Origin of the sequence: Erwinia sp. AnSW2-5, assembly GCF_045107195.1 — a bacterium.
In the GTDB taxonomy this organism is placed as follows: domain Bacteria; phylum Pseudomonadota; class Gammaproteobacteria; order Enterobacterales; family Enterobacteriaceae; genus Erwinia.
In genome coordinates, this window is sequence record NZ_JBJGXA010000027.1 from 115,343 (window position 1) to 173,013 (window position 57,671).

At 49.4% G+C, this 57,671-nt stretch carries 50 protein-coding genes (1 of these 50 cut by a window edge); 40 read left to right on the forward strand and 10 right to left on the reverse strand.

Going from position 1 to position 57,671, the window contains the following annotated elements:
- The 3 genes in view from cysJ to ACFL9S_RS17470 are tightly spaced (at most 12 nt apart) and all read left to right on the forward strand, a layout consistent with a single transcriptional unit that may run on beyond the window.
- Positions 1-1,600, forward strand: partial view of an NADPH-dependent assimilatory sulfite reductase flavoprotein subunit gene (gene cysJ / locus ACFL9S_RS17460; protein WP_405263131.1) — the 3' portion only. It extends 203 nt beyond the left edge of the window; only the last 1,600 of its 1,803 coding nucleotides appear in the window; the start codon falls outside the window, past its left edge; its stop codon occupies positions 1,598-1,600.
- Entirely contained in the window at positions 1,600-3,315 is a 1,716-nt protein-coding gene (gene cysI / locus ACFL9S_RS17465) for an assimilatory sulfite reductase (NADPH) hemoprotein subunit (RefSeq protein ID WP_405263132.1), read from the forward strand. The genes cysJ and cysI overlap by 1 nt, the downstream gene beginning before the upstream one ends.
- A 12-nt stretch (positions 3,316-3,327) precedes the next feature.
- Positions 3,328-4,059 carry a phosphoadenylyl-sulfate reductase gene (locus ACFL9S_RS17470; RefSeq protein WP_405263133.1) on the forward strand — a complete coding sequence of 244 codons (732 nt, stop codon included), beginning with the start codon at positions 3,328-3,330 and terminating at the stop codon, positions 4,057-4,059.
- A gap of 240 nt (positions 4,060-4,299) precedes the next feature.
- Here the strand turns inward: ACFL9S_RS17470 and ACFL9S_RS17475 are convergent, their stop codons facing one another.
- The 5 genes from ACFL9S_RS17475 to ACFL9S_RS17495 form a co-directional block, all read right to left on the reverse strand.
- Positions 4,300-4,680: a hypothetical protein gene (locus tag ACFL9S_RS17475; protein WP_405263134.1), complete on the reverse strand. Its 381-nt coding sequence runs from the start codon at positions 4,678-4,680 to the stop codon at positions 4,300-4,302.
- Positions 4,671-5,291 (reverse strand): N-acetylmuramoyl-L-alanine amidase, encoded by a 621-nt coding sequence (locus tag ACFL9S_RS17480; RefSeq protein WP_405263135.1) that lies wholly within the window; start codon positions 5,289-5,291, stop codon positions 4,671-4,673. The genes ACFL9S_RS17475 and ACFL9S_RS17480 overlap by 10 nt, the downstream gene beginning before the upstream one ends.
- 45 nt (positions 5,292-5,336) lie before the next feature.
- Positions 5,337-5,813, reverse strand: a complete 477-nt coding sequence (locus ACFL9S_RS17485; RefSeq protein ID WP_405263136.1) for an Hcp family type VI secretion system effector — start codon at positions 5,811-5,813, stop codon at positions 5,337-5,339.
- 411 nt (positions 5,814-6,224) lie between these two features.
- Positions 6,225-6,509 (reverse strand): YciI family protein, encoded by a 285-nt coding sequence (locus ACFL9S_RS17490; protein WP_405263137.1) that lies wholly within the window; start codon positions 6,507-6,509, stop codon positions 6,225-6,227.
- 15 nt (positions 6,510-6,524) lie between these two features.
- On the reverse strand, positions 6,525-7,508 hold the full coding sequence (locus ACFL9S_RS17495) for an aminopeptidase (RefSeq protein ID WP_405263138.1): 984 nt from the start codon (positions 7,506-7,508) through the stop codon (positions 6,525-6,527).
- Between the two features lie 276 nt (positions 7,509-7,784).
- Between ACFL9S_RS17495 and cysG the strand changes: the two genes are divergently transcribed.
- The 22 genes from cysG to rpoS all read left to right on the forward strand — a co-directional run bounded on the left by cysG (position 7,785) and on the right by rpoS (position 28,766).
- Complete coding sequence (gene cysG, locus ACFL9S_RS17500) at positions 7,785-9,200, forward strand: siroheme synthase CysG (RefSeq protein ID WP_405263139.1); 1,416 nt, start codon at positions 7,785-7,787, stop codon at positions 9,198-9,200.
- A 9-nt stretch (positions 9,201-9,209) separates the two neighbouring features.
- Positions 9,210-10,118, forward strand: coding sequence for a sulfate adenylyltransferase subunit CysD (gene cysD / locus ACFL9S_RS17505; RefSeq protein WP_405263140.1), 909 nt, complete (start codon positions 9,210-9,212; stop codon positions 10,116-10,118).
- A gap of 9 nt (positions 10,119-10,127) precedes the next feature.
- Positions 10,128-11,555 (forward strand): sulfate adenylyltransferase subunit CysN, encoded by a 1,428-nt coding sequence (cysN, locus tag ACFL9S_RS17510; RefSeq protein WP_405263141.1) that lies wholly within the window; start codon positions 10,128-10,130, stop codon positions 11,553-11,555.
- Between the two features lies 1 nt (position 11,556).
- Complete coding sequence (gene cysC, locus ACFL9S_RS17515; protein WP_405263142.1) at positions 11,557-12,162, forward strand: adenylyl-sulfate kinase; 606 nt, start codon at positions 11,557-11,559, stop codon at positions 12,160-12,162.
- 82 nt (positions 12,163-12,244) lie between these two features.
- Positions 12,245-12,565 (forward strand): DUF3561 family protein, encoded by a 321-nt coding sequence (locus ACFL9S_RS17520; RefSeq protein WP_405263143.1) that lies wholly within the window; start codon positions 12,245-12,247, stop codon positions 12,563-12,565.
- Between the two features lie 190 nt (positions 12,566-12,755).
- Positions 12,756-13,067 (forward strand): cell division protein FtsB, encoded by a 312-nt coding sequence (gene ftsB, locus ACFL9S_RS17525; RefSeq protein ID WP_133846027.1) that lies wholly within the window; start codon positions 12,756-12,758, stop codon positions 13,065-13,067.
- A gap of 18 nt (positions 13,068-13,085) precedes the next feature.
- On the forward strand, positions 13,086-13,790 hold the full coding sequence (gene ispD / locus ACFL9S_RS17530; protein WP_405263144.1) for a 2-C-methyl-D-erythritol 4-phosphate cytidylyltransferase: 705 nt from the start codon (positions 13,086-13,088) through the stop codon (positions 13,788-13,790).
- An 11-nt stretch (positions 13,791-13,801) separates the two neighbouring features.
- Positions 13,802-14,275, forward strand: coding sequence for a 2-C-methyl-D-erythritol 2,4-cyclodiphosphate synthase (gene ispF, locus ACFL9S_RS17535; RefSeq protein ID WP_405263145.1), 474 nt, complete (start codon positions 13,802-13,804; stop codon positions 14,273-14,275).
- Between the two features lie 3 nt (positions 14,276-14,278).
- The gene (gene truD / locus ACFL9S_RS17540; RefSeq protein ID WP_405263146.1) at positions 14,279-15,328 is read left to right on the forward strand and encodes a tRNA pseudouridine(13) synthase TruD; all 1,050 of its coding nucleotides are present in this window, start codon (positions 14,279-14,281) and stop codon (positions 15,326-15,328) included.
- Between the two features lie 348 nt (positions 15,329-15,676).
- The gene (locus ACFL9S_RS17545) at positions 15,677-16,495 is read left to right on the forward strand and encodes a hypothetical protein (RefSeq protein ID WP_405263147.1); all 819 of its coding nucleotides are present in this window, start codon (positions 15,677-15,679) and stop codon (positions 16,493-16,495) included.
- Positions 16,496-16,864: 369 nt separating this feature from the next.
- A complete protein-coding gene (locus tag ACFL9S_RS17550; protein WP_405263148.1) occupies positions 16,865-17,884 on the forward strand; it encodes a 3-oxoacyl-[acyl-carrier-protein] synthase III C-terminal domain-containing protein in 1,020 nt (339 codons plus the stop codon).
- A complete protein-coding gene (locus tag ACFL9S_RS17555) occupies positions 17,881-18,897 on the forward strand; it encodes an NAD-dependent epimerase/dehydratase family protein (RefSeq protein ID WP_405263149.1) in 1,017 nt (338 codons plus the stop codon). Before ACFL9S_RS17550 ends, ACFL9S_RS17555 begins: the two co-directional genes overlap by 4 nt.
- The gene (locus tag ACFL9S_RS17560) at positions 18,890-19,696 is read left to right on the forward strand and encodes an MBL fold metallo-hydrolase (RefSeq protein WP_405263150.1); all 807 of its coding nucleotides are present in this window, start codon (positions 18,890-18,892) and stop codon (positions 19,694-19,696) included. Before ACFL9S_RS17555 ends, ACFL9S_RS17560 begins: the two co-directional genes overlap by 8 nt.
- Complete coding sequence (locus tag ACFL9S_RS17565; protein ID WP_405263151.1) at positions 19,693-20,982, forward strand: F390 synthetase-related protein; 1,290 nt, start codon at positions 19,693-19,695, stop codon at positions 20,980-20,982. Before ACFL9S_RS17560 ends, ACFL9S_RS17565 begins: the two co-directional genes overlap by 4 nt.
- Positions 20,983-21,005: 23 nt before the next feature.
- Positions 21,006-21,590 (forward strand): phosphatase PAP2 family protein, encoded by a 585-nt coding sequence (locus ACFL9S_RS17570; RefSeq protein ID WP_405263189.1) that lies wholly within the window; start codon positions 21,006-21,008, stop codon positions 21,588-21,590.
- A complete protein-coding gene (locus tag ACFL9S_RS17575) occupies positions 21,587-22,708 on the forward strand; it encodes a sterol desaturase family protein (protein ID WP_405263152.1) in 1,122 nt (373 codons plus the stop codon). Before ACFL9S_RS17570 ends, ACFL9S_RS17575 begins: the two co-directional genes overlap by 4 nt.
- Entirely contained in the window at positions 22,701-23,801 is a 1,101-nt protein-coding gene (locus ACFL9S_RS17580; protein ID WP_405263153.1) for an acyl-CoA desaturase, read from the forward strand. The genes ACFL9S_RS17575 and ACFL9S_RS17580 overlap by 8 nt, the downstream gene beginning before the upstream one ends.
- Positions 23,798-24,886: a fatty acid desaturase family protein gene (locus ACFL9S_RS17585; RefSeq protein ID WP_405263154.1), complete on the forward strand. Its 1,089-nt coding sequence runs from the start codon at positions 23,798-23,800 to the stop codon at positions 24,884-24,886. Before ACFL9S_RS17580 ends, ACFL9S_RS17585 begins: the two co-directional genes overlap by 4 nt.
- A gap of 169 nt (positions 24,887-25,055) precedes the next feature.
- Positions 25,056-25,817 carry a 5'/3'-nucleotidase SurE gene (surE, locus tag ACFL9S_RS17590; RefSeq protein ID WP_405263155.1) on the forward strand — a complete coding sequence of 254 codons (762 nt, stop codon included), beginning with the start codon at positions 25,056-25,058 and terminating at the stop codon, positions 25,815-25,817.
- Complete coding sequence (locus ACFL9S_RS17595) at positions 25,811-26,437, forward strand: protein-L-isoaspartate(D-aspartate) O-methyltransferase (RefSeq protein ID WP_405263156.1); 627 nt, start codon at positions 25,811-25,813, stop codon at positions 26,435-26,437. Before surE ends, ACFL9S_RS17595 begins: the two co-directional genes overlap by 7 nt.
- 167 nt (positions 26,438-26,604) lie before the next feature.
- On the forward strand, positions 26,605-27,723 hold the full coding sequence (gene nlpD / locus ACFL9S_RS17600) for a murein hydrolase activator NlpD (RefSeq protein WP_405263157.1): 1,119 nt from the start codon (positions 26,605-26,607) through the stop codon (positions 27,721-27,723).
- Positions 27,724-27,773: 50 nt separating this feature from the next.
- Positions 27,774-28,766 carry an RNA polymerase sigma factor RpoS gene (rpoS, locus tag ACFL9S_RS17605; RefSeq protein ID WP_405263158.1) on the forward strand — a complete coding sequence of 331 codons (993 nt, stop codon included), beginning with the start codon at positions 27,774-27,776 and terminating at the stop codon, positions 28,764-28,766.
- 201 nt (positions 28,767-28,967) lie between these two features.
- Here rpoS and mutS read toward each other — a convergent pair whose 3' ends face one another.
- Positions 28,968-31,523 carry a DNA mismatch repair protein MutS gene (gene mutS, locus ACFL9S_RS17610; protein WP_405263159.1) on the reverse strand — a complete coding sequence of 852 codons (2,556 nt, stop codon included), beginning with the start codon at positions 31,521-31,523 and terminating at the stop codon, positions 28,968-28,970.
- A 695-nt stretch (positions 31,524-32,218) separates the two neighbouring features.
- On the opposite strand from mutS, the gene ACFL9S_RS17615 reads away from it, so the two are divergent.
- Both ACFL9S_RS17615 and ACFL9S_RS17620 read left to right on the forward strand, forming a co-directional pair.
- On the forward strand, positions 32,219-32,536 hold the full coding sequence (locus ACFL9S_RS17615; RefSeq protein WP_405263160.1) for a hypothetical protein: 318 nt from the start codon (positions 32,219-32,221) through the stop codon (positions 32,534-32,536).
- A gap of 854 nt (positions 32,537-33,390) precedes the next feature.
- Entirely contained in the window at positions 33,391-33,648 is a 258-nt protein-coding gene (locus ACFL9S_RS17620) for a hypothetical protein (RefSeq protein WP_405263161.1), read from the forward strand.
- An 80-nt stretch (positions 33,649-33,728) separates the two neighbouring features.
- On the opposite strand, the gene ACFL9S_RS17625 is transcribed toward ACFL9S_RS17620, so the two are convergent.
- The gene (locus ACFL9S_RS17625; protein ID WP_405263162.1) at positions 33,729-34,202 is read right to left on the reverse strand and encodes a hypothetical protein; all 474 of its coding nucleotides are present in this window, start codon (positions 34,200-34,202) and stop codon (positions 33,729-33,731) included.
- Positions 34,203-35,115: 913 nt separating this feature from the next.
- Positions 35,116-35,934, reverse strand: a complete 819-nt coding sequence (locus ACFL9S_RS17630; protein WP_405263163.1) for a transcriptional regulator — start codon at positions 35,932-35,934, stop codon at positions 35,116-35,118.
- A gap of 1,898 nt (positions 35,935-37,832) precedes the next feature.
- Here ACFL9S_RS17630 and ACFL9S_RS17635 point away from each other — a divergent pair.
- The 10 genes from ACFL9S_RS17635 to ACFL9S_RS17680 all read left to right on the forward strand — a co-directional run bounded on the left by ACFL9S_RS17635 (position 37,833) and on the right by ACFL9S_RS17680 (position 50,311).
- The gene (locus tag ACFL9S_RS17635) at positions 37,833-38,474 is read left to right on the forward strand and encodes a response regulator (RefSeq protein WP_405263164.1); all 642 of its coding nucleotides are present in this window, start codon (positions 37,833-37,835) and stop codon (positions 38,472-38,474) included.
- 20 nt (positions 38,475-38,494) lie between these two features.
- Positions 38,495-39,853 (forward strand): TolC family outer membrane protein, encoded by a 1,359-nt coding sequence (locus tag ACFL9S_RS17640; protein ID WP_405263165.1) that lies wholly within the window; start codon positions 38,495-38,497, stop codon positions 39,851-39,853.
- A complete protein-coding gene (locus tag ACFL9S_RS17645; protein WP_405263166.1) occupies positions 39,850-41,109 on the forward strand; it encodes an HlyD family secretion protein in 1,260 nt (419 codons plus the stop codon). Before ACFL9S_RS17640 ends, ACFL9S_RS17645 begins: the two co-directional genes overlap by 4 nt.
- Positions 41,110-41,149: 40 nt before the next feature.
- Entirely contained in the window at positions 41,150-43,273 is a 2,124-nt protein-coding gene (locus ACFL9S_RS17650) for a peptidase domain-containing ABC transporter (protein ID WP_405263167.1), read from the forward strand.
- Between the two features lie 618 nt (positions 43,274-43,891).
- Entirely contained in the window at positions 43,892-44,422 is a 531-nt protein-coding gene (locus tag ACFL9S_RS17655; protein ID WP_405263168.1) for a fimbrial protein, read from the forward strand.
- A gap of 87 nt (positions 44,423-44,509) precedes the next feature.
- Positions 44,510-45,238, forward strand: coding sequence for a molecular chaperone (locus ACFL9S_RS17660; RefSeq protein ID WP_405263169.1), 729 nt, complete (start codon positions 44,510-44,512; stop codon positions 45,236-45,238).
- 55 nt (positions 45,239-45,293) lie between these two features.
- On the forward strand, positions 45,294-47,864 hold the full coding sequence (locus ACFL9S_RS17665; RefSeq protein WP_405263170.1) for a fimbria/pilus outer membrane usher protein: 2,571 nt from the start codon (positions 45,294-45,296) through the stop codon (positions 47,862-47,864).
- A gap of 103 nt (positions 47,865-47,967) precedes the next feature.
- Entirely contained in the window at positions 47,968-48,972 is a 1,005-nt protein-coding gene (locus ACFL9S_RS17670) for a fimbrial protein (protein WP_405263171.1), read from the forward strand.
- A 46-nt stretch (positions 48,973-49,018) separates the two neighbouring features.
- A complete protein-coding gene (locus tag ACFL9S_RS17675) occupies positions 49,019-49,660 on the forward strand; it encodes a helix-turn-helix transcriptional regulator (protein WP_405263172.1) in 642 nt (213 codons plus the stop codon).
- 27 nt (positions 49,661-49,687) lie between these two features.
- Entirely contained in the window at positions 49,688-50,311 is a 624-nt protein-coding gene (locus ACFL9S_RS17680; protein WP_405263173.1) for a helix-turn-helix domain-containing protein, read from the forward strand.
- 70 nt (positions 50,312-50,381) lie between these two features.
- Here the strand turns inward: ACFL9S_RS17680 and ACFL9S_RS17685 are convergent, their stop codons facing one another.
- On the reverse strand, positions 50,382-51,170 hold the full coding sequence (locus tag ACFL9S_RS17685; protein WP_405263174.1) for a transcriptional regulator: 789 nt from the start codon (positions 51,168-51,170) through the stop codon (positions 50,382-50,384).
- Between the two features lie 792 nt (positions 51,171-51,962).
- On the reverse strand, positions 51,963-52,304 hold the full coding sequence (locus ACFL9S_RS17690; RefSeq protein WP_405263175.1) for a DUF1090 domain-containing protein: 342 nt from the start codon (positions 52,302-52,304) through the stop codon (positions 51,963-51,965).
- 485 nt (positions 52,305-52,789) lie between these two features.
- Here ACFL9S_RS17690 and ACFL9S_RS17695 point away from each other — a divergent pair, with 485 nt between their 5' ends.
- The 3 genes from ACFL9S_RS17695 (at position 52,790) to ACFL9S_RS17705 (ending at position 57,526) form a co-directional block, all read left to right on the forward strand.
- Positions 52,790-55,468, forward strand: coding sequence for a DUF2339 domain-containing protein (locus ACFL9S_RS17695; RefSeq protein ID WP_405263176.1), 2,679 nt, complete (start codon positions 52,790-52,792; stop codon positions 55,466-55,468).
- The gene (locus ACFL9S_RS17700) at positions 55,458-56,834 is read left to right on the forward strand and encodes a DUF3999 family protein (protein WP_405263177.1); all 1,377 of its coding nucleotides are present in this window, start codon (positions 55,458-55,460) and stop codon (positions 56,832-56,834) included. Before ACFL9S_RS17695 ends, ACFL9S_RS17700 begins: the two co-directional genes overlap by 11 nt.
- Positions 56,835-57,091: 257 nt before the next feature.
- Entirely contained in the window at positions 57,092-57,526 is a 435-nt protein-coding gene (locus tag ACFL9S_RS17705) for an RcnB family protein (protein ID WP_405263178.1), read from the forward strand.
- Positions 57,527-57,671: the final 145 nt, after the last annotated feature.

Here is a 57,671-nt window from a genome sequence, read left to right on the forward strand (position 1 = left end):
ATCGCAAACCGGCAATGCACGTCGCCTTTCCGAACAGCTGCGGGATGACCTGCTGGCCGCGAACCTGAACGTCAACCTGGTGAATGCCGGTGACTATAAGTTCAAGCAGATCGGACAGGAGAAGTTGCTGGTGGTGGTAACCTCCACGCAGGGCGAGGGGGAACCGCCGGAAGAAGCCGTTGCGCTGCATAAATTCCTGATGTCGAAGAAAGCGCCAAAAATGGACGGCAGCGCCTTTGCGGTGTTTGGTCTGGGCGATACTTCTTACGAATTCTTCAGCCAGGCCGGAAAAGATTTTGACAACAAACTGGCCGAGTTGGGCGGTGAACGTCTGCTGGATCGCGTTGACGCTGACGTGGAATACGCGCAACAGGCAGAAGCCTGGCGTAAGCAGGTGGTTGATATCCTCAAGGCTCGCGTGCCGGATGCCAGCGCAGGTCAGGTTGCCGCAGCGGCAACCGGTAGCGTGAATGAAATTCACAGCAGCCCGTACAGCAAAGAAGCCCCTCTGGCTGCCAGCTTTGCGGTTAATCAGAAAATCACGGGCCGTGATTCTGATAAAGACGTGCGTCATATTGAAATTGATCTGGGTGACTCCGGGTTGCGTTACCAGCCGGGCGATGCCCTTGGCGTGTGGTTCGAAAACGATCCGCTGCTGGTGAAAGAGCTGCTGGCGCTGTTGTGGCTGAAAGGCGATGAGCCGGTCAGCGTGAACGGTGAAACATTGCCACTGGCCGAGGCCCTGCAAAAGCATTATGAACTGACGGTCAATACCCCGCAGATCGTCGAGCAGTATGCTCAGCTTTCCCGCAATGAAGCGTTACTGGCGCAGATTGATGAGAAAGCCAAACTCCATCATTACGCGCAGAACACGCCGATTGTTGATATGGCGCGTTACGCCCCGACTGAGCTGAACGTTGAGCAGTTGCTTGGCCTGTTGCGTCCGCTGACGCCGCGTCTCTATTCGATTGCTTCTTCGCAGGCTGAGAATGAAACTGAAGTGCATATCACCGTCGGTGCCGTGCGCTTTGAGATCGAAGGCCGCGCACGCGCCGGTGGTGCATCCAGCTATCTGGCCGATCGTCTGGAGGAGGACGCAGAAATCCGCGTCTTCATCGAGCATAACGACAATTTCCGTCTGCCAGCCAACCCGGATGCACCGGTGATTATGATTGGTCCAGGTACCGGGATTGCGCCGTTCCGCGCCTTTATGCAGCAGCGTGATACGGAAGGCGCTGGCGGTAAAAACTGGCTGTTCTTTGGTAACCCACACTTTACCGAAGACTTCCTGTATCAGGTTGAGTGGCAGCGTTACGTGAAAGACGGTTTGCTGACAAACATTGATTTAGCCTGGTCGCGCGACCAGGATCATAAAGTGTACGTACAAGATAAAATCCGTGCGAAAGGTGCGGAACTGTGGCGCTGGATCGAAGAGGGCGCGCACATTTACGTCTGTGGCGATGCAAATCGTATGGCTAAAGACGTTGAGCAGGCATTACTGGAAGTGGTAGCCGAATTCGGTGCAATGGATATCGAAACGGCGGATGAATTTTTAAGTGAGCTGCGCATTGAGCGCCGTTATCAGCGAGATGTGTACTAATGAGCAATGAAAAATACCCAGGGCCGTTGGTGGTAGAAGGCAAGCTGGTCGACGCCGAGCGCCTGAAAAAACAGAGTAATTACCTGCGCGGTGGCATTGCCGAAGACCTGCATGACGGGCTGACCGGCGGTTTCAACGGCGATAACTTCCTGCTGATCCGTTTCCACGGTATGTACCAGCAGGATGACCGTGATATTCGTGCCGAACGTACTGAGCAGAAGCTGGACGCACGTCATGCGATGATGCTGCGTTGCCGTCTGCCGGGCGGCATTATGACGCCAAAACAGTGGCTGGCGATCGACAAGTTTGCCACCAATAACACTCTCTACGGCAGTATTCGTCTCACTAACCGTCAGACGTTCCAGTTCCACGGTATTCTGAAAGGCAACGTGAAACCGGCGCATCAGATGCTGCATGAAGTGGGGCTGGATGCGCTGGCCACCGCTAACGACGTAAACCGTAATGTGCTGTGCAGCTCAAACCCGATTGAGTCTGAACTGCATCAGGAAGCATACGAGTGGGCCAAAAAGCTGTCTGAACATCTGTTGCCGCAGACCCGCGCTTACGCGGAAATCTGGCTGGACCAGGAAAAAGTGGCGACCACGGACGTTGAGCCGATCCTCGGTGAAACCTATCTGCCGCGTAAGTTCAAAACCACCGTGGTGGTGCCGCCGCATAATGACGTCGACCTGCACGCCAACGATATGAACTTTGTGGCGATTGCTGAGAACGGCAAGCTGATTGGCTTTAACCTGTTGGTGGGCGGCGGACTGTCTATCGACCACGGGAATAAAGCCACTTACGCCCGTACCGCCAGCGAGTTCGGTTATCTGCCACTGGAGAAAATTCTCGATGTGGCTGAAGCCGTGGTTACCACCCAGCGTGACTGGGGTAACCGTACCGACCGTAAGAATGCGAAAACCAAATACACGCTGGAGCGCGTTGGCCCGGATGTGTTTAAGGCGGAAGTGGAGCGCCGTGCCGGGCTGACCTTCGAGCCGACCCGTCCGTATGAATTCACCACCCGTGGCGATCGTTTTGGCTGGGTGAAGGGCATTGATAATAAATGGCACCTGACGCTGTTTATCGAAAATGGCCGTCTGCTGGATTACCCTGGCCGACCGCTGAAAACCGGCCTGGCCGAAATCGCCAGGATCCATCAGGGCGACTTCCGCTTAACGGCGAACCAGAACCTGATTGTTGCCGGGGTGCCGGAGTCAGAGAAAGACAAAATTGAACAGCTGGCGATGTCGCACAGTCTGATGGAGAACGTCAGCCATCAGCGTGAAAACTCGATGGCCTGCGTGGCCTTCCCGACCTGCCCGCTGGCAATGGCTGAAGCTGAGCGTTTCCTGCCAGAGTTTGTGACCCGTGTTGAAGGCATTATGAATACCCACGGCGTGGGCGATGAACATATCGTCCTGCGCGTCACGGGTTGCCCGAACGGTTGTGGCCGTGCGCTGCTGGCCGAGGTCGGTCTGGTCGGCAAGGCGCCAGGGCGTTACAACCTGCATCTGGGCGGTAACCGTATTGGTACGCGCATTCCGCGTATGCACAGTGAAAACATCAATGAAGAGCAGATACTGGCAACGCTGGATGAGCTGGTGGGCCGTTGGGCGAAAGAGCGCGAAGCTGACGAAGGTTTCGGTGATTTCACCATCCGTGCCGGGATTGTCCGCCCGGTGCTCGATCCGGCCCGTGACTTCTGGGAATGATGGAGGCGTGATATGGCAGTTCTCGATCTGGCAACACTGAATGCATTACCGAAGGTGGAGCGCATCATCGCGCTCGCCGAAATCAACAATACGCTGGATAAACTGTCTGCCGAAGATCGGGTGATCTGGGGGCTGGAGAACCTGCCGGGTGAAGCCGTACTGACCTCCAGTTTTGGTATTCAGGCGGCGGTCAGCCTGCATCTGGTGGCGCGTCAGAAGCCGGATATTCCGGTGATCCTGACGGATACCGGTTATCTGTTCCCGGAAACCTATCAGTTTATCGATGAGCTAACGGAGAAGCTGGATCTCAACCTACAGGTGTTTCGCGCAGAGCACAGCCCGGCGTGGCAGGAAGCGCGCTATGGCAAGCTGTGGGAGCAGGGCGTTGAAGGCATTGAGCGTTACAACCAGATTAACAAGGTTGAGCCAATGAACCGTGCGCTGGCGACGCTGAAAGCCCAGACATGGTTTGCCGGCCTGCGCCGCGATCAGTCCGGCAGCCGCGCGCATTTGCCGGTGCTGGCGATCAAGAAGGGCGTGTTTAAGCTGTTGCCGATCATCGACTGGGATGATCGCCAGGTGTATCAGTATCTGCAACAGCATGGGCTGGGCTACCACCCGCTGCGTGAGCAGGGTTACCTCTCTGTGGGGGATACGCACACCACGCGTAAATGGGAGCCGGGGATGGCAGAAGAAGAGACGCGCTTCTTCGGCCTGAAACGCGAGTGCGGGCTGCACGAGTAGTTTTACCGGTTACCAAAATAGCGCTGTGGCCTGCCTTCTTTAAACTTCTGTAGTGGCCGATCATTCTTTTCCGGTCGGCCAGTGACCCTGCATGCATCCCTATTCGTTATCCCCATCGCAGCAAGTGCATCGTAATGACCGCTCTCAATAACCTCAATATGTTCTACTTTCCTTACCTGCAGAGCCAGTGAAGATGACAATAAAAATGAATGTTTTTTCATTCCCATTTGGCTGGCTCGCTTAATCTTCCCACTCATTATCGATGTAGTAGAAATATTTTCTATGCCCCTGGGTGAAATCCACCCACCCAAGCCCACTGGAGTGAATTCTCCACTCGCCAGAAGAACTATCTCTAAACGTTATTGTGCCGGATGCTACGCAGGGTGAATAATACTCTTTCATCCACTCGCTATTAGAGTCTGATTCTTCGGCCTTAGTAAAGTAATGGATTAGCTGTTCTTTGGTCGGGTTAAATGTCTTACATCCTTCCTTTTCGTACTCATATCTGTCCTCACTATCGTAAGCACCTGTCTTAACTATATTGATCTGGCTGACTTCTCTTGCCTGAACAAATAAAGGCACGAGTAATAGAGCTAAAAAAAATAATTTTTTTATTCCCATTTTGCTGTGCTCGCTTCCGTTTCATTTTTCCTTCCTACATCAGGATGTCTGTGGATCTCAGTCATAGGGACGTTAAACTTAGAGCTAAGTTCCGCAACTAACCATTTAAGGGAATCATTTTGTTTATCATTGACAGTCTCATAAACAGGATCTGGTTTACCCTTAATTTGAGCAGCCATACCGACTATTTCAATGCCAATACTATCGGTATTATTGGGGAACCGATCAGGAAAGTTCTTTTTTCTCTCTATATTGGATATTTCTTGTGAGATCTTTCTCTCCCAGAATCTTTTAGTATGTAATGCTAATAAACGTATCTCTGTAGGTTGGCATACTTTCTTTAAAAAACATTTCGATTGCATTAAACCAACATGCCAGGTTGCTTTAAATAACGATGCTGTTTGATAAATCTTGCTATTTTTATCTATTAAAAAGTGTGCTCCATTAGCAGCCTTATTGTCATAACTGTTAAAGGTACTTTGAGCTGACGGACTGGCAGTTTGGTGTACTACAATACCATTAACGCTATCAAGACTCCCTCTCTCAATTGTTTTAAATATTTTTCGCTCGATGCGGTCATCATAAATATAACCATCTTCATCTATATGCATATTATCTTCCTTTATAAATGCACTAAGAGTCTATCCCATTAGGATCTAAATAGTCGCGTTAGCTTTAATATTATAACCCATTGCTACCACGCCCATTTTCTTCCCTTCTGAACTCTGTGGTAAGTATTCGAATTTCACTCTTGAAAAACAGAGGCCAACTTTCTCTATTGGCATATGGACCATGCCAATCGGTTCCACGCTGGTAATAATCAGCTCTTGCAATGTTATTTTTAAGAAATCCAATGGAGAACCACCGGCTTTTCTGACGGTCAGAACAGCCTCCGGGATATGTTTTCCCGTCAGGCAATATTGAATGAGATTTGTCGAGGATCTATCAATGTAATGTTTGAAATATAAATCGTGTACGGTTGATTTTCCTGCACCTCCACCACACCCGGAGTGCATATTAGCTGTCTGAGCAACTGACCAGTTCCACCTCAAGACTTCGATTTCCCCTTGGTGAGAAAAATCCAGTGATTCACCTTCAATGCCATTGATTTTTATAAACATATCCTGAGCCATACATCCTCCTTGTTATGGGCATTCAGTGATAACGTGCTGTTTTCCTCTGTTATGGTGCCGCAAGCAAAGCCTAAAAGGCCCCATAAAAGAAATGGGGACCTTATACAGGTTTACCCTTCAGGGCATCAAGGCGCTCGACGGTCCGCTAACCCGGATAGCCCCGATTGCCTGTATGCAACGGAGTCGCGGTTTGTTCCTGGCCGCGATGCTGTTGCCAGAGAGGTGAACGCGATGGGACAGGTTAGCCAGGTCTCTGCGGCATGGATGCCGCAGCGAAGCCCCCAGGGAGGGGTTTACGGCGTCCTGGCGTTCTGCCCATTGCGGTCACCGGTGCTTCGTATTACAGCGTTCGTTCAGTCCGAAGCCCCGATTGCCTGTATGCAGCGGAGTGGCTGTTGGTATCGGGAGCCATCAAATTCCGGTCAGGGCCGCAAACTTATCGGCAGAGCGGGTGATATTCACTTTTGTGACCTCGTAGCTGGCGACTGTCTGGAACGGATCTTCCGCCAGGATGACATCCAGCTGCTTTCTGTCCATTTCCTTCACCATGATCATCCCACCTGTGCGCGGATCTTTGCGCCCGGCACTAATAAAGGCACCGGCGGTAAAGTAGCGGTTGATCCAGGCAACGTGTGGCTCCAGCAGCGCTTCCACTTCTTCCATTGGACGGGTGTAGGTCAGAAAAACGATATACATGAATCACTCCAAAAATTACGGATTAGCCAGTTCGCGGATCAATGGCAGCAGCACCGCCACCGAATCATGTGCGCGGTGGGTGATGCGTCCCGGTAACCAGCGGTCAATATAAGCCAGATTATCACGCTGCGCCTGATGACGTAGCGCGACGGGGAAGTGCAGGGTGATGCTACGGGGCAGCTTGCCGGATGGCGCATCGCTGGCGTTAACCGACAGCAGCGGGAAACCCGCGTGGTCGAACGGGCTCTCTTCGCTGGCTGTCTGTGCCGTACTTCTGATGCCCAGGCGACGGGCCAATGCCTGGGCGCGATCGCGTGTCTGGCGGGCCACCGCCTTCGGCGTTTTACTGCCGCTGGTAAACGTCAGCTGGCTGCCCATAATCAGGCTGTCGATATTAATCACCAGCAGCGTATTGCGTTTCTCTTCGGGGGTCATTCGCGAGATGTAGTCTTCGCTGCCCTGATGGCCAATCTCTTCGCCGCTCAGGGCAACAAAGCGCAAACTGTAATGTAACGGCTGAGCACTGAGCCGCTGCGCCAGTTCCAGCATGACGCCAAGACCAGATGCATTGTCATTCACGCCCTGATTGGTGAGACCACCGAGGTTATTCTGCATCTCAGTATCATTGTGTGGCGTCCAGCTGTCGCTGTGGGCGATAATCACAATCTGTTGTGCAACCTGGCCTTCCCGGGCCGCAATCACCGAGGTCGCGTTGACGTTGCGCCATGTCACATCGCCGCTCTGATGCTGATAAGCATAACGGGGGGTGAAACGACGCTGGTTGCTGTGATAACCGAGCTGAGTGAACTGCTGTTGCAGATAATCAGCGGTCAGCATATCTGCCGGGCTGCCTGCCATCCTGCCGGGAAAATAGGTGGCGATATGACGCAGCTGCTGTTCGGCGATACTGCCTGTCTTGATACTCGCGGCACCCGCGCTGAAACTGATGCCGCAAATGAGCAGTGCTGCCAGCGTCCCCTGGCGGAAAAGGGTTAACATGGATCATTCCTTAGAACCTGATAATCAGGTACGAGTTCGTCATCAGTGACGAGACGTACGAAAATTTTTTGCGCAGACAGTATGAAATTGTGACGCCCGTTAAACAATTTCAATCTCTCTGAAAGGTGCGAAATATCATCTGTTAAGCACATTTTGTTCTCAGCTTTATCAGATCGTTATTCCATTCAGTAACTACTCATTCCAATTAGTAATTTCATAAGCTTCAAGGGCGGGACGTATAGTCCCCATAACGATAGTGATATAGACAGGGTTCACGTGGATTATCTCCCTCTTTTTGCTGATATCAGACACAAGCCGGTGCTGGTGGTTGGCGGTGGCGATGTCGCTGCACGCAAAATCGAACTGCTGCGCCGTGCCGGTGCGCAAGTGCTGGTCGTTTCACACCACCTGTGTGAAGAACTGGCCGCGTTGCACGACAGTGGCAGCATCGAATGGCTGGCGAAGGATTATCAGGCCACTCAGCTTGATCAGGTCTTCCTGGTGATTGCCGCCACCGATGATAGCGAACTCAATGGCCAGGTCTACCTGGATGCGACTGCGCGCCATCTGCTGGCGAATGTGGTCGATGACCAGCCGAAATGCTCCTTTATTTTTCCTTCTATTGTTGATCGCTCTCCGCTGGTGGTGGCGATCTCCTCCAGCGGTACGGCACCGGTTCTGGCACGCCTGCTGCGTGAAAAACTGGAATCGCTGCTGCCTGCGAACCTCGGACAGATGGCGCAGATTGCCGGTCAGTGGCGCGGGAAGGTGAAAGCCCGCTTTAACAAAATGTCCGATCGCCGTCGATTCTGGGAAAAAGCCTTCAACGGGCTGTTCGCCAATCAGGTCGCTTCCGGCAATGTGGAAGGGGCCAAACGCACGCTGGACCAACAGCTGACCGAGCCGGAAGCCCCGCAGGGGGAGATTATTCTGGTCGGGGCCGGGCCGGGCGACAGCGGCCTGCTGACCCTGCGGGGCTTGCAGGTGATGCAGCTGGCGGATGTGGTGCTGTATGACCACCTGGTCAGCGATGAAATTCTGGATTTAGTGCGTCGTGATGCTGACCGCATCTGCGTGGGTAAACGCGCTAACGCCCACAGCGTACCGCAGGAAGAAACCAACCGCCTGCTGGTCGAGCTGGCGAAGAAGGGCAAACGCGTCGTGCGCCTGAAGGGCGGTGATCCGTTTATCTTTGGCCGGGGGGGCGAAGAGCTTCAGGCCGCCGTGGCCGCTGGCATTCCCTTCCAGGTGGTGCCTGGCGTGACGGCCGCCGCCGGGGCGACCGCTTATGCGGGCATCCCACTGACTCACCGTGACCACGCGCAAAGCGTCCTGTTTGTTACCGGGCAATGCCGCGCGGATGGGAACGGTACGGACTGGCCATCGCTGGCCCGTTCACGCCAGACGCTGGCGATTTATATGGGGGCGATGGCGGCAGGTGAGATTGCTGACCAGCTGATGGCGCACGGGCGCGATCCGGCAACCCCGGCTGCGGTGATTAGCCGCGGCACCCGTCAGGACCAGCAGGTGCTGACCGGGACTTTACAACAACTTGAAGAACTGGCTCGAAACGCCCCAACTCCGGCGCTGTTAGTGATTGGCGAAGTGGTCAAACTGCATGACGAGTTGGCATGGTTTCAACATTCAGCGCAGCAGGACGGACGCGATTCCCCTGTTGTGAATTTGGCTTGAGGAAAAGATATGGATCAGAAACGACTCACTCATCTGCGTCAACTGGAGGCGGAAAGCATCCATATTATCCGCGAAGTGGCTGCAGAGTTCGGCAACCCGGTGATGATGTACTCGATTGGCAAAGACTCATCGGTGATGCTGCACCTGGCGCGTAAAGCCTTCTATCCGGGAACACTGCCGTTCCCGCTGCTGCATGTTGATACCGGCTGGAAATTCCGTGAAATGTACGAGTTCCGCGATCGTATGGTGAAAAACATCGGCGCAGAGCTGCTGATCCACCGCAATCCGGAAGGCGTGGCGATGGACATTAACCCATTCGTTCACGGCAGTGCCAAACACACCGACATCATGAAAACCGAAGGGCTGAAGCAGGCGCTGAATAAGTACGGTTTTGATGCGGCCTTCGGTGGTGCTCGCCGCGACGAAGAGAAATCCCGCGCGAAAGAGCGCATCTACTCCTTCCGTGACCGTTTCCATCGCTGGGACCCGAAAAACCAGCGCCCGGAGCTGTGGCACAACTACAACGGCCAGATAAACAAAGGCGAAAGCATCCGTGTCTTCCCGCTGTCTAACTGGACCGAGCTGGATATCTGGCAGTACATCTTCCTGGAAAACATCGAGATTGTTCCGCTTTACCTGGCCGCTGAGCGCCCGGTGCTGGAGCGTGACGGTATGCTGATGATGATCGATGACGACCGTATTGATCTGCAACCCGGCGAAGTGATCGAGCAACGTATGGTGCGTTTCCGTACCCTCGGCTGCTGGCCACTGACTGGCGCGGTGGAGTCCGAAGCGCAAACGCTGCCAGCGATCATCGAAGAGATGCTGGTTTCCACCACCAGTGAGCGCCAGGGGCGAATGATTGACCGCGATCAGGCCGGCTCAATGGAGCTGAAAAAACGCCAGGGTTATTTCTAAGGAACCGTCATGAATACAGTTATTGCACAACAGATTGCCGACCAGGGCGGCGTGGAAGCCTGGCTGCACACGCAGCAGCATAAAAGCCTGCTGCGTTTTCTTACCTGCGGCAGCGTGGACGACGGCAAAAGTACGCTGATCGGCCGTTTGCTGCACGATACGCGTCAGATTTACGAAGATCAGCTCTCATCGCTGCACAACGACAGCAAACGTCACGGCACCCAGGGCGAGAAACTGGACCTGGCGCTGCTGGTGGATGGTTTACAGGCTGAACGTGAGCAGGGCATTACCATTGACGTGGCCTATCGCTACTTCTCTACCGAGAAGCGTAAATTCATTATTGCCGACACGCCGGGCCATGAGCAGTACACGCGTAATATGGCGACCGGCGCCTCGACCTGCGATCTGGCGATCCTGCTGATCGATGCGCGTAAAGGCGTGCTCGATCAAACCCGTCGCCACAGCTTTATCTCCACTTTGCTGGGTATCAAGCACCTGATCGTCGCCATCAACAAGATGGATCTGGTGGAGTACAGCCAGGAGACGTTCGAACAGATCAAACAGGATTACCTGGATTTTGCCGGGCAGCTGCCGGGCGATCTCGATATCCGCTTTGTGCCGCTGTCGGCGCTGGAAGGCGAAAACGTTGCGTCTCCGAGCGATGCGATGAACTGGTACAGCGGCCCGACGCTGCTGGACGTGCTGGAAACCGTTGATGTACAGCGCGTGGTGGAGCAGCAGCCAATGCGCTTCCCGGTGCAGTATGTTAACCGCCCGAACCTCGACTTCCGTGGCTACGCCGGGACACTGGCCTCCGGCATTATTCAGGTCGGACAGCGGGTGAAAGTGCTGCCGTCTGGCGTGGAGTCCTCTGTTGCGCGCATCGTGACGTTCGATGGCGATCTGGAGCAGGCTGCCGCCGGGGAAGCGATCACCCTGGTGCTGAAAGACGAAATTGATATCAGCCGTGGCGACCTGCTGGTGGCCGTGGATGCTGACCTGACGCCGGTGCAGGCTGCGGCGGTGGATGTGGTCTGGATGGCGGAAAAACCGCTGGTGCCGGGCCAGAGCTTCGACGTGAAGATTGCCGGGAAGAAAACCCGTGCGCGCGTGGAACGCATCCAGCATCAGGTTGAGATCAACAACCTGACGCAGCATAACACCCAGGAATTGCCGCTGAACGGTATCGGGCTGGTGGATCTGATCTTCGATGAACCCATGGTACTCGATCAGTATCAGCAGAATCCGGTGACCGGCGGGATGATCTTTATCGATCGCCTGAGCAACGTGACCGTCGGCGCGGGCATGATCCGTCAGCCACTGGACGATGTGCAGCAGAACAGCGGTGACTTCAGCGCCTTCGAACTGGAACTGAATGCGCTGGTGCGCCGTCATTTCCCGCACTGGAATGCACGCGACCTGCTGGGCGGTAAGTAATATGGCGCAGCATGATGAAAATGTGGTGTGGCACGCGCATCCGGTCAGCCGGGAACAGCGCGAGCAGCAGCATGGTCATCAGGGCGTGGTGCTGTGGTTTACCGGGCTGTCAGGTTCCGGTAAATCCACAGTCGCTGGCGCGCTGGAGCAGGCGCTGCATCGGCTGAATGTCAGCAGCTATCTACTGGACGGTGATAACGTGCGTCACGGTCTGTGCCGCGATCTCGGCTTTAGCGATGACGATCGTAAAGAGAACATTCGTCGTGTCGGTGAAGTGGCAAAGCTGATGGTGGATGCCGGACTGGTGGTGTTGACCGCTTTTATCTCCCCTCATCGTGCCGAGCGCCAGATGGTGCGCGACATGGTCGGGGAAGGGCGTTTTATTGAAGTCTTTGTCGACACCCCACTGGCTATCTGCGAAGCGCGCGATCCAAAAGGGCTGTACAAAAAAGCCCGTGCCGGAGAGTTGCGTAATTTCACCGGTATTGATGCGGTGTACGAAGCCCCTGAATTAGCGGATATTCATCTGGATGGTGAACAATTGGTAACATATTTAACCAGCCAGTTATTAGACGTGCTGCGCCAGCGAGATATTATCAAACCCTGAGAGAGCTTCGGCTAACGCCCGTTTATGGGCAGTTATCAGGCGGAGGCAGTTTGGCCTCCGCCTAAGCATCAACGGGATGTCTATGCAAAACGTTACCCCCATGCTGGCACGTAAAGACGAACGCGAGCGGGAAGAGCCTTCATGGGCCATTCCTGGTGGCGTCATGGGTTTTGTTTCCTGGTGGGCCGCGCTGGCGATTCCGTTCCTGCTGTACGGTTCCACTACCCTGTTCTTTTTCCTCTACACCTGGCCTTTCTTCCTGGCGCTGTTACCGGTGTCGGTGCTGGTGGGCATTGCCACTACGATGCTGCTGCGAGAGCATTTTGTCTGGGCGGCGTTGGCGACGGTGCTGCTGGTCATTGCACTTTTCTGGTTGTTATTTACGCTACTTACGGGCTGGTAAGCCGTCAGTGAGATGTGCAAATACATCGCAACGTTACAAAATCTATCAGCGCAGGGTGTTTTGATGCTCTTTTTGCTGTTTTTTAGCGCGTATTGACGCCGTATTCTGAGAAAGTGGTTCTATTCTTCATCGACAGTGTGGAGTCATACCAAAAGTTATGGGATGATTGGGCCGTTTTTCAGGGGGCGGGATGGGCAAACTTACGTTGCTGTTACTTGTACTTCTCGGCTGGCTGCAATATTCGCTCTGGCTGGGCAAGAACGGCATTCATGATTATACACGCGTTAATGAGGATGTTGCTCAGCAGCAGGCCAATAACGCAAAGCTTAAAGCGCGTAACGATCAGCTTTTTGCCGAAATCGACGACTTAAACGGCGGTTCGGAAGCGATCGAGGAACGCGCACGCAATGAGCTGGGGATGATTAAACCCGGCGAGACCTTCTATCGCCTTGTGCCGGATCAAAACAAACGAAACGCGCAGCAGCGAACAGCCAGTCAGTAACCATCACCATGAGCCTCCATGAATAGCGCCGAATCCTCTCCGGAGATTATCGCCATCGTCCCCGCTGCGGGGATGGGTAGCCGCATGCTCTCCGAGTGCCCCAAGCAGTATCTCACCATCGGTGATAAAACCATTCTGGAACACAGCATCGACGCGTTGCTGGCCCATCCGGCCGTCAGCCGGGTGATTGTGGCGCTCAGCCCGCAGGATGTGCACTTCCGCCAGTTGCCCGTTGCCACCGATGCGCGGGTGACGACCGTGATCGGCGGTGGACAGCGCGCCGATTCGGTGTTGGCAGGTTTGCAGGCGGCAAAAGAGGCGCAGTGGGTGCTGGTGCATGACGCGGCGCGCCCCTGCCTGCATCTCAGCGATTTGACCCGACTGCTGGCGCTTACCGCCACCAGTGAGGTGGGCGGTATTCTCGCCGCCCCGGTGCGCGATACGATGAAACGTGCCATCGGGGGGCGCAGCGATATCGATCATACCGTTGAGCGTGAAGCTCTTTGGCACGCGCTGACACCGCAGCTATTCCCGCAGGTGTTGCTGCACGACTGCCTGCTGCGTGCGCTGAACGAAGGCGCAACCATCACGGATGAAGCCTCTGCGCTGGAATATTGTGGCTACCACCCTGAACTGGTGAGCGGACGCAGTGATAATCTGAAGGTGACAAGGCCGGAAGACCTGGCGCTGGCGCAATTTTATCTGACCCAAATACAACGTTAGGAGAATACATAATGCGTATCGGTCACGGTTTTGATGTCCATGCCTTCGGTGGCGAAGGCCCGCTGATTATTGGCGGCGTACGAATCCCTTATGAAAAAGGGTTACTGGCGCATTCTGATGGTGATGTTGCCCTGCATGCGCTGACGGATGCGCTGCTCGGCGCGGCGGCACTGGGTGACATCGGCAAGCTGTTCCCGGATACCGATGAGGCTTACAAAGGGGCCGACAGCCGCGAATTGCTGCGCGAAGCGATGCGCCAGATCGCCAAAAAAGGCTATCGCGTGGGCAACGTCGACGTGACGATTATTGCTCAGGCACCGAAAATGCTGCCGCATACGCCGCAGATGCGCATCAATATTGCTGAAGATCTCGGCATTCATATGGACGAGGTCAACGTGAAAGCGACCACCACTGAAAAACTCGGTTTTACCGGGCGCGGTGAAGGTATCGCCTGCGAAGCCGTTGCCTTGTTGATGAAGGTATAACCGATGGATTTAACCCAACAGGGCTGGCTGCATGGTCAGCCGGTTGCCAGCGGTGTGCTGAAGGCAAACGCTGAAGATTTCGTGGTGATCGAAGATCTCGGTTACGCCCCGGACGGTGATGGCGAACAGCTGCTGGTGCGCATTCGCAAAACGGGCTGTAATACCCGTTTTGTTGCCGAGGCGCTGGCAAAATTTGTTGGCATTCACCCGCGTGACGTCAGTTTTGCCGGGATGAAGGATCGCCATGCGGTGACCGAGCAGTGGCTCTGCCTGCGTGTGCCCGGTAAAGTCACTCCGGACCTCAGCACGTTTGAGCTGACAGGCGTGGAGGTGCTGGAAAGCGCCCGCCATCGCCGTAAGCTGCGTACCGGCGCATTACAGGGCAATGCTTTTACCCTGATACTGCGTCAGATTTCTGAGCGTGATGCGGTGGAACAGCGCCTGCAACTGATTGCCCGTGATGGCGTACCCAACTATTTTGGCAGCCAGCGTTTCGGTCATGAAGGGAATAATCTGACGATGGCGCAGCGCTGGGCGGCAGATGAAATCCGCGTGCGTGAGCGCAATAAACGCAGCTTTATTCTGTCGGCTGCCCGCAGCGCGATGTTTAACCAGGTGGTCAGTGATCGCCTGGCGCAACAGGGTTCACTGTGCAAGGTGCTGCCGGGTGATGCGTTACAGCTGACCGGGCGCGGCAGCTGGTTTGTGGCCGAGGCGGCGGAGCTGGATACCCTGCAACAGCGCGTTGACGCCAGTGAACTGCGTATTACCGCACCGCTGCCGGGCAGCGGCGAGTGGGGCACGCGCGACGAAGCGCTGGCCTTTGAGCAAAACAGCCTGGCAGGTGAAGACGCGTTGATCGCGCTGATGGATCGTGAACGCGTGGATGCCGCGCGCCGCGCCATGCTGGTGATCCCGCGCGATCTGCACTGGAACTGGCAGGATGACGTCACGCTGGAAATGAACTTCTGGCTCCCGGCGGGCAGCTTTGCCACCAGCGTGGTACGCGAACTGCTGCTGACCCAGGGCAGTGCCGCTGAGGTTGACGAGTAATCTTCTTCTCAGGCTACCGCACTCTGCGGTAGCCTGATGCACGCTCTTCATTTCCCCTCCGATGAATATTCTGCGTACCAACAATGCATTGCATAATAAAGCATGGGTATATCAGAACTCTATTTAAATTAATAAACACACCCCGGCAGTTCGCCCTTATTATAGGAATGAATAATATAACGTGGTGGCATCCTTCTATCGCGTGAGTCATTATTTTTATAATCCTTTTTCAATGTCGTGATATATCGATAACACCTCAGTGGTTATTGTGCTGTTTTTTATTTTGGTGCTTTATTTCATCGCTGGATTAGGTAGATTAATTTTTCTCGAACTTCAAAGGAATGAATCGTGGAAAAATTAAATAATCCACTGGCGCGCGGCGTCAGCTATCTGCTTATCTGGCTCACTGCTGTGCAACCGGCACTGGCGGGCGCATTAAGTACGCATACCCCGAATGGTATTCACAATACAGCACATCGTTCTGAGCTGGTTTACTGCTATAACATGACGGAGCAAATGCTGGAGAAATTTGCTCTGGACCAGCAGTTGGACCAACTGGCTGCAGAAAGAGGGGATGCCGCAGCGGGTGAGCGCGTGAGTGCGCGACGTGATGCCCTGGCAGCGGCGGTGATTGTTGGCAGTGGGGGGATTGCCGCCGTGGCGGGGGGGATGATCATTGCCGCCGCCGCCCCTGAGCTGTTACTGGCCGCACGTCTGGCCCTCACCGAATGCAAAGCCAGCCCGGTGCTGTGCCTGCATCAGGCGGGTATTTATGCCACCGATATGGCCGCACCAGAAGCAGCCCTGGGGACGGGGAGCCTGGCGGCAGGCGGAACGTTGTTGGTGGGAAAAAGCCAGGATGAGGTGGTACAGTTTGGTAAACAGATTGCCAGCGCCGGAATTCCGGTGTTTAAAGGTGCCACTGAGGCGGATGTTATGGCTTACTTTAGACGTCTTGCTGGCGTTGAAATCATGCCAGCAGCCAAAATTATTCCGGGAAAAGGAACCGTATATTCGGTTAAGGTCAGTGAAGGGCCTGATGCAGGCAGTCGTGTAACGTTGAGGGACTTCACTGATTCTGCGGAGAAAACGAAGGTTAAGTGGATTATTGATATCAAAAAAACCAAAGACGATAAAGGAAACGGTGTGGAGATTAAATTCCAGTGAATATTTAAACGCGTTATCATTCAATATTAGAAAGTGCTTTTTTGATTTCAACCGGCGTAATGTGGCAGCATGTAGATAATCACATGAAAAATATGAATGAACCCTACGATAGAAGAAAGCGTGTCTGTTTTAAGATTCTGGCCAGATTAATGGAAGAAGGGCATGTCAAACGTCGCCCAGAGCGAAGGCCTGTAAGATCCGGTAGCAAAGCCTTAATTTTCAGAGAAATATGCTGATTTATCCGCTTAAGTCAGCCATTCCTTTCACTGTTTTATCCTCCCTCTCTTCTTCTTTTCTGGCTATTTTGCGAGAACCCGCACTTCCGTTACAATACGCAATAATTTAACAATTTTGTTAATGGGAATACGGATGAACCAACCCCATCTGCCAGTGCCGGAGAGCACAGGGGCTTTTGTGCCTCTGAAGATTATTGCCAGCGGTGTGGCACTGCCTCCCGGCTGCGTTACCTCTGCGATGCTCGACGAACGTCTGGGCAGGAAACCCGGCTACGTTGAAAAACGGTCGGGCATTGTTCACCGCTTTCATGCCGATCACCAGGCAAGCCAGGCACAGCTGGGCGCCGATGCGCTTGCGGCGGCACTGAGTGCGCAACATATCGACCCGGCTTCTATTGATCTGCTGATTTTCGCCTCGGCGATTGCCGTGCAGGCGTTGCCGTGCAGTGCCATCCAGGTGCTTAAGCTGTCGCAGCTGACGCCGGGCACGGCGGTGTTTGATATCAACAGCAGCTGCGTCAGCTTTATTTCGGCGTTGCAGGTGGCGGGTGGCTTAGTGAATTGCGCTGCCTACCGACGTATCGCCATTGTGTCTACTGAGCTGGCGTCACGCGGTATTGACTGGGAGCACGAAGAGTCATCGCTGATCTTTGGCGACGGCGCGGCCTGCGCCATTGTGGAACGCGGTGACGGGCAAAGCGGCATTCTTTCCTGCCTGATGGAGAGCTGGCCGGATGGCAGCGAACTCTGTGAGATCCGCGCCGGAGGCACGCGCTGTAACCCGCGCGCGGGCATGCGCGACAGCGATTTCCTGTTCCATATGCAGGGTAAAAAACTGTTCCGTCAGGCTTCGGGACTGATTGAAGATTATCTGGCGCGTCTGCTGGCGATGGCCGGGCTGACTCTGCCACAGATTGCCACGGTGGTGCCGCACCAGGCCAGCCATCTGTCGCTGGAACATATGCGCAAGCGTCTGAACGTCAGCAGTGACGCGCTGGTGGATATTTACCGTTATCGCGGAAACCAGGTCGCGGCGTCGATCCCCAGCGCCTTGCATGAAGCGATGATCACGGGTCGCTTCCCAAAAGGCCCGGTGATGCTGATTGGCACCGCCGCCGGATTAACGCTTGGTGGCATGGTGCTGCTGCCGTGAAGGTGCTGGTGACCGGCGCCACCAGCGGCCTCGGGCGCAACGCCGTTGAATGGTTACTGGCGGCGGGGCATCAGGTGCGGGCGACCGGGCGCGATGCTGCGGTGGGAGAAATACTCCAGCAGGCCGGGGCGCAATTTACCCCCCTGGATCTGGCCCGTGCTTCGGCTGCCGACTGCGCGGCCCTGGTCGGGGAGGCTGAGGTGGTGTGGCACTGCGCGGCGAAATCCTCACCCTGGGGAGCGCGTGACGACTTCTGGCAGGCCAATGTCACTGCCACGGAGCGCCTGACGGCTGCTGCGGGGCAACGGGGCGTTCGGCGTTTTATTCATATCTCCACGCCCTCAATCTATTTCGATTATTCGGCTCATCACAATATCGATGAAACCTTCTGCGCCCGGCGTTTTGCCAACCATTATGCCGCCAGTAAATATGCCGCCGAGCAGGTGGTGTTGCAGCGTGTGTCACAGCATCCTGCCACTACGTTTGTCATGCTGCGGCCGCGTGCGCTGTTTGGCCCTCACGATCGGGTGATTGTGCCGCGCCTGCTGGCGCAGATTCAGCGTGACAAGGGCGTGCTGCGGCTGCCCAACGGCGGTAAGACGCTGCTCGATCTGACCTTTGTACTGAATGTGGTGCAGGCCATGTGGCTGGCAAGCGATGTGCCCAATCTGGCTTCTGGTGCGGTATATAACGTGACCAATCAGCAGCCGGTGACGTTGGCGGATGTGTTACGCCCGTTGCTTAACCAGCAGCTTGGGCTGAACTGCGAGATCCGCTCACTGCCTGCCAGCCTGCTGTACGGTGTGGCGGCACTGATGGAGGGCGCGGCGTTACTGACGCGGCGTGAACCGCTGCTGACCCGCTACAGCGTGGGCGCGGTCAGCCTGGATATGACGCTTTGCCAGCAGCGAGCCATCGATGAGCTGGGTTATCGCCCGCACTATTCGATGGACGAGGCCATTGCGCTGACCGGAGCCTGGTGGCGGCGGCAGGGAGTGGGTTCTCGTGGCTAAACTGACGACGTTTGAGGTGGGCTACTGTACTCACCGTGGCTGCATGGCGCTGCGGGGTGCCGGGCTGCGCGTTTGCCAGTTTCCTGCGCGCGCCTGGCTGCTGGAATCCAATAACCGCCGCTGGTTATGGGATACCGGCTACGCCAGCCACTTTATTGACCATACCCGCCAGGGCATTCTCCGCCTCTATGCACAGCTGACTCCGGTTTATTTCTCGCCGCAGCAGGCGCTGGTGGCGCAGCTCGGCCAGGCCGGGTATCAACCTGATGATATTCAGGGGCTGATTATTTCCCATTTCCACGGCGATCATATTGCCGGTCTGCACGACTTTCCGGGCGTGCCGATGATCGCCTCCGGGGAGGGCTGGCAGAAAACCCGCAGCCTGCAAGGCGTGCGCGCGCTGAAAAATGCCTTTGTGCCGGGCCTGATCCCGACGGATTTTGAATCCCGTCTGCGTTTTGTTGAGAGCTTCGACGCGGTTGATTTACCCGCCGAACTTCACCCCTTCGCGCGCGGCTGGCAGCTGCCGGGCAGCAATGGCGAAATCCTGCTGGTATCGCTGCCGGGCCATGCGGCCGGGCATCTTGGTGCATTTGTCCTGCAGGATGATGGCTGGACGCTGTTGGCCAGCGATGCGGCCTGGTGCCCGGATAACTACCAGAAATTGCGCGGCCCCTCGCGGCTGGCCAATCTGATTATGGATGACAGCGCCGCCTTTTACCGCACGCTCAACCAGCTGCATCAGCTCTGGCGCGGCGGCAAGGTGCGCATTCTGCTGTGTCACGAGGGGGACTTATGATCCCGGTACGGATGCTCTGGCACTACTTCCGTGCGCGGCGGCTGCGCTTTCGCGATCGCGCTGCGCTGGAGCAGTGGCAGGCGCGTCAGTTGAAACGTTTTGCCCGCCGGGTGATGGCGAAAAGTCCGTTCTATGCACCGTTCTGTCATTTGCCGCTGCCGTCATGGCCGCTGGGCGATAAAGCACAGATGATGGCCCACTTTGACCAGATGAATACCGCCGGGCTGGAGGTCGATACGCTGCTAAAGTGCGCCCTGAAAAGTGAACAGGACCGCGATTTCGCACCGAAGGTTGGGCGCTTCAGCGTGGGCTTATCGTCCGGCACCTCCGGGCGGCGCGGCGTGTTTGTTGTCAGCCCGCAGGAGCAGCGCATCTGGGCGGGCGGTATGCTGGCGAAGATGCTGCCACGCGGTCTGCTCTCCGGTGAGCGTGTGGCGCTGTTCTTACGTGCCGATAATCATCTGTATCACAGCGTAGATACCCGCTGGCTGAGCCTGGCGTTCTTTGATCTGTTTGCCCCCTTCAGTGACCATTTACGTCAGCTGCCGCTGTTTGCGCCGACGATTATTGTGGCGCCAGCGCAGGTCTTGCGGGCGCTGGCACTGGCGGTGCAGAGCGGGCTGCTTGAGCTAAATGTCAGCCGGGTGATCTCCGTGGCTGAAGTGCTGGAGCCGCAGGATCGCCAGCTGTTAGCAACGGTGTTCGGCGATGTGGCCGAGGTCTATCAGGCCACCGAAGGGTTTCTCGCGGCCAGCTGTTCCCACGGGCGCCTGCATCTTAACGAAGAGTTTCTCCACGTCGAGCCGGAGTGGATAGATGAACGGCGCTTCACGCCGGTGATTACCGATTTCAGCCGCCGCACGCAGCCTGTGATCCGCTACCGGCTGGATGATGTGCTGGTCGCCGCGACGGAACCCTGCCCCTGCGGGCAGCCGACGCGCGTGCTGGACGCCATAGAAGGGCGCCGCGACGATCAGCTTTTGTTACCTGGTCTGAACGGCGAAGCGCAGGCCGTCTTTGCCGATGTGTGCAGCCGCGCGATTGCCCGCTCCCTGCCGCTGACCAGTGATTACCGGCTGGTGCAGACGGGAACGCACGATGTGCAGCTGATCAGCGATGCGGATGAAGCGTCGCTGGTTGCCTGCCAGCAGGCGCTGATTGCGCTGTTCGCGCAGCAGGGGATCGCCACAAAGACACTGCGCTGGCAGCTCAGCGTGCAGCCGCTGATGCCGCAGTTTGACCGCAAGCGACGGCGCATTATTCGCCAACAAGGGGAAGGCGTGTGAATCTGTTACGTCGTGTAGTGGCGATGCTGGCGGGCTGGGGCAGTGTCGGCGTGATCTACACGTTCAGCGATCGCTGGCAGGGACCCGGCACGGTGATGCACCCCGGTATCGTTGACCGCATGATCCCGTTCAGTGCCGATGGCATCTGGCTCTATCTCTCCTTTTTCCTGCTGATCCCGGCGGGCTATCTGTTCTGCCGCCCGGAGAAACTGCGCTGGTTAACCGGCTCAATGATCCTCACCGCGCTGGTGTGTGGTGCGGTGTATCTGCTATGGCCCACCACGCTGGTGTATCCCGTCGACAGCGGCCAGGGGGTGAGTTCGTACCTGCTGGCGCAGCTGGTGGCGGCCGACTCGACGCAGAACTGTTTACCCTCGCTGCATATGGCGCTGTCGGTGCTGGCGGTATGGGCGTTGTATCAGCGCGAACAGCGCTGGCGCAGCGGACTATTGTTATTATGGGGGGCGCTGATCGCGGTATCGATTCTGCAACTGCGCCGCCACCTGTTTATTGACCTGGTCAGCGGGGCGCTGGTGGCACTGGTCTGCGGCTGGATCTGCCTGCGGGCAACACAGACGTTTCCTTTTTCATGGAGAGAGCGGCAATGAGTGATCTGGTCGTGCCGATTGTGGCGATGGTGTTGCTGGTGATGGCTGAGGCGCTGGTGCTGAAGCGTCAGGATAAGCAGCAGGTTAACTGGCATGATGTGGTGTTCAACCTCAACTCCGGCCACATCATGCTGTGGCTGTTTCGTGGCCTTGAGGTGACCTGCTATGGCTATGTGGCGCTGCACTTCAGTCAGCACTGGCTGGATGTGTTGCCGACGTGGGGACTGTGGCTGTTTGCGCTGCTGGCCTGGGATTTTGCCTTTTACTGGCTGCACCGCCTGCATCACCGTTTCAGCCTGCTGTGGGCGGTACATGTTGTCCATCACCAGGGCGAGCACTTTAATCTGTCGCTGGGGGTGCGTAACTCCTGGTACTCTTCACTGACCTCGATTCCCTTTTTCCTGCTGCTGGCGATAGCGGGTGTACCGCTGTCAGTGTTTGTCACCGTATCGATTTTCCACTACAGCATGCAGTTGTTTAACCATAATGCTCTGACGCCAAAGCTGGGCTGGCTGGAATATATTCTGGTGACGCCGAACCATCACCGTGTCCATCACGTTTGCGATCGCGCTTATTCCGATAAGAACTTTGGCGGCAGCTTTATTTTCTGGGACAAACTGTTTGGCACCTTTGCCCGCCTGCCGGAAACGGAATATCGCTTCGGCAGCGGCGGGGAGCGCTCATCGCGCAATCCGTTCTGGGCCAGTAACCGGCCCTTCTTCCGGCTGCTTAAACTGCCATTTTCTCCAGCGCAAAGCGCGGCGGCGTTTCATTGCCGCGCCCGCGCACTGACCAGCGGTATGCTGCTGCTGTTTGTGCTGGTGGCGAGTTACGTGTGGATTTATGGCTACGGCTATCAACATATTGGCCGGGAGCAGGTGGCGCTGTTTGTCCTGCTGGCGCTGGGGGCAGTGGCATTGGGCGGCCTGTCAGAAGGACGGCGCTGGAGCCCGTTGCTGTGGCTGGCGGTGGGGCTGGCGTATCCGGCGTGGTTTATCCTGTGCCGCGAGTCGGTTGAGGTCTGGCTGGTGGGCGCGCTGCTGGTGATGCTGCACAGTATTGCTCTGGCGGCGGGGTGGGGGCGTCAGGCGCTGACACCGGAGGCAGAACATGGCTGATTCACTGCCGCCGCTGCGTTATCCGCCGGATGGCGAACAGGCATTCCATCAGGCGTTGCAGCGGGCTGCGCATCATTATCTTTCCGCCTCGAAAGACCACCGTTTTGCCGGGCGCGGGGACTGGCTGAAAGCCGGGACGTTGCTGCTGCTCTGTGTCTCCTGCTATGCGCTGAGCCTGATTCAGGTCAGCAGTGGGGGATTTGTTCTTTGCTATCTCCTGTTTATGCTGATGGCGATGTTGCTCAATATTGTGGTTAACCACGATGCCAGCCACGGTGTCTTCAGCCGTTCGCTGCGTGTGAATCGTATGATCAGCCGCCTGGTGACGCTGCCGCTGGGGCTGGACCCGGATTACTGGCGCGTGCGTCATGTCCATTTTCATCATGTTTACGCCAATATCGAACATTACGACCTCGATACCGAAGAGAACGGTTTCTTTAGACAAACCCCGTACCAGCGCTGGCGGCCGTGGATGCGCTGGCAGCACCTTTACTGGCCGCTGGTGGCCGCGCTGTCGCTGCCGTATCTGGCCTGGGTGTTTGACTGGGCCGACCGCTGCGGAAAAACACCGTTGGCGGAAAGGCGCGTGATGCCGGGTGTACGTGGCTGGCTGCTGTTTTGTGGCTGTAAGGTGCTGCATCTGCTGCTGGTGCTCGCTGTACCGCTGTGGGCGGCAGAACAGAATGGTATTGCGATGTCCGTGGTGCTGTGGGCCTGGTTGTGTAGCCAGATGGTGGCTTCTCTGCTGGTGGTCTTCCTGCTGCTGGGCACGCACTGGGCTGAGGCGGAGTTTTTTGAAGTGGGGCCGGACGGAAAGCTGCCGCAGGGCTGGTATCGCCATAACTTTGCCACCGCCTGCGACTGGCAGCCTTCACCCGCCTGGATCGGGCATTTTACCGGCGGGTTGAATATGCACCTGACGCATCATCTGTTCCCCGGCTGGCATCACCGGCATTATCCGGCGCTGGCGCAGATCCTTGCCCGGCTCGCCAGCGAACACGGCATGAACTATCGCTGTATCGGCTATCGCGAACTGCTGCGCCGTCAGCAGACGTTTTTACGCCGCATGGGCCAGCCGGAGGAGGCCGCATGAACCCGCCACCGCTGCGTTTTTCCCGTGAAAATTTGCAATTTCACCGCGAGCTGACGCGCGCCACTCAGGCGTGGCTGGACCAGCACGGCGACCACCGCTTTGCCAACGGGGCGATGATCGCCAAAGCGGTATTGCTGGCCTTACTGGCTGCCGGTTGCTGCTGGCTTGGGCTGCAACAGACTCACTGGTTCGGCTGGGCGGTGTGCCAGGCGGGCGTCAGTTTCTTTGCCATGCTGCTGACGATCAACGTGGTGCATGATGCCTCACATCAGGCTTTTTTCCGGTCGAAGTCGGCTAATCGCTGGCTGAATGTGCTGGCGACCATTCCGCTGGGGCTGGACCCGGAGTGCTGGCGGGTGCGCCATGTGCTGATGCATCACACCGGAAATAATGTCATCGGGTATGACCCGGATATGGAAGAGAACGGTATTCTGCGCCAGTCGCGTTTTCAGCGCCTGCGCCCGCTGATGCGCTATCAGCGCTACTACTGGCCGCTGGTTGCCGCGTTCACGTTTCCCTATTATATCTGGCTGTTTGACTGGTTGGATCGCGCCGGGCAGACGCGCGTCGGGGCGAAAATGCGGTTGCAGGGCATCAAAGGCTGGGCGGCTTTTTTACTGGTAAAAGTGGGCCATTTTTTACTGGTGCTGGCGCTGCCTTTATGGCTGTTGCCACCCTCTATTGGCCTCGGCACCATCGTGCTGGTTTATCTCTCCTGTCAGATGCTGGCATCACTGATTTTTGTCATGCTGATCATCGGAACGCATTGGGCGAAAGGAAACAGCTACCAGCCCACTGAACAGGGTAAATTGCCCCACAGCCGCTACAGCCACCTGTTTGCCACCACCTGCGACTGGTCGACACGGCCGCACTGGCTGGGTTACTGGCTGGGCGGAATGAATTTGCACTTAACGCATCATCTGTTCCCCCACTGGAATCACCGCCACTATCCGATGCTGGCGGGGATCATTGCGCAGGTCGCCGCACGTTATGATTATGATTATCAGTGCCTGACGCTCACTCAGTTAATGCGTTCGCAGCAGCGTTTTTTACAGGAACTGGGTGACGATAAGGCTGAAACTTGATCGGCCCGCCCTACGATGGTGCGCTGGCATCCTTTATTTACCAGACATTTACACCTACCACTCCCCGGCGCATCCAGCTAAAATGTTTCCAGCTACGCCTGGCGCCCTGGCGGATGTGAGTCAGTTTTCGGGGACAGGTGAACAAAATTTATCAACAGGTTAGGTGTCAATGCGCATTTTACTGAGTAACGATGACGGTATCCATGCGCCAGGCATACAGACGCTGGCAAAAGCGCTGCGTGAGTTTGCTGAGGTGCAGGTTGTCGCGCCCGATCGTAATCGTAGTGGGGCGTCGAACTCGCTGACGTTGGAAACCCCTCTGCGTACCTTTAATTATCCCAACGGGGATATTGCGGTACAGATGGGCACGCCGACGGATTGTGTCTACCTCGGGGTGAATACCCTGATGCGCCCTAAGCCGGATATTGTGGTGTCAGGAATCAATGCTGGCCCCAACCTGGGCGATGATGTGATTTATTCAGGTACGGTAGCCGCTGCGATGGAAGGGCGGCACCTTGGTCTTCCTGCGCTGGCGGTCTCCCTTGACGGTCATGTGCATTACGACACCGCCGCTGCCGTCACCTGTTCGATCCTGAAAGCGTTGCTGCGTGAGCCGTTGCGCACCGGGCGTATTCTGAATATTAATGTGCCGGATCTGCCGCTCGATCAAATCAAAGGCATTCGCGTCACCCGCTGCGGCAGCCGCCATCCCAGCGATCAGGCGATCCCGCAGCAGGACCCGCGTGGGAACACCCTGTACTGGATTGGACCGCCGGGTGAAAAGCTCGATGCCGGCCCGGACACGGATTTTGCCGCCGTCGATGAGGGTTATGTTTCGGTGACCGCACTGCATGTTGACCTGACTGCTCATGCCGCGCAGGAGGTCGTCTCTTCCTGGTTAGCCAACGTTGAGGTCAACCGCGAATGGTGAGTGGGCGGATAGAGACGCTGCTGGCGCAGTTGCGGCAACAAGGCATTGTTGACGAGCGGCTGTTGAAAGCGATTGAAGATGTGCCGCGTGAACGCTTTGTTGATGAGGCTTTTGAACATAAAGCCTGGGAGAATACTGCGCTGCCGATTGGTTCCGGGCAGACAATTTCCCAGCCTTACATGGTCGCAAAAATGACCTCGTTGCTGGCGCTGACGCCGGAATCCCGCGTGTTGGAAATTGGCACGGGTTCCGGTTATCAAACCGCGATTTTGGCGCATCTGGTGGAGCATGTCTGCTCGGTCGAGCGGATTAAAGGCTTACAGTGGCAGGCCAAGCGTCGCCTGAAGCAGCTGGATCTGCACAATATCTCTACCCGTCATGGTGATGGCTGGCTTGGCTGGCCGTCGCGCGGGCCATTTGACGCGATTATCGTCACGGCGGCCCCGCCTGAAATTCCAGAAGCATTAATGTCGCAGCTCGACGAGGGCGGTATTATGGTGCTGCCCGTGGGGGAAGAGCAGCAGGTCCTGCAACGTATTCGCCGTAAAGGCGACGAATTTATCGTTGATACCGTCGAGGCTGTCCGTTTTGTGCCGCTGGTAAAAGGTGACCTTGCCTGATATTCGCAGCAACCAGGATATTTCTATACAACTGTTTCATGGCACGCTGTCATTGATATTGCTAGTATCTGACTAAATTTGCGCATGCGGGCTTAATGCCGTCAGTCGTGCAGCTGTTATGTTGTTTATATTTTTTTCGTCAAAGTATTGCCGTTATGGGGGATTGAATGAGCACGGGAAGCCCAGTATTTAAGTTACGCCGTCTTGCGGCCGTTTCATTAGTAGGATTTTGGCTGGCAGGTTGTACCAGCAACGATAACGCGCAGGCCCCCATCAGCTCAGTTGGCGGAAATGACTCCGGCATGATGAGCGGCAATTCCGGTAACTCGGGCATGATCAGCAGTGCGGGTGGCAGCAACGGCGGGTTTATTCGCCCGGCGCGCCCACCTGCATCGGGTGGTGGGATGATTTCCTCCTCCTCTGCATCAGTTAGCCAGAATCCGAATGTGGTCACCGAAAACGGTCGAATTGTGTATAACCGCAGTTATGGGAATATTCCTAAAGGCAGTTATGGCGGCGATACCTACACCGTAAAACGGGGTGATACGCTGTTCTATATTGCCTGGATTACCGGTAACGATTTCCGTGATTTGGCACAGCGTAATAACGTCGCAGCACCTTATGGTCTCAACGTTGGCCAGCAATTACAGGTGGCGAATGGCTCCGGCACGCCAATTACGGGTGGCAATGCGGTCACGGCAGCTGATGCAAATGCAGGCGGCATGACCACGGCCTCTTCTGGCTCACAAATGAACACCGGAACGGTTGCACACCAACCCGTAATTACGTATTCTGAGGATTCAGGTACACCAAGTGAAGGTAAAATGTTGCCTTCGTCCGGGAAAACTGCTGCAACGACAACAGTTCCGGTTACCGCCCCGACCGTCAGTAGTACAACAGACAGCGCAACCCCTGTGGGAAGCTGGCGTTGGCCGACAGACGGTAAGATTATCGATAATTTCTCTGCTTCCGAAGGTGGCAATAAAGGCATCGATATTGCGGGTTCGCGCGGTCAGTCCGTCATCTCCACCGCCTCTGGCCGCGTGGTTTATGCCGGTAACGCTCTGCGTGGCTACGGTAATTTGATTATCATCAAACATAATGATGACTACCTGAGTGCGTATGCCCACAACGATTCCATGCTGGTCCGTGAACAACAAGAAGTGAAAGCGGGCCAGAAGATCGCCACAATGGGTAATACCGGCACGAGTTCGGTTAGATTGCACTTTGAAATTCGTTACAAGGGGAAATCCGTAAATCCGTTGCGTTATTTACCGCAACGCTAATCCGGCAGAACCCTGGTGTTCTGCCCTGAGATCACGGGTAGGAGCCGCTTATGAGCCAGAATACGCTGAAAGTTAACGAGTTAAATGAAGACGCGGAATTCGACGAAAACGGAGCTGAGGTTTTTGATGAGAAGGCACTTGTCGGAAATGAACCTGGTGATAACGACTTAGCAGAAGAAGAGCTGTTATCACAGGGCGCAACCCAGCGTGTACTGGATGCAACACAGCTCTACTTAGGAGAGATTGGTTATTCTCCGTTGCTTACGGCAGAGGAGGAAGTGTTCTTCGCTCGTCGTGCACTCCGTGGTGACATTCCTTCTCGTCGCCGCATGATCGAAAGTAACCTGCGTCTGGTGGTGAAAATCGCCCGTCGCTATAGCAATCGTGGTCTGGCACTGCTGGATCTGATTGAAGAAGGTAACCTCGGTCTGATCCGCGCGGTAGAGAAGTTTGACCCGGAAAGAGGGTTCCGCTTCTCAACGTATGCCACATGGTGGATTCGTCAGACGATTGAACGGGCGATTATGAATCAAACCCGTACCATCCGCCTGCCGATTCATATTGTGAAAGAATTGAACGTTTATCTGCGTACTGCGCGTGAACTTTCCCATAAGCTCGACCATGAGCCAAGTGCGGAAGAGATTGCCGAGAAGTTAGATAAACCTGTTGATGATGTCAGCCGGATGCTGCGCCTCAACGAACGCATTACCTCCGTTGATACGCCTCTGGGCGGTGATTCTGAGAAAGCGCTGCTGGACATCCTGGCCGACGAAAAAGATAACGGCCCGGAAGATACCACGCAGGACGATGATATGAAGCAAAGCATCGTTAAGTGGTTGTTCGAACTGAACGCCAAGCAGCGTGAAGTGCTGGCACGTCGTTTCGGCCTGTTGGGCTATGAAGCGGCAACACTGGAAGATGTGGGTCGTGAAATTGGTTTGACCCGCGAGCGTGTACGCCAGATTCAGGTTGAAGGTTTACGCCGCCTGCGTGAGATCCTGCAGGCCCAGGGGCTGAACATTGAAGCACTGTTTCGCGAATAAAAATAGCGGAGCAGGTTGCGCAAGAAATTGCGCAACCGCCTGATAAACTAAGTCATGCAAGAAACGGTAACCTCGGTTACCGTTTTTTTTTGTCTGCAGTTTGTCTCATACCCCGTATTAACGTGCCCAGACAAGCGGCCTCAACGCAGGGTTTCATCGGGTTGAGGCATGGTAAGCGGACCGACACAGAAGGCCCGCGTTCTACATAAGAGACTTCAACCTGTAGACCCACTCCAGCGCCTGACGCGGCGAGAGTGAATCCGGGTCCAGCGCCTCAAGGGCTTCTAATGCCGGTGAGGTCTCCTCCACCAGCAAGGGAAGCTGCGAACCGTCCGCTTTTGTCGCTGCCGCGCTGCCAGACAACGCTTCCAGCTCTTTCAGCTTCTGACGCGCACGCTTAATCACCTCTTTCGGCACCCCGGCCAGTGCCGCCACGGCCAGGCCGTAACTTTTACTGGCTGCCCCCTCCTGCACGCTATGCATAAAGGCGATGGTTTCGCCATGCTCCACTGCATCCAGATGCACGTTCGCTACACCTTCAATCTGTTCTGGCAGTGTTGTCAGCTCGAAATAGTGAGTGGCAAACAGCGTCATTGCCTTGATGCGGCTGGCCAGACTTTCAGCACAGGCCCAGGCCAGCGACAGGCCATCGTAGGTAGAGGTTCCGCGGCCGATCTCATCCATCAACACCAGGCTGAATTCGGTGGCGTTATGCAGGATATTGGCGGTTTCCGTCATCTCGACCATAAAGGTTGAGCGACCCGAAGCCAGGTCATCGGCTGCGCCGACGCGGGTAAAGATACGGTCCACCGGACCGATCACGGCCTGAGTTGCAGGCACAAAGCTGCCGATGTAGGCCATCAGGGTGATCAGTGCCGCCTGGCGCATATAGGTACTTTTACCGCCCATATTCGGCCCGGTCACCACCAGCATGCGTCGCTGAGGAGAGAGCGACAGCGGGTTGGCGATAAACGGTTCTTTCAGTACCTGTTCCACCACCGGATGACGGCCGCCGGTCAGTTTAATTCCCGGCTTATCGGTCAGTGTCGGGCAGCTATAGTTCAGCGCCCAGGCGCGTTCTGCCAGGTTACTTAACACATCCAGTTCGGCTAGTGCAGCCGCGCTGTCCTGTAAGGCTTCAAGATGCGGCAGCAGCATATCGAGCAACTGGTCGTATAACGCTTTCTCCAGCGACAGCGCCTTCCCTTTTGAGGTCAGCACCTTATCTTCATACTCTTTCAGCTCAGGAATAATGTAGCGTTCGGCATTTTTCAGCGTCTGGCGGCGGACATAGTGGATAGGAACCAGATGGCTCTGGCCACGACTGACCTGGATGTAATAACCGTGAACGCCATTAAAGCCAACTTTGAGCGTATCCAGCCCCAGTTTTTCGCGTTCGCGGATCTCCAGACGATCCAGATAGTCAGTCGCACCATCGGCCAGAGCACGCCATTCGTCCAGCTCGTCATTGTAGCCGGGGGCAATCACACCGCCATCGCGCACCAGAACCGGTGGTGCCTCAATGATGGCGCGCTCCAGCAACTCACGCAGCTCGGTGAATTCACCCATTTGCCCACGCAGGGTTTGCAGGTGTGCAGTGTCGGTATTTTCCAACTCGCTGTTCAGTAATGGCAGTTGCTGGAAGGCGTGGCGCATACGGGCCAAATCTCGCGGGCGTGCCGTGCGCAGCGCCAGACGCGCCAGAATTCGCTCAAGATCACCGACCTGGCGCAGCAGTGGCGTAAGGCCTTCATTGAGATCCTGTAATGCACTGATGCTCTGCTGGCGTTGGCTAATGACCTGGGTATCGCGCACCGGCATATGCAGCCAGCGCTTCAGCATACGGCTACCCATCGGCGTGACGGTTTTATCCAGTACCGAGGCGAGGGTGTTCTCAATACCACCCGAGAGGTTCTGTGTGATCTCCAGATTACGGCGGGTGGCGGCATCCATGATGATGCCATCCTGCTGGCGCTCCATCGTCAGCGCACGGATATGCGGCAGCGAGGTGCGCTGAGTATCTTTGACGTACTGTAACAGGCAGCCCGCAGCGCGCAGCGCATGATACGCCTGCTCGACGCCAAAGCCGCTGAGATCGCGGGTGGCGAATTGCAGATTGAGCTGCTGGCGGGCGGTGTCCAGCTCATACTCCCACAGTGGACGACGGCGCAGGCCACGACGGTTTTCAATCAATGCCATCGCGGCGAAGTCTTCCGGATACAGCAGTTCTGCCGGATTGGTACGTTGCAGTTCGGCCGCCATGGTTTCAAGATCGGTCGGTTCAGCAAGGCGGAAGCGACCAGAGCTGATATCGAGGGTGGCATAACCAAAGCCGCGCTGGCTTTGCCAGATCGCCGCCAGCAGGTTGTCCTGACGCTCATTCAGCAGCGCTTCGTCGCTGATGGTGCCGGGAGTGACAATGCGCACCACTTTACGCTCAACCGGACCTTTGCTTAACGCCGGATCGCCGATCTGTTCGCAAATCGCCACCGACTCGCCCAGCTGCACCAGCTTCGCGAGGTAGTTTTCCAGCGAGTGGTAAGGCACGCCCGCCATCGGGATCGGTTCACCGGCCGAGGCACCGCGTTTGGTCAGGGAAATTTCCAGCAGTTGAGAGGCACGTTTTGCATCGTCATAGAACAGTTCGTAGAAGTCGCCCATACGATAGAACAGCAGGATTTCAGGATGGTCAGCCTTGAGGCGCAGATACTGCTGCATCATTGGGGTGTGCGAGGATAAATTATCGGTGTTGTTCATCAGGTGGAATGCTCCAATCCATTGAAAATCCTTGCCATCTCAAACGGTATCGATGATGAAGCATGCAGGCAAGGATATGGCTGATATAGGTGAAAACCGGGTCTTACGCGCACATGACGGCATGACAGGCATCAGGATATTTTAACCGTTATATTATCCCAGCGGGCCACGTGCTGTCACAGGTAAAAATTGAAGGCGCACCGCAAATGCTGCAGGGGATGACCTATCCACATTAACACCAGGTTGTGCTAATCAACGGGGGATAAGGGCAGTTAGCACTAATATGCCTGCCATACTTCAAGCTGCTTAGGTGTTAGCTGCGTTCACTCTTTCTGGTCACATAGTTGGCTATGCCGCCAGGGATTCAGTCGCTTGCTGCCTGCGGGTGACTCGAATTACTTTGGATATGGTTCATCTATTAGAACAGGCTAATTCTAGATGAGGTTAATGTTAGATTTTATATGATAAATACCCACAGGATAATGGACTTATGTTTATATACATGTAGTTCAAATAAAATGATAATAAGCACCTAGGGACAAACCTGTGTTTTTAAAAAAAAGAGTCATCCTGAAATGTTGTTATGAATGGATGGCTTGATTATTTGACAGGTGATACATCCTAAAATTGTAAATTGAATATATGATTATTCAAATGAATATGAATAATTTTTAAAAACTTAATGGAGTTATAAAATGCGCGAACTAAGTATTATGGAAGTGGAAAGTGTATCTGGTGCAGGTTTATTTAGCCGTTTAGGTGCATCAGTTCTTGGTGCAGTTGCTGGTTTTAACGTCGGCGTATCTAAAGGTGGCGTTTCAGGTGGTAGTACTGGTGGTATTCTCGGCATTGGAGCAATCGCAGCCGCTGTAACTATGGTTATCGGTGGAATTACTGGTGTGGTGACTGGTGCAGTATATGGTTTTGTTAATGACTGGGATAAAACTTTAGATACTTTCAATCAGTCTACAGAACAGTGGTATGACCAGGGGATTCCAACGCCCAAAGTTTAAGATATAAACAAAAGCAAGAGGGTTTAATGAAAATCTCTTGCTTTTATCTTTCTGCTTTCAATTATTTATTGTTAATGGTGGTTTTTAAATTAAAAACCCCTCTATGTCTTTCTGAGTTTAATTTATCATTCTGAATAGGTTAAGAAGTAATATATTTGTTCAGTATGTCCGGTCAATATTTTAAATGAAAGAGTTCTGACGAACTGCATATTAGCGTGCTTTCAGCATCCTGAATGCCATACTATTTACAAGTCAGCGATTTTATAGATCACCTTGCTTATGGATTCCAGCTGAGACAGCTATATGCTTTAACAAAAAAATAATAGTAACTTTTGTTATTATACCTCAGGGGCCTGAGCTGCTTCATTGTATGGACTATGCAATGATAGTGAATGTTAGTTTTATAACAAATGTTCTCGTAACTTGATTTTATATAACATTTTGATTTTTATAGTTAAACTTGTAATGCGAATGGATTTTAAATTACATCTAATATGAATAAGTAGCACGTACTGTGTTCAGTGAAAGGTTCTTTGCTAATACTATTACATTTTTTATAAATATTTTATATGTATCAGTAAGGAAATTTTAATTTTTGTAGAGATGAGGTTGGATGAAGTGAGAGATTTGAAGAAATACGAAGTTATTTCCGTTTCGGGCGGTAAGTTTGATGTAGTCCAGTCAGTTAAAGATATCTATGATTTTTTATTATCCTCGAATAATCCCCTTAATGGTGATGTTATCGGTAGGGGATTCTCAAATTTGGTTGGCTCTTTTATGAAGCCAATAATGAAATCTATTTATTATTGGGTAAATAAATAACCTATCAAGTATATAAATGAGTGAGCGGAATTATGCGTGAATTGAAAAGCAACGAAGTTTATGAAGTTAGCGGTGCAGCATGGTGGTCCCCTTCTAATATCCTGGGGTTCTTTCGCGGATTAGGACATTCTTCCAGTGAGTCGACTCCTGGTTTGGTACCGAATGTCCCTACTCCTGATAGTGGTCACATTGGAAAAGCAATTGGTATTGGTGTCGTGATGCTCGCTGGTGTGGCAGTTGTTGCCTCTTTATTTGGCATTAGTACCGTAGCAAAAAATATAAAATTATGATTATATTTTACAGCTAAAAATAAATAAAAGGGTATGAAAAACCCTTTTTTATAATTTGTCGTTATAGTAGCCTTTAGCCTTTACTTGTTAAGGTTTTTTTTGCACGTAAAAGCAGGAGATACCTTGTCATATACTATGTAATTATCACCATTCAACTTTTCTATATTAATAATCTGCTGTGTACTGCTTATAAATTCAGGTAGCATACTATCTTTAGTATTGTCATTGTTATATTTTATAGTGTTTGTATGCTCAATAAAAAAAATACTGTTTTGTTTTTTATATTTGAAGTTCACTCTACGTGCCATCTTAGTTGTTGAGTTTGTGTTGGGGTTATTGGCATAACCATAGAGATCAAAAGAGCCTGTATTATCATAATATAAATGTAATGATAATTGTAAATTACCTTTCATTTGATTATTTTCGAAATATAAGATGTCAGCATCACATGAAAATGTAGATTTTTTGTGAATAAAAAAAAGTGCACATAAGCCAACAACGAGTATCATAGCCGGTGCTGAAAAATAGACTACATTACGTCCAATATTAACCATGTAAGTGCTCTTCTGCAGTAAGATGTACCAAGGGAGGTGGAGGAGCCACTCTGCATTATTCAAAAAACACCCCGTGTACAATTAAGATTATTCTTGTTATTATATAATGGAAGTGAAAAACATAAAAGCATATAATCTAAATAAATCGTATAAACAATGGTGAATGTGACAATTTATAGAAGTTGAGATGAGAAAGCTGTAATGCTGATAATGGAGGTATATAGGGGGTAATCTAATGTTGACTGTAAACTCAATTGCCATGAATAAATAAAAAGTGAGTGTGAGATTTTATAAAAGCCAGGCATTACCTACTAATACATAAAAATGAGGGCGTACTGCTCGACATGAAAAGAAAGTTATTTTCATTTTGTCTCAAAATTTGAATGGACCAGTTAATGTTATTTTTGAGATAAAACTCAGGTAAAAAATCCTCTATTTGTGCTAATTCTAAATCAGTGAGCAGTGATGATTCGATGTTTGTTGAGTACAATGAATAACGAGTGTCTTTTTTAGTGTATTTGAAATTAATTTTTGTGTTTAGATCTCGTATGAACTTACCCGATCTGTACATACTCCCACTGAGATTGATGAAACCATCATCCATAAAAATGTTATATTGAATGAATAAATTGATGTTGACATCATCCTTATAGATAATGAAACTTGATTCACAAGATATTTTTTTATCTTCAATAAGATTCATTGACGTGAAAATTTCGAATATAACTAATAATGTCAATGAAATATATATCATTAATATTATTCGATTGGTTAGGTGTTTTAATTTCATAAAAATCCTTTTTATTTTTCAAAACCATTAGAAGAGAAACGTTCTAATGGTTGCTTTTTATGCTAACTTGTGATGACTGATTATCATAAGTTAGCTCCTATTTAGGGTTTTCATAGATACAGGTTAGTTATGATTAATTATGTCGCGATGGATATTTCTACATCTAGACAGTGGTGTGTCAGGACAGTGTGAGATCACCACACGCTGTGATAAAAATGGAATGGATTTAGTTTTTCCTTCTTTGTATATATATATGTCTGATTCAGATTTGCAACTTAAATTTTCGTTATTGATTAGATCTTTTATTTCAGCTGAAATCATGTCCGTCGTATAAAAATCATGCTGACCGTTCCATATTGCATAAATATTACAGTTCTCATACTTACCTTTAAATTTTCCCAATGCTGATTTTGGTAGGTGAGAGTAATATATAAAGTATGCATACAGTACCAGGACTACAAGAATAAATAAGCATGAAAATATAGAAATCCATGTCATTTTCACCATGAACCCTTTTCCTGAATCTCGTGAGGAAATAGGTTTTTGGTTTTTTAATGTATTTTCAAATTTTTCAGTGTCTTTTATCTCTTCATTATTTGAAGGTTGGGGTGCTTCTATTTTTACAATGCGGCTGGCATGAAAACTGAAACCATATTTAGGAATGGTGATGATGATGTTGTTCAGTCCAAGAGAAGACAGAGCACGGCGTATGATCGAAATGTAGTTATTCAGGTTATTGCCTGAAGCAGAGAGTCCATTATTATGCCAAATGGTATCGAGAAGGTGCTCTCTGCTGAGGGATTTTTCATTCTCAATTATCAATATTTCTAGTAGCTGAGATGCAAATCTGGGTAGGGTACTTCGATTATTAGATGCATTCAGAACCCATAGTTGCCCGGTTACAGGATCAAAACCCACCATTTCATCAATCTCATAATGCATTTTTGGAATCTCTTAAGACTATTCTTGGTATTGTTTATGCTAAAAAAGTGCAAAAAATGTAAGGAACAATGCTGGGAAAAGGCATTGTGTAACAATATTAATTTTTATTTAGTTATGTCTTTCATGTACTTAGGGTTCTTCATTGATTTTTACAGGCAACAGTGTTGCGAGTGTTTCGTACTTGTGCTGGCAGTAATTTAAAGTCCAAAAAGTAACCTTAGCTGAACCGTGACGTGTGGATAAGGTACTCTTCATAAAAATAAGGGGACAATCATACCATCGATTTATGGAACTTTTTATAATTTATTGCGTGGTATCATGAGTTTTTGCTACGCACCTTAGCCCATGTGTTTTCGAACAGCTATGGGAGGATCTCGATTTCTGATAGTCATCAGTATATGAAGCCAGACTCTTCAATCCTTCTTGTGGGCATGACGTTAGGATATCGTAGACAACTGACCCATATTTCAACTTTTTTTCAGAAAGTCGTTCTGACTGATTAGGCGTTAAACCATTATTAAATTGATGAGATCTAAGTTGGCTGTAAATTCTGAGGTGTAACTCATTATCTCTGGGTTGGCTTCGCTAGCATTCATGTATCTGGAACTGATCCTGTTTTCAGGCTTATTAGAAGTGCACTATCGTACAGTAATCCCTGCAATAAAGGTGTTACATTATTTGATGCGAACATTAAACTTGATGAAATTCAGTGCGTTATACTGGAGCGCAAGATCTGAGTAAGATGATAAATTACTTACTCTGTCCCATGACCATAAGCAAGGCTTGCCTGAGCTTGCCAAATGACATAGACAAGCAACATGTATGATTAGGCTTCTGTTATACCACGGGTATCGCAGAGGATAAGAGTCTCAATAACTTACATTTGACGTTATGTTATAACAATTGCAATGCTGCTTGCAACTGGGATATTCAGATTTTCAATAATCTTCTCTGCCCTCAATCCGATCACTCTCATCATGACCCTCGCTGCAATATTTATAGCTGTGGCAGCTTTAACCACAGAGTAAACCCGAACGAGTACGAGTTGTATACTTTCAGGTCGTAATAAGTACTGATGATTTTTTCTGGTGTGACCGGCTATGGGGTTATATCGGGATGCTGTTGTGATGTTATGACCTCTATTGAGGTGAACAAAATTTGGTGTGCTGCTACAAAATCTAAGAATGCAATATAACGATTATAGGGCACAAAAAAACCAGAAATAAGTTTTACAGACGATTTCTATACCTCCCCCCCATATTTCCAAGAAAAATCTTACGGCTGAAGAAAAAGTTAAATTCCTAGTGTTTAGATGGATGCGATGTAATTATTTTAAATTGTGATAGCTTTTTATGCTGACTATTAATTTTTTATAGATAAAAAAACTAAAAAAATAACTATTTTAGGTTCGTTGTACTAACTTTGTGAGTTGGCAGTATCTTAAGTAGAGTGTTGAAAATAAAAAAAAGATAAAAATGTATCTTGTCGTGTCCTTCAAAAAAGATAGTAATAACTGCATTTTTTTACTTAAGATCTTAACTAGCTGCTATAACAGAGAACTGTGATTAGAATTGAGTTATAAATTAACAATAACTTTTAAATCAGAGACTTAAATAATTGATGGGAGGTTGCGTGTGGGGGGCGTTGTTGCAGTATGCTCTTTAGAATCGCTTTTGCAAGGCATCGCTAGGATATAACTGATGGCACATCATTAATAGTCTTAACTATTGCTGGATAGAAAAAATCATTTTTTTAACCTTACTCCAATACTGTAGATTGGCCCTCGTAAGATAAGTCTCACGCCTTGCATTGTAGATGTTTATTACATACACGAAAATGAATGAAATGAAACGTTCATTATATGTAGATGATTATGTGCTTTAAAAAGAGAGATACATATGAGAAAGGCAACAGTAGCCATTTCTGATGATCACCCCCATATTTTGAACTCTCTGCTGGCTATTTTTTCGCAGCAGGAGAAGTATGAACTTTTGTATAAAACAATCGTGGGTGAAGAACTACTAAAACGCTTGTCTAAACAACCAACCGATATTGCTATCACTGATTTCGCAGTTGATCATAATGAGGCAAAATTAGACGGTTTTACAAAAATAAAAATGATTCATGCCGCTGCACCGAAGGTGAAATTAATCCTTTTAACTTCACAGAGGAATTCAGCGATTCTAACCAAAGCGTTAGATTACGGTGTTAGTGCCATTGTAAGTAAATCTGATAGCATCGATGAGATTACACAGGCATGCGACCATGTGATGAGATACAACGACAAGTTTTTATCATCAAGTGCATATAAAATATTGCGCTCAGATGAATCAAAAATCAAAAAAACACCGGCCTTAACACCACGAGAGCTTGAAGTTATTAGGATGTTTTCGGGCGGGCTTACACTGGCATCAATTGCTGATCGTCAAAGTAGAAGCATAAGTACCATTTCAACTCAAAAGCATAATGCGATGCGTCGACTGGGTATAACTTCTAATATTGAACTTATTCGCTATGCCTACGAAAATGGTTTAATTTAATTATTATTGTTGAGTATATAATGTTTAGAGCTTTGAAGGGTTCAATTATTACGCTGTTTGTTCTTCAGTCGATAGGTACTGTATTTGCTACAACTTTGAAAGATGCTGTAGGTGCTGCATCGAGTTATGATTCAGGGATTAATTCAGCACGATTTTCAAAAGAGGCAGGGAATGAAAAATTTGATCAGGGTGTTGCAGGTTTATTACCAAATATTGGTATTGAGTCGAGTTATACAAAGCAAGACCAACCACATGCGTCATATGCAGCAGCGGTAAAACGTCATAGTTATGGAGTCAACATAACACAACCTCTGTTTGATATGTCAAAGATCGCAGCGCTTAAACAAGGCATGGCCATTTCGGATATGGCTGATGTTGAGTTTTATGCAGCTCAGCAAAAACTGATTGTTGATGTGTCAGATGCTTATTTTCAGGTGCTATATCAGCGAGAGGTTTTACAGGCAACACGCAGTGCATCACAGGCTTTTGGAAAACAGTTGGGACAAGCAAAAGCAGCTCTCCGTTTGGGTGAGGGTACTCGTACTGATGTCGATGAAGCACAGGCAAACTATGACGCTGCTTTAGCAAAAGAGATAGCAAATCGTAATGATCTTGAAGTCGCGAATGGTCTCTATCAGCGTTTGACTGGTTTAAATGCTGATGAGATAAGCCAAATTAACTCATCCTGTATCAGACCTGATATTTCTCACGATCTAAAGATCGTCATGGATGAAGCAGCAAGAAATAACCTGGATGTAAAAACTGCCCAATTACAGCTGAAAAAAGCAGATGCCGATATGTTAGGGGCAACGAGTGCTCATCTCCCTGTCGTTTCTTTGCAGGGGTCATATGGTGGAAACTGGAGTCGGGGTGAAGGAGAAAACGTGTTGGATAGTATTTTTGGTACCACATCCAAGACGCGTAATACCCTCGTAGGAATTAATGTGTCGATGCCTATCTTCCAGGGCGGAGGGCAATTATCCCAATCCAGGGAGGCATTATACCGTCGAGAGCAGGCCAGGGATACTCTCCTGGATACTCAGCGTAAGGTAAGGCAGGAAGCGCGGTCGGCTTACTTAGGTATTACCAATGGTTTAGCATTGTTAAAGGCACAAAAAAAGGCCGCTCTCTCGGCTAAGAATAAAGTTGATTCAACACAATATGGTCGGGATTTAGGATTGCGGACTATTGTAGATGAATTGACGGCACAGCAAAGTTATTATGAAGCGATTCGGGCAATATCAGAAGCTAGGTTTAAATACTTAACCTCCATACTGGAATTATTCCATGTTACTGGGAGCCTCAACTATGAGCAGTTGTCAAAATTTGATTGCTCTGATTATGTAAAAAATGAAAATCGTATGGATGAAACAGAATGAGTGAGTCATTGTTTAGAAAGGAAGCACTTGAATCAAATAAGACTAAAATGATTGGATCAGTAGCTCTCTATTGTCCTCCTTATCGTTGGCTTGTTATTGGTGTTGTTGCCTTTATTACTACCTCACTAGTGATTTTTTTTGTTTTTGGAAGTTATACAAAACGAGAAACTGCAGTGGGTGATTTATTACCTGTCGGAGGGATTATGACCGTGTCTCCTCCCGTATCAGGGACGGTAGTTAAACTGTCTGTATCTGAGGGACAGAGCGTACGTAAAGGGCAGCCATTGATTGAAATATCGTCTGAAGTTGCCACTTCACTTGGTCGAACTCGTCATATGGTTGCTGATCAACTGGAGTTGCAACGGACTAGATTACAAGCCGACCTTGTGGCATTGGTGACACTTAATAAAGAAGCGATGCAAGGTCTTAAAGAACGATTAACACTGCTTCAATCTCAGCTAAAACAGACTGAAATACAGCGGAAACAGCGTATAAGACAAATTGAACTTGCTCGTGTGCAGCTCAATAAGATCCAACAAATGCATAAGGAAGGCTATGCCTCCAATACGCAAGTTGAGCAGCAGGAAACCACGCTGCTGGATACCGACAGTCGTCTTCAGGAGACCACACGTCAGCAGCTTGATTTGCAGCAACAAATTGCTCAAACATCTCAGCAGTTGCGTGAACAACCTCTGAATGCACTTAACCAGCAGCATGATATGCAGAGTAAGCTTTCTGATATTGATCAGCAGGTAGCTGAAAATGAATCGCGTCGTTCTGTTGTTTTACAGGCACCGCAAGACAGTGTTGTGGGTGCAATACTAACGAAACAAGGACAAATCGTCAGTCCCGGGCAATCTGTAGTATCTCTGTTACCTGAAAATGGGAAACTACAGGCAAGAATGATGGTAAGTAGCCGGTCTATTGGGTTTATCCAGAAAGGGCAAAGGGTGGTACTGCGTTATCAAGCCTATCCTTATCAGAAATTTGGCCAGCAGTATGGATATGTAACAGAGGTCTCCCGTACAGCCCTTTCTCCTCAGGAGGTGGCCACATTGACCGGTAATAATGACGTTCGTGAGCAACATTATCGCGTTATCGTCGATTTAGATAAGCAAGATATTCTTGTCTACGGAAAAAAAGAACATCTCAAACCCGGTATTGCACTGGAGGCTGACTTCCTGATTGATAACCGCCGGTTAATTGAATGGGTATTAGAACCTCTTTATGCATTAGGACGGCGCTCGGCTTCGTAAAGGTAAAAATTTACTTTCAATTTGTTAAGGAACACTGGTAATGAGTTTTTTGAATGCGCTAAATTTTGGCTGGGGCCGGCGTTTACCTATGATGCAGCAGACACAGGCCACAGAATGTGGATTAGCCTGTGTGGGAATGATATCCAACTATTTTGGACATTCGATTGATTTGGTCTCACTGCGCCGACGCTTCTCTACATCCTTAAAAGGGGCTACGTTGGCGGACGTCATGCTTATCGCCCATAATCTGGGGTTGGCGGGGCGCGCATTACGTTTAGAAATAGAAGAATTAGGTAAACTACGCCGTCCCTGTATTCTTCACTGGGAACTAAACCACTTTGTGGTTTTAAAAAGTGTATCCAAAAATAAGATTACAATCCATGATCCTGCGCGTGGGGTCCGCGATGTCCCTATGGATGAAGTATCCCGATGTTTTACCGGGGTTGCATTAGAGTTGATGCCTGGCGCGAATTTTAAAAAAATTGAAGAAAAACAAACGGTATCCATGTTTACGCTGATCGGTAGCGTAATTGGAATTCGGTCTGCTTTTACACAAATTTTTATTTTATCGGTTGCGATGGAGCTTTTTGCCATTTTGGGGCCATTCTATATGCAATGGGTCATGGATCAGGTGCTGGTTTCGGCTGACCGTGATTTGATGACTCTATTGGGGATTGGTTTTATATTAGTCGTTGTTATGCAGACATCGATCTCTGTCATACGTTCATGGGTAACGACCTGGTTCTCAAGTTTACTAAGTGTGCAATGGACCGCGAATGTCTTCTCACGCTTGTTAGGTTTACCAATGGCTTATTTTGAAACACGTCATGTTGGCGATGTTGTTTCCAGATTTGGGTCAATTGGAACCATTCAAAGTACCTTAACCAGTCGTTTTATCAGTACGATACTTGACGGTATTATGGCCTTCGCTACGCTGGCATTGCTATTCGTTTATAACACGACTTTGACGTGGGTAGTGATAGGGTTGTTTGTTGCTTATGCACTCATTCGACTTATTTCATTTCGACCATTCCGACAAGCAAATGAAGATCAGATCATAACAGCTGCGCGTGCCCAATCAATATTACTTGAATCCATACGTGGTGTTCAGGCGGTAAAACTTAATAATAAACAAGAAGTCAGGGTGACTTCCTATGCTAATGCTGTGGTTGAAACGACGAATAAAGGGATAGCTATCCAGCGCCTGAGCATCGGGTTCAGTGCTCTGCAAGGACTTATTAGTGGTATTGGCAGGGTGGTTTTAATCTGGCTGGCAGCAAAAGAAGTACTGGATGGGAATTTCTCTGTCGGGATGATGACTGCTTTCGTGAGTTTTTCTGATCAATTTATTGGTCGTGCATCGGGTTTAATCGATGCGCTTATCGACTTTAGAATGCTCCGTCTCCACGGTGAACGATTGGCTGATATTGTTCTGACAGATAAAGAACAAGATATGGAAGCAAGTGTTGCGGTTCCTGCACGCAATAATATGTCTAAAGGGCCTGGGCTGAATATTGAATCACTGAGTTTTCGTTATGCTGAGACTGAACCCTGGGTTCTTGAAGATTGCTCCTTTACGATTAATCCCGGTGAGTCTGTAGCGATAATAGGGCCATCAGGGCAGGGGAAAACGACATTAGCCAAGTTACTTCTGGGTTTGTTAACACCCGAAGCAGGGAGTATTTTTATCGATGGCATAGATATGCGTAAACAAGGAATGCAACTGCACAGGGAGCGTATTGGTTGTGTAATGCAAGACGACATACTTTTCGCGGGTTCTATCTCAGATAATATTTGCTTCTTTGATACGACGCCTCAGCAGGATCTGATTGAAAAAGTTGCAAAAATAGCGCAAATACATGATGACATAATGGCCATGCCAATGGCTTATCAGAGTCTGGTGGGGGATATGGGATCATCCTTGTCAGGAGGACAAAATCAGCGTGTATTGTTAGCAAGAGCACTCTACAGGCAGCCAGACCTGTTAATTCTCGATGAAGCATCAAGTCATCTGGATGTTCAGCGAGAGCAATTGATTAATCAGGAAATAAAATCGATGCCGATAACACGAGTTATTATTGCACATAGGCCGGAAACTATTCGTAGTGCGGACCGCGTTTTAATGCTCAATGAGGGAAAGGTGAGTGAGTATATTTTTGAATAAAAATCCAAGGGTTTATGGATAGTTATCTAGATGGATTCATTACTGTATGGCTTTTTTTTGATACTCAAGAGTGAAATAAAAGTTATACTAGCGACATAGATTGAGTTTGAAACAAGTTCAATCTAAAAAAGAATAGTCGTTGGTAAAATCATGCACTCAATGATCAACTCACGCATAACATTTTTAACACCTATTGTTCGCAAGTGAATATCGGTGAGCTTATTAGGGGTTTTTATTGTGCGTGAGTTAATAATTGCCAAAATTGAATCGGTGTCCAGTGCGTGTGGTGGTCACCATCGAATATTATGAGTTGTATTCATAATATGAATCACTCGTCCAGTGAGCCAGGTAAATAGTTTATTCCTGATGGCTCACCATCGGGTAATCTTCATGTTGGAGAGGCTATTGGTGCTGGTATTGTTGGTGTTGTTGGTGTTGTTGGTGTTATCGGCATTGCTGCATTAGCCGTTGTCACCAGTACTGCATCAGCAGGTGTTGCCGGTATTTTTGGTATTGCTGCATTAGTAAAAAAAACCAAGGTATAAACGTCAATCGCGTTTAACTCTGGAATGATTGCATTTCAAATTAAATTAAAACTTTAAGGAAAAGGTATTAATTATGAAAAAAACCATTATCGCTGCCTCATTAACAACTGCAATGACTCTCTTCGCTGCTGGTGCAAATGCCTCTGATGGCACGATTAGCTTTAAGGGGTCTATTGATGGTTCTACCTGTAATATAAGTATTAACGGTGCAAATAAAGATGCAACAGTTAACTTGCCTAAAATCTCCTCTAACCTGTTAGGTGCTAAAAATCAGGTTGCTGGTGCAACGAACTTTAATTTGGTGCTGAGCAACTGTAGCGGTGATTCAGAATCTGTACTGGCATTTTTCGAAGCAGGTGCAAACGTTGATAGCGTATCTGGTAACCTGAATAACAATGGTACTGCTAAAAACGTTCAGGTCCAGCTGATGGATGCTGATGGTAAAGTACTGAAGGTCGGTGATACCTCACAGAGTGCAGGTAAAACAGTGGCACTGGTTGGTGGTACTGCGACACTGACTTATGCAGCTCAGTACTTTGCAACTGATAAAGTAGAAGCAGGGGATATTGATACTTCAGTAACCTACTCTATCAACTACCTGTAATTACTTAAATAAATAGAAACGCAAGGGGCGTTATGCGCCTTGTGTTTCTATTGAGATTAAATAATATATATAATTCCGGGAGAGGGAATGAAGAGGATTTGTTATTGTGTCTTTACAGGGTTTCTTTATTTTCTCGTGGGGAGTATTGCATCCGCTAATGTGGTTGTTCTGGGGACGAGAGTTATTTATCCTCAGGGAGATAGAGAGGTTACAGTTCAGTTAAAAAATGATGGTGAGCTTCCTTCTTTAGTTCAGGCATGGATAGATGATGGTAAGACAAGTACGCCGATAAATAAGCTGAAAGTGCCTTTTGTTCTTATGCCGCCTATTTTTAGAGTGGAACCGGGAAAAGGACAAACTCTACGCATTAGTTACACTGGGGAACAGCTGCCTCAGGACAAAGAGTCGGTGTATTGGTTAAATGTTCTGGATATTCCACCTAAGGGGGCAAGTTCTGGGGGGAATACACTTCAAATGGCAATACGGTCGCGTATAAAAATATTTTTCAGACCACCTTTGCTTAATTCGCATGGTGCTACTGAAGCCTATAAAAACGTAAAATGGACCTTAACTAGTGATAAAAAATTGCGAGGAAAAAATCTGTCACCGTATTATGTTAACATTTCCAGTGTAGAGCTGGATATCAACGGTAAGAAAATAAAAACTACAGCAGGGGAAATGTTATCTCCGGGCGAAAACAAAATATTCGAAAGCCCTGTATTAATGGGTGTTTCCCCTGGCACAAAAGTAAGTTATGGCTCAATAACCGATTACGGTGGCATTGTGATCTCAGAAAGTGCCATCAGAAATGGCTAGTGAAATATAATAATTTAATATAGAAAGTTTCACACGGGAAAAGGAACTTCAGAAGATGATAGCTTTGAGATTCTTATTAATAGCCTCTGATGGTTTTTTAATCATGCAAAAGACAAATAAATTTCTTTGGAGTGTCGTTATTACTTCGGTTGTTGTTTCCCAATCCAGTATTGCGATTGCTCAAGATATAGAGGAGATGAATGGATCTGAAAAAGCGATTTTTGATCCAATTTTCCTTATGCAGGCTTCGGGTAGTGATATTGATGTAACTCGTTTTAAGTATGGTTCAAAATTAGAGCCTGGGGAATATAGAGCAGACACCTACCTAAATGAGAAGTTTATAGGTAGAGAGTCGATCTCTGTTGTTTCTATTGAAGGTAAGTCGAAGGTGCTTTTTACCAAAACATTGTTTGAAAAAATTGGAATCAAAGATACTGTACTTAATCCAAAAGCGGAAGATGAACTTGAATCACTTAATGAATTTTGTGACATTGATAAAATAACGTCAGTAGCAAAAATTCATTTTGATATGTCAGAAATGCGCCTGGATATAAAAGTAGCTCAGGCGAATTTGCAGAAAACTGCACGCGGTTCTGTTGACCCAGGTATGTGGGACAATGGTGCGAATGCTTTATTATTGGGTTACAATACTAATTATTATGAATCCGTTACTAATGGTAAGGAATCGCAATCCTTCTATGGGGGAACTAACCTTGGTTATAACTTCAATGGTTGGATGTTTCGTCATACGGGCTCATTAACATGGCAAAAAAAAAGCCGAAGAGAATACAATAGTATAAGAAATTACCTCCAACGTGATATCACGCCGCTTAAAGCCAGGTTGACGATGGGGGACGGGAATACATCTGGAGAATTATTCGATACGTTTGGTTTCCGCGGTGTTGCGATAAACACTGTGGAAAAAATGTTGCCAGATTCTCAACGAGGCTATGCTCCTGTTATTCGTGGTGTTGCACAGACCAACGCGCATGTCACTGTTGAACAAAATGGTGCTCTTTTGTATGACACCACTGTGCCTCCTGGTTCATTTGTTATCGATGATCTCTACCCTACAGGTTACGGTGGTGATTTAAACGTTAAGATCACCGAAGCTGATGGTCGCGTTAACACATTCAGTGTTCCTTATGCTTCAGTTGCTCAGCTCCTTCGTCCTGGCGCGACTTACTATAGTGTTGTTGCCGGGACTTTAAGAGATTTAAACCTCTCTTTTACGCCAAGAGTTGGACAGGTTACTCTGCAGCGTGGGATGACTAACAGCTTAACGGGTTATACCGGTTTTTTAGGCACTAGAGATTATAGTGCAGGATTGATTGGTGCTGCTGTGGGCACGCAATTAGGTGCATTTGCCTTCGATATTACTCAGTCAAAAGTCTCGGCAGATGAGCATAGAAGTCAGGGGAGCAGCTACAGGGCGACATTCAGTAAGATGTTTGCTGAAACAGGAAGCAGTATTTCAATCGCGGCATACCGGTTCTCATCATCCGGGTATCTTGATTTAAAAAATGCCATGTTATATAGCGATCATTATAAAAAGAAGAACGACCGTGAGTTGACACTCCAGCGTCCGCGTAGCCGGCTGTCACTAACAGCCAGTCAAACCCTGGCGGAGAACTACGGGCAGATATACATCAGTGGATTTAGTCAGAACTATTGGGGGGAATCTGGTAACGATAATCAATATCAGATTGGTTACAGTAATAACTGGGGAAGAGTCTCTTATTCAATATCTGCTAATAGGGTAAGAAGTATTACTGGTGATCAAGAGAACCAGTATTTTATCAGCTTTTCTATACCGCTTGGCTCTGGCACTGGATCGCCGTCCTTCAACATGAGCCTGGGTCAGACATCTGAGGGGATAAATAGCCAGGCCAGCCTCAATGGATTGCTCGGGCGAGATGATCAGTTTAGTTATAACGTTGGGGCTGCCAGAGACCAAAGTGATAATAATTCAGGAAATATATCTGGCGTGTATCGTTCACCTTACAGCTCCCTACAAGGAGCATTTGGCCAGGGGAGTCATTATCGCTCGTTGTCAACCGGAGCCTCTGGGTCATTAGTGGTGTTGTCTGATAGTATCACCGCCAGCCCATATACCTCTGATACATTAGCTGTTATTAGCGCACCAGATGCAGAAGGTGCGAGAGTGGAAGGGTATTCAGGCGTTATTGTAAATAGCTACGGAAATGCCGTTGTTCCCTATCTCAATTCATATCGAGTCAATGAGATATCTCTGGATCCAAAAGGACTATCTGTAGATGTTGAATTGCAAAATACACGTCAACAGGTTATCCCGCGATCTGGCGCAATTGTAAGATTAAGATACAGAACGTCAGTTGGCAGACCGGTACTGATTAATATTTACTCTACAGATAAGGAGCTTCCGTTGGGTGCCGCTGTACGAGATGAAAATGGTAATACGGTAGGAACAGTAGCACAGGGTAACATTGTTTATGCACGGCTTCCATTTGCTACGTCTAATTTAGCGATCAAATGGGGATATGAAAAAGAACAAATCTGCTTATTTAAAGTCACTGTGCCTGATTCTAATAAAAATAGTCAAAATAATTCAGTTGGTTTCGAAAAAATTGACAGTCGATGCATGTAATTGGCCATCAGTGCACCTTAAAATTAAAAAGCATAGGTCACCATGAAATGATAATTAATGCTAATGCCTACTTATTGGTGAAATTAGTATCAGGAGAATAAAGTTGAAGATTTTTATTGTGATTTTATCGCTGTTTGGAGCGAGTCCATATGCTTATGCAGAGTTGATTTGCAGGGCAGCAGATGGAAGAAATACACTATTGTCTCTTGGTGTTGATACTCCTGCAATAAAAGTAACTCCGGGGATTCCTCTTGGAACTGTTTTGTTCAGTAAAACTTTCGAATTCACGACGTCTTGTAGCCAAAATAAGTTGACAGATAAAGGAAATTTAATTTACTTCAAGAGGAAAAATATTACTAATTCTCTTGGGTATGGTCTGACGTTAAGTGTAGGTTTTAATGGGAAAGATGGTAGCATTGCGCAAAATATTCCTACAAATATCATGATTAAAGATGTTACAGCGGTTGGTGGTGGATCGACTTCGTCCTATTGGCCAAAGAATACATTTAGTGTCGATGTGAAAATCACTAAGACATCGAATAGCTCAGTACCTGGCGTGGTAGTGAAGAGTGTTGATCTCTTCACTATGGGCGGTGCATCTTCTTACCCAGCTGATACTGCTGCTTTTAATATGCAAAATCCCAATAACATTGTCTATACCACAGAGACATGTAAAGTTAGCGGACCCGCATCATTTTCAGTGGTGTTAGATAAAGCCATCCTAAATAAGTTAAACGGTTTCGGTTCTGGAATTGGCACAAATACTAAGCCGAAAGATTTTAGTATCATGCTAATTTGTGATACGGATATAATGAGTACTTTCAAAATAATGATGCAACTGGATGGTACGAGTCCAGCGGGGGGGAAGAATTCAGGATTACTATCATTATCACCTAATGCCGATAATGCAAGCGGTGTAGCACTACAGATACTTAAGGGGGGTAGTGGGGTACCCGTAAATTTCGGAACATCATGGCAGATAGGTTCATTTCCTGTGAGTGGGTCAAAAATTACCATCCCATTAACCGCGAGATACTATCAAACGGAAAAAAACATTACTCCAGGAATCGCAAATAGCACTATGATTTATACAATATCATATATGTAAACTTTTTTAATTATTGCCATATTAACTCCTACAGCATGGATTGGTTATGGATAATCCTGATATAAAATATAAAAGTGTCATTTTAAAAGATTTAACATTCATTAACGAGGTTGGAGTGCGTGAGACGCTCAATTCAGTTGGAGTGAATGGTAAGGGGTTAGTTAGTATTAGTAGTGAGGTTTGGACGGGTTTTGATTATTTTACAGGAACAGACCTGGTCATTACATCGATATCAGAAGGTATTAATGATTTGCTGCATAAGGTGAAGGAAATTAGCTGTGTGTCTAATTTTGGAATACCTGTTTTTTTACTTGCTGATATTGTTAATCCGAAATTGTATGGCTTGCTCGCCTCGCTGGGTATAAACGGAGTAATGTCTTTAAAAGAAAATAATAATGTTTTTGTTGATATATTTTATGCGTGCTTAATGAAAGAGAGAAAATACGGCCCGTACGTCATGAGGAAAATTGACGATGAATTCCCTGCACTTTTTTCCCCAGCGGAAACCGATCTTGTGTTCGATATTCTCGAAGGTAAAAGAATTACAGATATAGCAAGAGAGAGAGGGCGTAATATAAAAACCATATCAACTCAGAAATCCAGCATTATGAAAAGACTCAACATTAAAAATAATAGTGAGTTATCTGCACTAGGTGGTCTGTTAAGTGATTTTTCTTCAGATTGCTAATGCATTAGTCATACAAAGGAAATAAAAATGAAAACGCTAGCCTTAATGAACTTTTTTCCTATAACTACCTTAGGTATAAAATCACTATTAGATAATCTTAATCTTAATGTTAATGTGTTGTTTTCTACAAATACAGCTTCTGGCTTGCTAGCATATCTCGATAAAAATATTGTTAGTTCAATTGTATGTGATATTCCTTATACAGAAAATCATCAAAAAAACTCATTGCGAAATTTTTTTAAAAAATTGGGTGGTATGAGTGATAATGTCATAATAATGACCTCATGTTCTGACAGGAATGTTATAACTAATATTGTTAGTGATTTTAATTATTCAATCATCTCCACACACGAGGAGTTTGCTGTTATTAATCTAAAACTAGAAAGAGCTTTAATGGGGGAGGAGGTATTAAGCCCTAAGATACTGGCTGTTCTCAACTCTCCAGAGTTTAATGAGGCTGATCCACTTGATTGTTTGACAGTAAGGGAACGGAAGATGCTTTTCTATCTATTGAGTGGTAACAGTGTTTCAGAAATAGCTCGATTTTGCTCCAGAAGTGTTAAAACGATTAGTGCTCACAAAATAAACATAATGAAGAAGCTAGGGGTTGATAACGACATTCAACTTTTTTCAAAAATTGTACGAATGTGATTTTATAATGTTATTAGATTCATGTTCAATGCTTCTGGTTAATCAGTTTATGACCTTTTTCTCGAGAATATTACAAAATATGGTATTCAGATAAACATTTTGTATTTTTCGATTTTATCGGGTTGTCGCATCTTATTACAGATGTTCTCCGTGAAAATTTATATGTGGTCAGGTAATTAAACTTGTATTTTTCGCATGATATCATGTTGGTTTTTATGTACTTATCGTAATCATCTATCCCACCACTATCATCTTTAGTATAAACAAGACACTCCTCTATTTTTTTCACAAAATGATAATTTCTGAAAAAATCTTCATCTTCCTGTATACCAATACTAATTAACTGCTGCGCTAAAATAATAATAAATAACATCATACCAATCAGTTTTATCTTTTTATTGTTATTTTTCCAGTTTTGTGATTTTTCTTTTTTAAGTGATATGCTGTTTTTTTTCTCTGTCTCTTCTGTTATTTCTGTAATGGCTAAAAACTTACTTAACTGCATGCCTTTTCTCGGAATGGTATTAATAATTTCATTTCCCTGTCCAAGTTTTATAAAGCTACGTCGCAGTATTGATATGTTTTGATAAAAAGTATTGGCCGTAACATGAACGCCATTTTTTTTCCATACTTCATCAAAGAAAACATCTTTTCCCAATACTGTATTTCTGTTTTTAAGCAGGAGTAACAGGCAACCTGACGCAGGTGCATAAAGGATGATTTTATTATTATTATCTTCGAGTGAGGTCAATGTTCTTTCTTTAACATTGAACTCCACTGAATTGTTTATTATGTAGCAGGATGGTGAGGTCATTGTTTTTTTCTTAAGGTTGTAAGCAGGTTTATAGTAACATTGCATGATTTTTTTTCTTTGTTTTTTAATGTGTTTTTTATGTTATTTATTGGTTGTTCTTGTATTTGTAGTTCCTGCTGCGCAGCTATCACTAGTACTTAAGTACCTGGTAGAAAAAACTATATTTATACCGCCATCAAAGACTTTTACCTTTAAAAACAGTATGAAAAAAGAACTGTTGGAATGTTCCTAATGACATTTTATGAACCAGGCATGGCCACATTCTTTTTTAACAGCGAAAATCTATTGTATTAACTCCATCGCAGATGGTGATCCTTGTCGTGTTGATGGTCGTATGGGAAATGCTCACCTCCTGCTTATTACTGTCATCTGTTCTTTTTATTGTTGTAGTTCTTAAATTGATGATGCTTTTTATTCACCTGTAGAGTTTGCAAGCCTGGAAAATCATTAATGAAAGGTGCTTGCTTAACGATATGAATGATACAGTGATTGTTTTTTGATGCAATATATAGCTACACATATGCTTGTATAGGTTTTAATTCTAAAGGTGTAGTGGGTTATAGGTTTATATGCTGCTCGCGCTGTGTGTTTTATATTTATCCATCCGGTAAGACGGTTATTTACTCGGGTGTTAACACCGATTTCAACTTCACATGGTGTAAAACTGAGAGTGATTTACTGTGATAGATATCATTAATGATTGAAACGATTTTATCAATGCTCACTGCTTGAGATTGTAACGTCATTATTAGTCTTCATGAAATATAATGTGTTTATTCGTATCCGTGAATAGGATAACTATGCTCACAGCGAGTAACCCGTTGTGAGCGTGATTACTTAGCCTTTCAGTGAAGCGAGTTCACTACGGGCAGCTTTAAGTTCAGCCTTAATCTTCTGAATATCAGCATTTTTTTCTGCCAGTTTCTTCTCAAGCCTGGTCACTTTCTTCTCTGCGTCAGTTATCTGACCGCTGTCAGTACAGTATGTGTTCACTTCAGCCAGTGCTCTTTTCAGGCCAGAAACTTTATTGTGGTTACCGTATTTCTGTGCCTGTTCGATCTGGAATTCAATTGCGGCGCGTTTTGCATCACAACTGCTCGCAGCAGTAGTAATAGAAGCATAACCTGTGCTCAGGGCCAGAACTAATGGTAATACGGTCAATTTAGCAATCTTAGGCATAATCTATTTTCCTTAAAAAAGGGGATCCATATAACGTAAACCTGCGTTCTCAAACCGTGGCGCAATATCAGGTATTTCCGGGAGGAAATCTCAATGGATAACCATCCTAAGCAATTTGTCGGACGGGTTGATTCATTGTCGTCCTCGGGTTGCCGCCTATTATTTGCATCTCAGTGCCTGCCAGTAAAGACTTTAGGCGCTGTTCCACTTTGCTGATGTGGTGACCCGGAGGACGTGATGCAGACATCTCTAATGCCAGGCACTGATGACCGGTTAACTCAGAAAAACCTGTTGCATATTGAGCTATTTTAACAGCTCAGACCAAATGGTATCAATCGATAGTTCAACATTCAGCACGGTAGCCACTTACGAATACATCGCTGTTTATGCTTGTTTTTTGTATAAAAAATTGCAGCTGATTTATTGAGTGACTTCTGCTTTTTCATGTCAGAATGTAACGATTATTTCACAGATGGGATGGTGTCATGGATGAGCTTCTGCTCTTCGCCGGGCTGGTTGCTGTATTCACTGTAGTGGTATTACCGTTACTGGTGATGATTTCACTGTCGCGCAGCAGGCGTAATGAGCGCGAGCTGGCACAGCTAAAACTGACGGTCACCCAGTTGCAACAGAAACTGGCGAAATGGCAGCGCGGTGAAGCCAGTGCCGAGGTGGCATCAGAACTTATTGTGCCATCGTTGGCATCTGCCTTGACGGCTCAGGAACACATCCGGCAAGAAGCGACGCCTGTTACCGTGCAGAACACGAAAAAGCCACCCTCTACTCTGAACCGTGCTCAATCTCAGCCGCATGATAATAAGCCTGATATGTTCTCGGGGCTGCTTACAGGCCTGCTGGACTGGTTTATGAAAGGCAATCCGCTGGCGAAGTTGGGCGTATTGTTGATGTTCTTCGGCCTGGCGTATCTGCTCAAATACTCGGTTGAGCGCGATATGCTACCCATCGAACTGCGTCTGGCGGTCGCTACGCTGGCCAGCCTGGTGATGTTGGGGCTGGGCTGGCGACTCAGAACGAAACAAACACTTTATGCGTTGATCCTACAGGGGGGGGCGGTTGGCGCGCTTTATATTACGGTGTTTGGTGCCTTCCGGCTCTATGCACTGCTGCCACACTTGCTGGCCTTTGCTCTGATGCTGGTGATCTGTGCTGCCAGCGTAGGCCTGGCCGTTCTGCAACGCGCTCTGAGCCTGGCGATGTTGGCCAGTATCGGGGGCTATCTTTCCCCTCTGCTACTTTCTACCGGTGGCGGTAGTCATATTGCACTGTTCTCCTATTACCTGCTGCTGTCGCTGGGGATTCTTGCAATCACTGTCTGGCAGCCCTGGCGGCTGCTTAATCTACTGGGGTTTGCCTTCTCCTTTGGTGTGGCGGGTCTGTGGGGCTTAAAGGGTTATCAGCCAGAATTTTATCTGAGCTGCCAGCTGTTCCTGATCGCCAATATTGTGATTTTTGGCGTGTTTTCTCTGGGATTATCGCTGCGCGGACAGGTGAAAGGCGAGAAGGTGATCGATGGCGTACTGCTGTTCGGGCCGCCGCTGGTAGGCTTTGGTATGCAGTACCACATTACGCAGCACTGGGCATTTGGTCCTGCGTTTTCGGCACTGGGCTTCGGACTGGCTTACCTGCTACTGGCCTGGTTTGGGCTACGGCGTTATCCGGCGATCGGAAGGCAGCTGGCCGTAGCCGGGCTGGCGCTCGGCAGCGTGTTTACTACGCTGGCTATCCCGCTGACACTCTCTGCGCAATGGACGTCAATGGCCTGGGCGTTGGAAGGGCTGGGTGTCCTGTGGCTGGGGCAGTCGCAGCGCCAGTCACGCGTCAGCTACAGCGGCACCGGATTGCTATTGCTGGCTCTGGGTTCTGCGCTGACGGCTTGTTTCAATGGCATCTATGCTTTCTCCTTCGGTCTGATTTTTGCCGTACTGGCTCTGACCTGGCTCGGCGGTGCCTCGCTGTGGCGCAACACTAACAGCATTATGTCGCGTGTCCTGTTGGGCGGCGGTATTCTCTGCTGGCTGGCGGCACTGATTGGTGGGCTGGCTGCTACCCCAATTCCTGATGATGACTTCCTGTTCCCACTACTGGGACTTATCGCTTTGTCTGCCGTTGCCTGGCATCTGGCCAGCCGACGTCTTATCTGGACGGAGCTGGCTTACATGCCGTGGTTGCTGTGGCTGGCAATGCTGCTGGTGCTGCTGTATCAACAGCTGATCGATAACTCCCTGCGGGCGGCGGGATGGCTCAATCTGGTCTGGCTGCCAGTGCTGAGTGTGGCTTACGGACTGCTGAAGCGGGAACAAGGCAGACTGAAACCTTTGCTGCTGGAACAGGGGCTGCATTTATCGCTGTTCTGGATGCTGCTGACAACAGGGATAGAAGTCTGGCGTATCACGGACAAGCTGCCGTGGGGCATGGATGAATGGCGCATGGCAGCATTGATGGTGTTCATCGGCAGCATTGTTTTGCTGATGTTGTGGGCGCTGCGCCGGGGACTCTGGCCCTTTGCGGCTCATCAGCGTTTGTATAGCACGCTGGGACTATTGCCGCTGGCACCCTGTGCGCTGCTGCTGCTGTTCTTGGGTAACCTGCATGACGGTGTGATGTTCGACTGGCGCTATCTGCCGTTAATCAACCCACTGGAAGAGGGGGCACTGGTGCTGATATGCGCCCTGGTACTGTGGGGCAGCTTGCTGCGCGATCGGTTTGCGGTGGCATTCTCCTGGTGCCCTCTGGCCTTACGTCTTGGCGCGATAGCGTTGCTGTTCTGGTGGGGCAATGGTTTTGTTATGCGTCTGCTGGCGCACTACGCTGATATCGCCTGGCAGCCAGAGGCATTGTGGTCATCACGCTTGATTCAGACTACGTTCGCGCTGCTATGGATGCTGACTGCGTTGATGGTCATGCTGTGGTCAGCGCGCAGCCGTTACCGTCAGGGGTGGTTTGGCGGGGCAGGTTTACTGGGTGTGGTGATTATTAAATTGATTCTGGTCGACAGTGCACATGGCGGTGGTCTGGCACGTGCCGTGGGCTTTATCGGTGTGGCTATTCTGGTGCTGATTGCCGGGTATTTTTCACCCCTGCCACCCAAAACCGCACTTAAAGAAGGCTCTGTGACAGCCAATGAGGAAAAACATGAAGAGTAAGTTGAGCCACTGGTGGCTGATGACCACGCTGTGCCTGTTCGCCAGCGCGGCGGTACATGCCGCTGAGGCACCAAAGGATTATGCTTATGGCCTGCCGCTGATCACGCAGGCTTCGAAGCCCTTCTTCCAGGTAGAACTCCCCGGCGATGTCTATGAGCAAGCGGCCTGGCCGGATATGCGCGATCTGCGGGTGTTTAACAGCCAGGGCGTAACGGTGCCTTTTGCGCTCTATTCTTCAGAGAACGATGAGACACCGGGAAAAACCTGGCCGCTACGTGTCTTCGTCATGAACAACACGCATGCGGAGGCTGGCGATCGAACTCAGGTGACACTAAAGTCTGCCAGTGGAATTGAGGTAACGCTGCCCGTCGAGGATGAAAAACCCCTGGGACGTAGCCTGCTACTGGAAGTCCCGGAAGAAGGGGAGGGGTTCTACCCGAGGCTGAGTGGGTTGCAACTGACCTGGGCGCGTTTGCCACAGAACTGGCAGACGCGTGTCAGCGTGCTTTACAGCCAGGATCTGAAAAGCTGGAGTGAGCTGATCAGCGATGCGCCGTTAATGGATTTGACCTCAGGCAGCGACAGACTGTTGCTTAATACCGTCGATCTCCATTATGACCGGCATACGCCACGTTCGCGCTACCTGATGCTGGTATTCAAAGATGATGCGCAGCCAGCGAATCTGGATCTCAGTGCTATCACGGGTATTGAGCAGCCCACTCGGCGTACACAGAAGTCCATCACCCTGGCTCCATCTGTCAAATCAATCTCTGACCGCGAAGCTGAATACAGCTGGTCTTCTCCTCAACCTCTTAGCCAGGTGAGGATAACGCCTGCGCAGAGTAATACGGTGATACCTCTTTCGATTGAATACCGCAGCAGTGCGCAGGATGCCTGGCAGCCACTGGGTAAACAAGCCGTCTACAGCCTGGGGGATAACGTTTCTGCGCCATTGACGCTTCAGGGGCAGTTGATTCAGGCTATCCGTCTAAAAGGCATTAACCAGCAATGGAGCGGGTTGCCGCCGCTGGTCAGCGGTGAACGTGAGGTGCGCAAGCTGGTCTTTAATGCGCAGGGCAGCGCGCCCTTTATGCTGGTGTGGGGAAATAAAACGGCGACTGCGCAGGCGCTAAGCCTCGATGTTCTGATTCCACCGGAAACCAACCAGTGGCTGGTATTGCCTGACGCCGGAAAAACGGTGGTGCAAACCCTCGGTGGGCGTGAACGTCTGACGGCGACAACGGAAGCCGAGAAAAGCGGGCTCTGGCAGAAAGGGTTGCTGTGGGCGTTGTTAATTATCGGTGCGGGTGGGCTGGTGGTACTGGCGCTGAAAGTCTGGCGTGAGGTTCAGCATCAGCCGAAATAACACGTCATTTTTTCGTTATTGTGGCGAGAGAATGAGGTATAAATCATGACGGCTCATGTTTCTTAACAATAATTTCTGTCTGACGTGGCCGACATCACATTATTATCTCAGGTAACTGTACCGGAACCATCGTACTGTTCGTCTCTCTAAGTTTTGCCGGGCGTTGGTGGGTCCGGTTGATAATGGATTATCGCCGTGTTTATATTCGTTGATTTCGCAGCGGATCGCTGCCAGATAGCCTAATTTTTGGAGAAAGTATGCGTAAGTTGAAAGTGGTATTGTGTTCAGCGTTGTTCTCGGTTGCGGCATTATCCAGCCTCCCTGCTGCCTGGGCAGAGGGTGAGCAGAGTGCAGAAGTGGCCCCTGAAGTGCAGGCACCTGCCGTTCAGACCCCGGAAAGCCAGAACTCGTTGGCGCAGGATCCACAGACTGCCGCTCCACAAGCGAACCCGAAAGACCCTTACGATCTGCAATATTTCTTTGCGGACTTTACGCGTTTTGCTATCGGTGATGTGGTACCCGACGTCTATCGTACTAAACAGTATGAAATCGTACAGTGGAAGGTGCGTCACCTGCCAGCCCCGGAGGCCGACAGCCACTGGACCTATATGGGCGGTAACTACGTGTTGATCACCAACGCTGAAGGGAAAATTTTGCAGGCGAAGCAGGGTGAAATCTATTACAAGCGCTAATTTTTTTTCCTGACTCTTGCCAGCCCAGGCAGGACGAAATACCCCGTCCGCCCCCTGAAATCGAGTGGTACTGAAGGTGCCACTCACGCTTTCATTATGGATTGATCCTTTTTCTCCTCCGCCTGTCCGGGCAGAGGATATTTTC

Bases quoted from the DNA above. Each gene is read 5' to 3' on its own strand.
- ftsB (WP_133846027.1), top strand. From the start codon at position 12,756: ATGGGCAAACTTACGTTGCTGTTACTTGTACTTCTCGGCTGGCTGCAA.
- cysI (WP_405263132.1), top strand. From the start codon at position 1,600: ATGAGCAATGAAAAATACCCAGGGCCGTTGGTGGTAGAAGGCAAGCTG.
- ACFL9S_RS17595 (WP_405263156.1), top strand. From the start codon at position 25,811: ATGGTGAGTGGGCGGATAGAGACGCTGCTGGCGCAGTTGCGGCAACAA.
- ACFL9S_RS17655 (WP_405263168.1), top strand. From the start codon at position 43,892: ATGAAAAAAACCATTATCGCTGCCTCATTAACAACTGCAATGACTCTC.
- ACFL9S_RS17665 (WP_405263170.1), top strand. From the start codon at position 45,294: ATGATAGCTTTGAGATTCTTATTAATAGCCTCTGATGGTTTTTTAATC.
- ACFL9S_RS17490 (WP_405263137.1), bottom strand. From the start codon at position 6,509: ATGTATATCGTTTTTCTGACCTACACCCGTCCAATGGAAGAAGTGGAA.
- cysN (WP_405263141.1), top strand. From the start codon at position 10,128: ATGAATACAGTTATTGCACAACAGATTGCCGACCAGGGCGGCGTGGAA.
- nlpD (WP_405263157.1), top strand. From the start codon at position 26,605: ATGAGCACGGGAAGCCCAGTATTTAAGTTACGCCGTCTTGCGGCCGTT.
- ACFL9S_RS17520 (WP_405263143.1), top strand. From the start codon at position 12,245: ATGCAAAACGTTACCCCCATGCTGGCACGTAAAGACGAACGCGAGCGG.
- ACFL9S_RS17620 (WP_405263161.1), top strand. From the start codon at position 33,391: ATGCGTGAATTGAAAAGCAACGAAGTTTATGAAGTTAGCGGTGCAGCA.
- ACFL9S_RS17475 (WP_405263134.1), bottom strand. From the start codon at position 4,680: ATGGGAATAAAAAAATTATTTTTTTTAGCTCTATTACTCGTGCCTTTA.
- ispF (WP_405263145.1), top strand. From the start codon at position 13,802: ATGCGTATCGGTCACGGTTTTGATGTCCATGCCTTCGGTGGCGAAGGC.
- ACFL9S_RS17615 (WP_405263160.1), top strand. From the start codon at position 32,219: ATGCGCGAACTAAGTATTATGGAAGTGGAAAGTGTATCTGGTGCAGGT.
- ispD (WP_405263144.1), top strand. From the start codon at position 13,086: ATGAATAGCGCCGAATCCTCTCCGGAGATTATCGCCATCGTCCCCGCT.
- ACFL9S_RS17580 (WP_405263153.1), top strand. From the start codon at position 22,701: ATGGCTGATTCACTGCCGCCGCTGCGTTATCCGCCGGATGGCGAACAG.
- ACFL9S_RS17485 (WP_405263136.1), bottom strand. From the start codon at position 5,813: ATGGCTCAGGATATGTTTATAAAAATCAATGGCATTGAAGGTGAATCA.
- ACFL9S_RS17660 (WP_405263169.1), top strand. From the start codon at position 44,510: ATGAAGAGGATTTGTTATTGTGTCTTTACAGGGTTTCTTTATTTTCTC.
- ACFL9S_RS17645 (WP_405263166.1), top strand. From the start codon at position 39,850: ATGAGTGAGTCATTGTTTAGAAAGGAAGCACTTGAATCAAATAAGACT.
- ACFL9S_RS17585 (WP_405263154.1), top strand. From the start codon at position 23,798: ATGAACCCGCCACCGCTGCGTTTTTCCCGTGAAAATTTGCAATTTCAC.
- ACFL9S_RS17570 (WP_405263189.1), top strand. From the start codon at position 21,006: ATGCTGGCGGGCTGGGGCAGTGTCGGCGTGATCTACACGTTCAGCGAT.
- ACFL9S_RS17685 (WP_405263174.1), bottom strand. From the start codon at position 51,170: ATGCAATGTTACTATAAACCTGCTTACAACCTTAAGAAAAAAACAATG.
- ACFL9S_RS17640 (WP_405263165.1), top strand. From the start codon at position 38,495: ATGTTTAGAGCTTTGAAGGGTTCAATTATTACGCTGTTTGTTCTTCAG.
- cysC (WP_405263142.1), top strand. From the start codon at position 11,557: ATGGCGCAGCATGATGAAAATGTGGTGTGGCACGCGCATCCGGTCAGC.
- rpoS (WP_405263158.1), top strand. From the start codon at position 27,774: ATGAGCCAGAATACGCTGAAAGTTAACGAGTTAAATGAAGACGCGGAA.
- mutS (WP_405263159.1), bottom strand. From the start codon at position 31,523: ATGAACAACACCGATAATTTATCCTCGCACACCCCAATGATGCAGCAG.
- ACFL9S_RS17635 (WP_405263164.1), top strand. From the start codon at position 37,833: ATGAGAAAGGCAACAGTAGCCATTTCTGATGATCACCCCCATATTTTG.
- ACFL9S_RS17625 (WP_405263162.1), bottom strand. From the start codon at position 34,202: ATGGTTAATATTGGACGTAATGTAGTCTATTTTTCAGCACCGGCTATG.
- ACFL9S_RS17690 (WP_405263175.1), bottom strand. From the start codon at position 52,304: ATGCCTAAGATTGCTAAATTGACCGTATTACCATTAGTTCTGGCCCTG.
- ACFL9S_RS17470 (WP_405263133.1), top strand. From the start codon at position 3,328: ATGGCAGTTCTCGATCTGGCAACACTGAATGCATTACCGAAGGTGGAG.
- ACFL9S_RS17680 (WP_405263173.1), top strand. From the start codon at position 49,688: ATGAAAACGCTAGCCTTAATGAACTTTTTTCCTATAACTACCTTAGGT.
- ACFL9S_RS17630 (WP_405263163.1), bottom strand. From the start codon at position 35,934: ATGCATTATGAGATTGATGAAATGGTGGGTTTTGATCCTGTAACCGGG.
- ACFL9S_RS17700 (WP_405263177.1), top strand. From the start codon at position 55,458: ATGAAGAGTAAGTTGAGCCACTGGTGGCTGATGACCACGCTGTGCCTG.
- ACFL9S_RS17675 (WP_405263172.1), top strand. From the start codon at position 49,019: ATGGATAATCCTGATATAAAATATAAAAGTGTCATTTTAAAAGATTTA.
- ACFL9S_RS17565 (WP_405263151.1), top strand. From the start codon at position 19,693: ATGATCCCGGTACGGATGCTCTGGCACTACTTCCGTGCGCGGCGGCTG.
- ACFL9S_RS17705 (WP_405263178.1), top strand. From the start codon at position 57,092: ATGCGTAAGTTGAAAGTGGTATTGTGTTCAGCGTTGTTCTCGGTTGCG.
- truD (WP_405263146.1), top strand. From the start codon at position 14,279: ATGGATTTAACCCAACAGGGCTGGCTGCATGGTCAGCCGGTTGCCAGC.
- ACFL9S_RS17550 (WP_405263148.1), top strand. From the start codon at position 16,865: ATGAACCAACCCCATCTGCCAGTGCCGGAGAGCACAGGGGCTTTTGTG.
- surE (WP_405263155.1), top strand. From the start codon at position 25,056: ATGCGCATTTTACTGAGTAACGATGACGGTATCCATGCGCCAGGCATA.
- ACFL9S_RS17480 (WP_405263135.1), bottom strand. From the start codon at position 5,291: ATGCATATAGATGAAGATGGTTATATTTATGATGACCGCATCGAGCGA.
- cysD (WP_405263140.1), top strand. From the start codon at position 9,210: ATGGATCAGAAACGACTCACTCATCTGCGTCAACTGGAGGCGGAAAGC.
- ACFL9S_RS17695 (WP_405263176.1), top strand. From the start codon at position 52,790: ATGGATGAGCTTCTGCTCTTCGCCGGGCTGGTTGCTGTATTCACTGTA.
- ACFL9S_RS17650 (WP_405263167.1), top strand. From the start codon at position 41,150: ATGAGTTTTTTGAATGCGCTAAATTTTGGCTGGGGCCGGCGTTTACCT.
- ACFL9S_RS17495 (WP_405263138.1), bottom strand. From the start codon at position 7,508: ATGTTAACCCTTTTCCGCCAGGGGACGCTGGCAGCACTGCTCATTTGC.
- ACFL9S_RS17575 (WP_405263152.1), top strand. From the start codon at position 21,587: ATGAGTGATCTGGTCGTGCCGATTGTGGCGATGGTGTTGCTGGTGATG.